This window comes from Microvirga vignae (assembly GCF_001017175.1).
In the GTDB taxonomy this organism is placed as follows: domain Bacteria; phylum Pseudomonadota; class Alphaproteobacteria; order Rhizobiales; family Beijerinckiaceae; genus Microvirga; species Microvirga vignae.
Genome location: NZ_LCYG01000014.1, coordinates 113,533 through 162,075, shown reverse-complemented (window position 1 = coordinate 162,075; position 48,543 = coordinate 113,533). Strand labels below are relative to the sequence as shown.

At 62.3% G+C, this 48,543-nt stretch carries 45 protein-coding genes, 1 tRNA gene and 1 pseudogene (1 of these 47 only partly in view); 25 read left to right on the top strand and 22 right to left on the bottom strand.

All coding sequences use genetic code 11. The features are described 5' to 3' along the window. Positions 1-186, top strand: a 186-nt coding sequence (locus AA309_RS36080; protein WP_210166507.1) for a hypothetical protein, incomplete at its 5' end; no start/stop codon positions are given. Here AA309_RS36080 and AA309_RS04215 read toward each other — a convergent pair. Together AA309_RS04215 and AA309_RS04210 are read right to left on the bottom strand one after the other, a co-directional pair. Beyond that, on the bottom strand, positions 167-520 hold the full coding sequence (locus AA309_RS04215; protein WP_047187732.1) for a cell envelope integrity TolA family protein: 354 nt from the start codon (positions 518-520) through the stop codon (positions 167-169). The genes AA309_RS36080 and AA309_RS04215 overlap by 20 nt on opposite strands. Before the next feature lie 69 nt (positions 521-589). Next, positions 590-1,144: a DUF2244 domain-containing protein gene (locus AA309_RS04210; protein WP_342027928.1), complete on the bottom strand. Its 555-nt coding sequence runs from the start codon at positions 1,142-1,144 to the stop codon at positions 590-592. On the opposite strand from AA309_RS04210, the gene nth reads away from it, so the two are divergent. Continuing rightward, on the top strand, positions 1,123-1,866 hold the full coding sequence (gene nth / locus AA309_RS04205) for an endonuclease III (protein ID WP_047187730.1): 744 nt from the start codon (positions 1,123-1,125) through the stop codon (positions 1,864-1,866). The genes AA309_RS04210 and nth overlap by 22 nt on opposite strands. A 3-nt stretch (positions 1,867-1,869) precedes the next feature. Here the strand turns inward: nth and AA309_RS04200 are convergent, their stop codons facing one another. Both AA309_RS04200 and AA309_RS04195 read right to left on the bottom strand, forming a co-directional pair. Next, a complete protein-coding gene (locus AA309_RS04200; RefSeq protein WP_047187729.1) occupies positions 1,870-2,115 on the bottom strand; it encodes a hypothetical protein in 246 nt (81 codons plus the stop codon). A gap of 3 nt (positions 2,116-2,118) precedes the next feature. Beyond that, positions 2,119-2,916 carry an undecaprenyl-diphosphate phosphatase gene (locus AA309_RS04195; protein WP_047187728.1) on the bottom strand — a complete coding sequence of 266 codons (798 nt, stop codon included), beginning with the start codon at positions 2,914-2,916 and terminating at the stop codon, positions 2,119-2,121. Positions 2,917-3,095: 179 nt separating this feature from the next. Between AA309_RS04195 and AA309_RS04190 the strand changes: the two genes are divergently transcribed. Then, positions 3,096-3,788 carry a glutathione S-transferase family protein gene (locus tag AA309_RS04190; protein WP_047187727.1) on the top strand — a complete coding sequence of 231 codons (693 nt, stop codon included), beginning with the start codon at positions 3,096-3,098 and terminating at the stop codon, positions 3,786-3,788. Between the two features lie 53 nt (positions 3,789-3,841). Then, on the top strand, positions 3,842-4,996 hold the full coding sequence (gene queG / locus AA309_RS04185; RefSeq protein WP_047187726.1) for a tRNA epoxyqueuosine(34) reductase QueG: 1,155 nt from the start codon (positions 3,842-3,844) through the stop codon (positions 4,994-4,996). Here queG and olsB read toward each other — a convergent pair. Beyond that, positions 4,984-5,829, bottom strand: a complete 846-nt coding sequence (olsB, locus tag AA309_RS04180; protein WP_280136876.1) for a l-ornithine N(alpha)-acyltransferase — start codon at positions 5,827-5,829, stop codon at positions 4,984-4,986. The genes queG and olsB overlap by 13 nt on opposite strands. 213 nt (positions 5,830-6,042) lie before the next feature. After that, complete coding sequence (locus tag AA309_RS04175) at positions 6,043-7,578, bottom strand: YifB family Mg chelatase-like AAA ATPase (protein WP_047187725.1); 1,536 nt, start codon at positions 7,576-7,578, stop codon at positions 6,043-6,045. A gap of 397 nt (positions 7,579-7,975) precedes the next feature. Here AA309_RS04175 and AA309_RS04165 point away from each other — a divergent pair, with 397 nt between their 5' ends. After that, positions 7,976-8,431 carry a response regulator gene (locus AA309_RS04165; RefSeq protein ID WP_047187723.1) on the top strand — a complete coding sequence of 152 codons (456 nt, stop codon included), beginning with the start codon at positions 7,976-7,978 and terminating at the stop codon, positions 8,429-8,431. Positions 8,432-8,440: 9 nt separating this feature from the next. Here AA309_RS04165 and mutS read toward each other — a convergent pair whose 3' ends face one another. Next, positions 8,441-11,167: a DNA mismatch repair protein MutS gene (mutS, locus tag AA309_RS04160; protein WP_047187722.1), complete on the bottom strand. Its 2,727-nt coding sequence runs from the start codon at positions 11,165-11,167 to the stop codon at positions 8,441-8,443. Positions 11,168-11,316: 149 nt separating this feature from the next. Here mutS and AA309_RS04155 point away from each other — a divergent pair, with 149 nt between their 5' ends. The 3 genes from AA309_RS04155 (at position 11,317) to hrpB (ending at position 17,267) form a co-directional block, all read left to right on the top strand. Continuing rightward, a complete protein-coding gene (locus AA309_RS04155; RefSeq protein ID WP_047187721.1) occupies positions 11,317-13,608 on the top strand; it encodes an NADP-dependent malic enzyme in 2,292 nt (763 codons plus the stop codon). A gap of 531 nt (positions 13,609-14,139) precedes the next feature. After that, positions 14,140-14,760 (top strand): HAD family hydrolase, encoded by a 621-nt coding sequence (locus AA309_RS04150; protein ID WP_047187720.1) that lies wholly within the window; start codon positions 14,140-14,142, stop codon positions 14,758-14,760. 41 nt (positions 14,761-14,801) lie between these two features. Continuing rightward, positions 14,802-17,267: an ATP-dependent helicase HrpB gene (hrpB, locus tag AA309_RS04145; RefSeq protein WP_047187719.1), complete on the top strand. Its 2,466-nt coding sequence runs from the start codon at positions 14,802-14,804 to the stop codon at positions 17,265-17,267. On the opposite strand, the gene AA309_RS04140 is transcribed toward hrpB, so the two are convergent. From AA309_RS04140 to aroA, 4 genes are all read right to left on the bottom strand, one after another. After that, positions 17,264-17,641 carry a methylglyoxal synthase gene (locus AA309_RS04140; RefSeq protein ID WP_047187718.1) on the bottom strand — a complete coding sequence of 126 codons (378 nt, stop codon included), beginning with the start codon at positions 17,639-17,641 and terminating at the stop codon, positions 17,264-17,266. The genes hrpB and AA309_RS04140 overlap by 4 nt on opposite strands. Positions 17,642-17,647: 6 nt before the next feature. Continuing rightward, positions 17,648-18,448, bottom strand: a complete 801-nt coding sequence (locus tag AA309_RS04135; protein ID WP_047187717.1) for a DUF1194 domain-containing protein — start codon at positions 18,446-18,448, stop codon at positions 17,648-17,650. 77 nt (positions 18,449-18,525) lie between these two features. Next, positions 18,526-19,149: a (d)CMP kinase gene (gene cmk / locus AA309_RS04130; protein WP_047187716.1), complete on the bottom strand. Its 624-nt coding sequence runs from the start codon at positions 19,147-19,149 to the stop codon at positions 18,526-18,528. A 7-nt stretch (positions 19,150-19,156) separates the two neighbouring features. Then, on the bottom strand, positions 19,157-20,503 hold the full coding sequence (aroA, locus tag AA309_RS04125; RefSeq protein WP_047187715.1) for a 3-phosphoshikimate 1-carboxyvinyltransferase: 1,347 nt from the start codon (positions 20,501-20,503) through the stop codon (positions 19,157-19,159). A gap of 172 nt (positions 20,504-20,675) precedes the next feature. On the opposite strand from aroA, the gene AA309_RS04120 reads away from it, so the two are divergent. The 3 genes from AA309_RS04120 (at position 20,676) to AA309_RS04110 (ending at position 23,576) form a co-directional block, all read left to right on the top strand. Next, entirely contained in the window at positions 20,676-21,053 is a 378-nt protein-coding gene (locus AA309_RS04120) for a TIGR02300 family protein (protein ID WP_084730841.1), read from the top strand. Positions 21,054-21,135: 82 nt separating this feature from the next. Beyond that, positions 21,136-21,211 (top strand) — tRNA-Ala (locus tag AA309_RS04115). A gap of 163 nt (positions 21,212-21,374) precedes the next feature. Then, the gene (locus tag AA309_RS04110; RefSeq protein ID WP_047187713.1) at positions 21,375-23,576 is read left to right on the top strand and encodes a malate synthase G; all 2,202 of its coding nucleotides are present in this window, start codon (positions 21,375-21,377) and stop codon (positions 23,574-23,576) included. 50 nt (positions 23,577-23,626) lie between these two features. On the opposite strand, the gene AA309_RS04105 is transcribed toward AA309_RS04110, so the two are convergent. Beyond that, complete coding sequence (locus tag AA309_RS04105) at positions 23,627-24,661, bottom strand: 5-oxoprolinase subunit C family protein (RefSeq protein ID WP_047187712.1); 1,035 nt, start codon at positions 24,659-24,661, stop codon at positions 23,627-23,629. Next, a complete protein-coding gene (pxpB, locus tag AA309_RS04100) occupies positions 24,658-25,380 on the bottom strand; it encodes a 5-oxoprolinase subunit PxpB (RefSeq protein ID WP_047187711.1) in 723 nt (240 codons plus the stop codon). Before pxpB ends, AA309_RS04105 begins: the two co-directional genes overlap by 4 nt. A gap of 219 nt (positions 25,381-25,599) precedes the next feature. On the opposite strand from pxpB, the gene AA309_RS04095 reads away from it, so the two are divergent. Beyond that, complete coding sequence (locus tag AA309_RS04095; RefSeq protein ID WP_047187710.1) at positions 25,600-26,385, top strand: 3-hydroxybutyrate dehydrogenase; 786 nt, start codon at positions 25,600-25,602, stop codon at positions 26,383-26,385. Positions 26,386-26,511: 126 nt separating this feature from the next. Here the strand turns inward: AA309_RS04095 and AA309_RS04090 are convergent. Next, positions 26,512-27,340 (bottom strand): annotated as a pseudogene (locus tag AA309_RS04090) (alpha/beta fold hydrolase). Positions 27,341-27,510: 170 nt separating this feature from the next. On the opposite strand from AA309_RS04090, the gene AA309_RS04085 reads away from it, so the two are divergent. The 4 genes from AA309_RS04085 (at position 27,511) to AA309_RS04070 (ending at position 31,561) form a co-directional block, all read left to right on the top strand. Then, positions 27,511-28,584 carry an extracellular solute-binding protein gene (locus tag AA309_RS04085; protein ID WP_047187709.1) on the top strand — a complete coding sequence of 358 codons (1,074 nt, stop codon included), beginning with the start codon at positions 27,511-27,513 and terminating at the stop codon, positions 28,582-28,584. Between the two features lie 179 nt (positions 28,585-28,763). Then, the gene (locus AA309_RS04080; protein ID WP_047187749.1) at positions 28,764-29,849 is read left to right on the top strand and encodes an ABC transporter ATP-binding protein; all 1,086 of its coding nucleotides are present in this window, start codon (positions 28,764-28,766) and stop codon (positions 29,847-29,849) included. Next, positions 29,846-30,715: an ABC transporter permease gene (locus AA309_RS04075; protein ID WP_047187708.1), complete on the top strand. Its 870-nt coding sequence runs from the start codon at positions 29,846-29,848 to the stop codon at positions 30,713-30,715. The genes AA309_RS04080 and AA309_RS04075 overlap by 4 nt, the downstream gene beginning before the upstream one ends. 6 nt (positions 30,716-30,721) lie before the next feature. After that, positions 30,722-31,561: an ABC transporter permease gene (locus AA309_RS04070; protein ID WP_047187707.1), complete on the top strand. Its 840-nt coding sequence runs from the start codon at positions 30,722-30,724 to the stop codon at positions 31,559-31,561. A 93-nt stretch (positions 31,562-31,654) separates the two neighbouring features. On the opposite strand, the gene AA309_RS04065 is transcribed toward AA309_RS04070, so the two are convergent. From AA309_RS04065 to AA309_RS04040, 6 genes are read right to left on the bottom strand one after another with little or no spacing between them, the layout of a single operon-like run. Then, positions 31,655-32,722, bottom strand: coding sequence for a dipeptidase (locus AA309_RS04065; protein ID WP_047187706.1), 1,068 nt, complete (start codon positions 32,720-32,722; stop codon positions 31,655-31,657). Between the two features lie 35 nt (positions 32,723-32,757). Then, positions 32,758-33,534, bottom strand: a complete 777-nt coding sequence (locus tag AA309_RS04060) for an ABC transporter ATP-binding protein (RefSeq protein ID WP_150117378.1) — start codon at positions 33,532-33,534, stop codon at positions 32,758-32,760. A gap of 2 nt (positions 33,535-33,536) precedes the next feature. Beyond that, positions 33,537-34,370 carry an ABC transporter ATP-binding protein gene (locus AA309_RS04055; protein WP_047187748.1) on the bottom strand — a complete coding sequence of 278 codons (834 nt, stop codon included), beginning with the start codon at positions 34,368-34,370 and terminating at the stop codon, positions 33,537-33,539. Continuing rightward, complete coding sequence (locus tag AA309_RS04050) at positions 34,370-35,302, bottom strand: ABC transporter permease (RefSeq protein WP_047187704.1); 933 nt, start codon at positions 35,300-35,302, stop codon at positions 34,370-34,372. The genes AA309_RS04055 and AA309_RS04050 overlap by 1 nt, the downstream gene beginning before the upstream one ends. Next, positions 35,302-36,357: an ABC transporter permease gene (locus AA309_RS04045; protein ID WP_084730840.1), complete on the bottom strand. Its 1,056-nt coding sequence runs from the start codon at positions 36,355-36,357 to the stop codon at positions 35,302-35,304. Before AA309_RS04045 ends, AA309_RS04050 begins: the two co-directional genes overlap by 1 nt. Before the next feature lie 7 nt (positions 36,358-36,364). Then, positions 36,365-37,960: an ABC transporter substrate-binding protein gene (locus AA309_RS04040; protein ID WP_047187703.1), complete on the bottom strand. Its 1,596-nt coding sequence runs from the start codon at positions 37,958-37,960 to the stop codon at positions 36,365-36,367. A gap of 240 nt (positions 37,961-38,200) precedes the next feature. On the opposite strand from AA309_RS04040, the gene argH reads away from it, so the two are divergent. Further along, positions 38,201-39,565: an argininosuccinate lyase gene (argH, locus tag AA309_RS04035; protein ID WP_047187746.1), complete on the top strand. Its 1,365-nt coding sequence runs from the start codon at positions 38,201-38,203 to the stop codon at positions 39,563-39,565. Between the two features lie 6 nt (positions 39,566-39,571). Here the strand turns inward: argH and AA309_RS04030 are convergent, their stop codons facing one another. Further along, a complete protein-coding gene (locus AA309_RS04030) occupies positions 39,572-40,372 on the bottom strand; it encodes a class I SAM-dependent methyltransferase (RefSeq protein WP_047187702.1) in 801 nt (266 codons plus the stop codon). Positions 40,373-40,620: 248 nt separating this feature from the next. Between AA309_RS04030 and AA309_RS04025 the strand changes: the two genes are divergently transcribed. Both AA309_RS04025 and AA309_RS04020 read left to right on the top strand, forming a co-directional pair. Continuing rightward, positions 40,621-41,055, top strand: a complete 435-nt coding sequence (locus AA309_RS04025; protein WP_047187701.1) for an Hsp20 family protein — start codon at positions 40,621-40,623, stop codon at positions 41,053-41,055. 26 nt (positions 41,056-41,081) lie between these two features. Beyond that, entirely contained in the window at positions 41,082-41,348 is a 267-nt protein-coding gene (locus AA309_RS04020) for a BQ00720 family protein (protein ID WP_047187745.1), read from the top strand. A gap of 21 nt (positions 41,349-41,369) precedes the next feature. Here the strand turns inward: AA309_RS04020 and AA309_RS04015 are convergent, their stop codons facing one another. After that, on the bottom strand, positions 41,370-42,131 hold the full coding sequence (locus tag AA309_RS04015; RefSeq protein WP_047187700.1) for an alpha/beta hydrolase: 762 nt from the start codon (positions 42,129-42,131) through the stop codon (positions 41,370-41,372). Between the two features lie 78 nt (positions 42,132-42,209). Here AA309_RS04015 and AA309_RS04010 point away from each other — a divergent pair, with 78 nt between their 5' ends. The 6 genes from AA309_RS04010 to pheT form a co-directional block, all read left to right on the top strand. Then, entirely contained in the window at positions 42,210-43,454 is a 1,245-nt protein-coding gene (locus AA309_RS04010) for a glycosyltransferase family 4 protein (protein WP_047187699.1), read from the top strand. Positions 43,455-43,582: 128 nt separating this feature from the next. After that, entirely contained in the window at positions 43,583-44,113 is a 531-nt protein-coding gene (gene infC / locus AA309_RS04005; RefSeq protein WP_047187698.1) for a translation initiation factor IF-3, read from the top strand. Between the two features lie 202 nt (positions 44,114-44,315). Then, complete coding sequence (gene rpmI / locus AA309_RS04000) at positions 44,316-44,516, top strand: 50S ribosomal protein L35 (RefSeq protein WP_047187697.1); 201 nt, start codon at positions 44,316-44,318, stop codon at positions 44,514-44,516. 42 nt (positions 44,517-44,558) lie between these two features. Then, positions 44,559-44,927 carry a 50S ribosomal protein L20 gene (rplT, locus tag AA309_RS03995; RefSeq protein WP_047187696.1) on the top strand — a complete coding sequence of 123 codons (369 nt, stop codon included), beginning with the start codon at positions 44,559-44,561 and terminating at the stop codon, positions 44,925-44,927. Between the two features lie 180 nt (positions 44,928-45,107). Then, positions 45,108-46,190 (top strand): phenylalanine--tRNA ligase subunit alpha, encoded by a 1,083-nt coding sequence (gene pheS / locus AA309_RS03990; protein WP_047187695.1) that lies wholly within the window; start codon positions 45,108-45,110, stop codon positions 46,188-46,190. Between the two features lie 15 nt (positions 46,191-46,205). Then, positions 46,206-48,543, top strand: the 5' portion of a protein-coding gene (gene pheT / locus AA309_RS03985) for a phenylalanine--tRNA ligase subunit beta (RefSeq protein ID WP_047187694.1). It continues 86 nt past the right edge of the window; the window shows 2,338 of its 2,424 coding nt (coding positions 1-2,338); the start codon lies at positions 46,206-46,208; its stop codon lies beyond the right edge, outside the window.

Below are 48,543 nucleotides of genomic sequence, written 5' to 3'. Positions count from 1 at the left end.
CCGCCGGGGCCTGCGAAGCCGAATGCGTCCCGCGCCTCCCTCGCCGGATGCTCCCCTCGCAGGCCCTCAAGCCCCGAGGCCGATAACGCTTGCCCGCTGCTCTTTGACAATCTCGTTCAATTCGGCCTCATGCGTGGCGAGCAGGGCAGGGCCGACGACATCCGCCTTAGTCGGTGCGGAACGTGATGTGCATCACTCTCCATTCCTCGTAACGAGGGGCGATCTCAGCAGGAACTCGGAAGGGAGTGCATTCCTTCACGGCACGCAACGCTGCTTGGGCCACAGGAGAGTTCACAGAACCTTGTTTGATCTCAGGGGGCCTTTCCAAAGTTCCATCCGGCTTCAAATGCACATCCACAACTACGGATTCTGGCCCAACGCCTTCTGCGGGCAGCTTGTAGCAAGCTTTAACCTGATCATGAAAAAGCGCCTTCAAGTTCGCGCGTGGATCAGAAGCCGTTACACAGCCTGACAAGCCGGCAGCTATGCCGAGAACCAAGATCGAGAGCAGACGCTTCATCGGGAACTCCTTTCGCCCGATGATTACTGCTACATCGTTATAGGATTCAATGCTCCTGAGGTCGAAGCCTCAATAACCCCGCTTCACGTTCGACAGCGCACGACCGAAGGCGTCGGCCAAGGTCTCCCGCTCCTCCGGAGAGAGGTCGCGGGCGATCACCACGTGCTCGTTGCGGGATGTGAGCGCCAGCATCTGGAGGCCGAATTCTTCATCCACCTCCCGGTCGAGGCGGGTCCAGAGCGGATTGAATTGCCATTCGTGCGTCTCGCCCCGCTCGCTGACTTTGCGGAGGAGCAGGCGGATCGGGGTGAGTTCCAGAAGCTCGAAGGCCTGGGCTTGGCGGTAGCTGAGGCGGAATGCGATGTAGAGGCCCAGGAAATCGAGGCCGAAGAAGCCCGCGACGGGCCAGAAGCCCATGATCACGAAGGGCAGGCCGGCGATGACGGAGGTCAGGCACACCAGCACCATCATGGTCTTGAACCCTTGAGGGCTCAAGGACCGGTGCGGGCGAATGACGGCCGAGAACACCGGCTTCTCGAACCGGTCGGCTTCGTCATCAAATGTCGCCTTGCTGCCTGCCATGGTCCAGATATAACGCGGGAATGTCCGATCTGAAGCCGTCACCCCGCCGCACAACGAAGTCGAAATCAAGCCCTGCCGTTCCAGCCAAGGCCGTAGCCAAAGCTGTCCGCCTGCGGAGCCCTAAGCCTGTCGACAGGGCCACCATGATCGAGATCTTCCGGCGCCTCAAGGAGGCGAACCCGGAGCCGAAGGGCGAGCTCGATTATACCAATCCCTATACACTGCTCGTTGCCGTGGCGCTTTCGGCTCAGGCGACGGATGTCGGCGTCAACAAGGCGACGAAAGAGCTGTTTCGCGTTGCCGACGCGCCGCAGAAGATGCTGACCCTCGGCGAGGAGGGGCTTCGTCAGCACATCAGGACGCTGAACTTCTTCAACACGAAGGCGAAGAACGTCATTGCGATGTCGAAGCGCCTCGTCGAGGAATTCGGCGGCGAGGTACCGAATTCCGTCGAGATCCTGGAGACCCTGCCGGGCGTGGGCCGCAAGACCGCGAGCGTGGTGGTCAATATCGCCTATGGCGATCCGCGCATTGCCGTCGACACGCATATCTTCCGTGTCGCCAACCGCCTGCCGCTCGTGGTCACCAAGACGCCACTCGAGACGCAGGTCGCGCTGGAGAAGCTGATCCCCAAGGAATATCTGCTCCACGCCCATCACTGGCTGATCCTGCATGGACGCTACATCTGCAAGGCGCGCAGGCCCGAATGCTGGCGCTGCCCGGTCAACGACCTCTGCCGCTATCCGGACAAGACGATCCCGTAGGCTTCAGGGCTTGAGGCAGCGCGGCGTTTGGCGCACGCAGGCGATGCCGGGCGTCGAGCAGGCCAACCCTTGCGGGGTGCGGGCACACACGATGCAGCCGTCGGTCCATTCGGGGCAGGTGGGCTCCTGTATCGTTTGTCCTCCCGCCTGAAGAGGCACGGAGGCTCCCGCGACGACGGCGAAAGCCACGGTCACGAGAGCCACGACAACCGCCAGCACAACCGCAAAACATTCGGTACGCTCCAGCATGGCTCACCCGAAGGCGATGAGGCCGGCGAGGCCTACTGCGCCGACGATGATCCGCCAATAGGCAAAGGGCGTAAATCCGTGGCGGGAAACGTAGGCGAGCAGCGTTCTCACCACCACCACGGCGGCGATAAAGGCCGCGATGAATCCGGCCACGATGATGACGGCGTCATCTGCCGACAGGATCTTGTAGTTCTTCAGGAGATCGTAGGTGAAAGCGCCCGCCATGGTGGGCAGGGCGAGGAAAAAGGAGAACTCCGCCGCCGCCCGCTTCGAGGCGCCCATCAGCATGGCGCCCACGATGGTGGCGCCCGAACGCGATACGCCGGGGATCATCGCCAAGCACTGGAGCAAACCGATCTTCAGGTACATGGAAAGGGGGAAGCGGGTCGCATCGTCCTGGGTGGCCTCAAACGGCATCCGATCGACCAGGAGCAGCACGAAGCCGCCCGCGATCAGGGTCATGCACACGATCCAGGGGTTGAAGAGCACTTCCTTGATGAAGCCGTGCAGCACAGCGCCGATGAGGGCCGCAGGCAGGAAGGCCACTACGACGCCGATGACGAAGCGTCTGGCATCCGGATCGTACGGCAGGGCCTTGGCGATGGTCCAGAGCTTGTTGAAATAGACGGAGAGGATTGCAAGAATCGCGCCCAGCTGGATCAGGACCTCGAAGGTCTTGCCCGTGGATTCGAATCCTAAGAAATGCCCCACGAGCAGGAGGTGGCCGGTGGAGGAGACCGGCAGGAACTCGGTCAGCCCTTCGATGAGGCCGAGAAAGAGCGCCTCGATGATGTTTGCCATCGTTGAAAATCCTTAAGCCGGCGCCAGATGCAGGGGCGCTCCCGCACGTGTCAAGAAAGCATTGCAACCGCAAGGCCGTCTGTATGCGTCCGGGGCATGAGATTCACCAAAATTCCTTACCGCCCGTTAACGAGGCAAGGCCTTATTCTCGCCGCTTGTTTCGCGTCTGACACTTTTTCATGGCCACCCTGCATTCCTATCCCTTTTGCCCGCATTCGCGGTTCGCGCGCCTGATCCTGGCGGAGACGAATCTTGAGCCGGATCTCGTCGAGGAGAAGCCGTGGGATCGGCGCATCCCCCTCCTGGAGGTCAACCCGGCCGGAACTCTCCCGTTGCTGGTGGATGATAACGGCTTGGCCGTTCCAGGGGCGCGGGGAATTGCGGATTACCTGGACGATGTGAAGGGAGATGCCCTGAAGGACCGCAGGCTTTTGCCGCAGGGTCTGGCGCAGCGGGTCGAGGTCCGACGCCTGCTCGATTGGTTCCTGGGCAAGTTCCACGAAGAGGTTTCGGACTACCTGGCCACAGAAAAGATCTACAAGCGGTTCATGCCCATCGAACTGGGCGGCGGTCCGCCCGACATGAGCGCGATTCGCGCTGCGCGGGCCAATGTGCGATATCACTTGAAATATATCGGTTTTCTGATTTCCAAGCGGAATTGGCTGGCCGGCGACCAGATGACCTATGCGGATCTGGCGGCGGCTGCCCATCTCTCGGTAGTGGATTATCTCGGCGACGTGCCATGGGAAGAGGACGAAACGGCGAAGCATTGGTACGCCCGGGTGAAATCCCGGCCGTCGTTTCGCGCGCTCCTGGCAGACCGGGTGCCGGGCATGGCGCCGGCGGACCATTACGACAATCTGGATTTCTAGAGCACGATCAGAACAAAGGGGAACCCCTTGTTCGCCCGGATCATGCGGCAAGCGTGAAAACTAACGGTGAGGCTCTGAAGCGCGCTTTCGTGGAGCGCGCCAAGCAGATCGGCTTCGACATGATCCGCATCGCGGCGCCGGATTCCATTCCATTCGCGCCGGAGCGCTTGAAAGCGTGGCTGGAGGCAGGACATCACGGTTCCATGGACTGGATGGTGGACACGGCCGAGCGCCGCGCCGATCCGCGCACGCTCTGGCCCGAGGTGCGCAGCATCATTCTGCTCGGCGTCAACTATGGTCCCACGAGCGATCCGCTGGCCGCGCTTTCGCATAAGGATTGCGGCTCGATCTCGATCTATGCCCGCAATCGTGACTATCACGATGTGATCAAAGGCAAGCTGAAGGAAGTCGCAGGCTTTCTCGCCGCCAAGGCTTCATCCGATGTGAAGGTATTCGTCGATACGGCGCCCGTGATGGAGAAGCCTCTGGCGGAAGCAGCAGGCCTCGGCTTCCAGGGCAAGCATACGGTCATCGTCTCACGTGAGTTCGGCAACTGGCTTTTCTTAGGCGCTATCTTCACCACGGCGGAACTGCCTGTCGACGAACCGGAGCGCAACCACTGCGGCTCGTGCCGCCGCTGCCTCGACATCTGCCCGACCAATGCGTTTCCCGCACCGTTCCAGCTCGATGCGCGACGCTGCATTTCATATCTGACCATCGAGCATAGGGGCCACATTCCGGAGGAACTGCGCTCCGGCATCGGAAACCGGATCTTCGGCTGCGACGATTGCCTTGCCGTCTGCCCCTGGAACAAGTTCGCGCAAGCAAGCCGCGAGGTGAAGCTGATGCAGCGCGACGATCTCGCGGCTCTCCCGCTTTCCGAGCTTGCACGTCTCGATGATCCGAGCTTCCGCATGCGCTTTTCAGGGACCCCGATCAAGCGCACGGGACGTGATCGCTTCATCCGCAATGTGCTGATCGCCATCGGCAATTCCGGCGAGGCTGCTCTGGCGGATGAAGCCATACGGCTTCTCGACGATCCATCGCCGCTTGTGCGCGCCATGGCGGTTTGGGCCATTGGCCGATTGCTTCCGCACGAGGCTATCGTGTCTCTCGGTTCAGAGCGCTTCAAGCATGAGAGTGATGCCGATGTACGCGGGGAATGGAAGCGCGTACTCTCGGTGAAGGAAGAGACTCACGCGGCATGACGGTTCGCCGTCGGGCCGAAATGGTCGATGTAGCGTGGATTGATGGCGGAGACGGGCAGGACGACGAGAACATCTGTCGTGCCGAACTGCTTGTCGATCACCGCGCCCGTACCGAATGTTGCCCCAAGACGCAGATAGCCCTTGATCAGCGGCGGCAGTGCATGCAGCGCGGCCTTCGGGTCAACGGTTTCCTTCGGCAGAATATCCATGCGTGTGAAGCGCTCCGGCAGCGCGCCGACCTGCCATTCGGCGGGGGCGGCGGCGTAATGATGCAGGAAGCTCAGAGGTAGCGCGAGATCTTCCGGATTCGTGCCCTCAAGGCTCGCGCACCCGATCATCACGTCGATCTTGTAATGCAGAACGTAAGTCCAGATGCCGTGCCACAGCAGCTCGACCGTGCGCTTGTTGCGATAGGGTTCGAGCACGCAGGAGCGGCCGAGTTCGAGGAAGCGCAAGGAGGAATGTGCCTTCAGCAGAGGTGCGATGTCGTATTCGCCACGGGTGTAGAAACCCTGGTTGCGCTCCGCGATATCCTGGCGCAGCAGGCGATAGGTGCCCACCACCTTCGGCTTCGCGCTACGCAGAGGCCCGGCCTTTGCAGCATGGTCGAGAACAAGAAGATGATCGCAGATCCAATCGTACTCGTCGACATCGCGGCGCGAGAGTACGGCGGCCCCCTGCGGTATGGCAGACATTTCCTCGTAGAAGACTTTGAAGCGCAGCTTCTGTGCTCGCCGGATTTCCGGAGCTGTCGTTGCAAGGCGCACTTCCAGGGAGCCGATACGTCCGAGAACGGGATCGAGGCCGCCGTAATCGCGCACTGTCCGTCCCATCTTCTTGCCAAATCCCTTCAAGGCAGGGATCAGCGAAGGCTTCACGGGAGAGGCGGTTCCATTCAGCGGGGAGGAAGTCATCTTGGTCTCGCGGGCCGGGCTGCTGGTGGATGTGCCGGTCTTTCGCCGTGACATAGCCGTCATTTCAAACTGTTTTGTGACAAAATATATCGCAGTTGCCGGGTGATTTCACAAGATTCGGCGGCTAAGTTTTCATGCCGCCGAGCGGCGATCCGTGTGGGCGCGATAGGAGAGCGCCTCGGCTACATGGATGCGCCGCACACGCTCTTCCCCATCGAGATCGGCAAGTGTCCGGCCCACTTTCAGAACCCGGTGGAAGCCCCGTGCGGAGAGACGCATGGCATTGGCGGCATCGCGGATGAGCGACAATCCCTCCGAATCGGGTTGGGCCACCTCTTCCAGAAGGGCCGGCGGACAGGCTGCATTGGTGGTGATGCCTCTTTCTTTCAGGGCAGCGTAGCGCTTCTCTTGCAGCTTCCGGGCCGCGGCCACGCGGCGGGCAACCTGGGCCGAGCCTTCTTCCGGTGGCGGCAGGATCAGGTCAGTGGCTGTTACGGCTGGCACTTCGATGGCCAGGTCGATGCGATCGAGAAGCGGGCCTGAGAGCCGCGCCTGATATTGCGCGATACAGCGTTCGTTCGGCTGACGGCGGCAGACATAGCCGGGCTCCGTTGCCTGCCCGCAACGGCAGGGATTCATCGCTGCAACGAGTTGGAAGCGCGCCGGATAGGTCACCCGGTGATTAGCCCGCGCGATCAGGATCTCCCCCGTCTCCAAGGGCTGGCGCAGCGAATCGAGCACCTGCGGCTGGAACTCGGGCAGCTCGTCGAGGAAGAGGACGCCGTGATGGGCGAGCGAGGCCTCACCGGGCCGGGCATTGAGGCCACCGCCCACGAGGGCGGCCATGGATGCGGAATGGTGAGGGGCTCTAAAAGGCCGGCGGTTCGAGAGCGCGCCATCTGCCAAGAGACCTGCCACCGATTGGATCATGGAAACTTCCAGGAGCTCGCGGGGCGAGAGCGGCGGCAGGATGGAGGGCAGGCGCTGGGCCAGCATCGACTTGCCTGCTCCGGGAGGACCGCTCATTAAGAGATTGTGACCGCCAGCTGCTGCAATCTCCAGCGTTCGCTTGGCGCTTTCCTGCCCCTTGATATCGCGCAAGTCCGGCAAGGAGCTTGAGGCGGGCATGATCGCCGGCTCCGGTCGGCTCATGACCTGCGTGCCCTTGAAATGATTGGCGAGCTGAATGAGGGAGCGTGGGGCCAAGATTTCAAGCTCGCTGCTCGCCCAGGCGGCCTCGGAGCCGCACGCTTCCGGGCAGATCAGCCCGTGTTGCCGCTCGACGGCCGCCATGGCGGCCGGCAACACGCCCGCGACGGAGGTGATGGAGCCGTCGAGCGCCAACTCGCCTAACACTGTAAAGCCGTTGAGGGCATCACCCGGGATCGCCCCGATGGTGGCCATGACGCCGAGCGCAATGGGAAGGTCGTAGTGGCTACCTTCTTTGGGCAGGTCAGCAGGGGCCAAATTGACGGTGACGCGTTTGGCCGGGAGCGCGAGCCCTGAGGCGATGAGAGCCGAGCGCACCCGCTCGCGGGATTCCGCTACGGCCTTGTCGGGAAGGCCGACGATTATGAAGGCGACCGTGCCGGGAGAGATCTGCACCTGCACGTCAACCGCACGCGCTTCGATTCCCTCGAAGGCAACAGTGGAAACGCGCATGACCATCAGGCTGAACCTCCCGCAACAGGGCAACTTTAGCGTGGTCATGTGAAACGCGATAGTGTTTCTCTCTTTGATCGGTTAACGCTGTTCAGAACCTTTTGGGGGAGCCGCGGAACCCTCCCGAACTTATGACGTTGAGTCCGACTATTCCGGCAAAGCGGGTGATAGCCGGTTCAAGGGGATAATCCTTTCGTGGGTGGGAAGACGATCATGGCGGGGACCGATGCCATCGCAGTCGATGGCACTGAGCTTTCTCACGTCCCCATGACGATGGGACGCTTCAGAAAATTCTTGTGGAATTTGCAAGTTCGGCGGGTGCTGGAGCTGTTGACTTGGCGTGCGAGAAGGCCAGGTACAGCGGCTGGATTTCTCGCATGGGCGGATGCCGAGGAGACACGAGTTGAGTGAGGTGAAGCCTTTGCGCATCCTCATCGTCGAAGATGAGTTCCTCATCGCGCTGGAGCTCGAAAGCCTGCTCCAGGATGCAGGGCACGATGTGGTGGGGATTGCGGCCTCGTCCGAGGAGGCCATTGCGCTGGGCTGCGAGTTCTCACCTGATCTCGCCTTCGTCGATATTCACCTGGCCGACGGTCTCACCGGGATCGACGTGGCTCGTAAACTCTCCGACCAGCATCACGTGACCGTGCTGTTCATGACAGCCAATGCCAAGCGCATTCCTGAGGATTTCGCCGGTGCACGCGGCGTGATTGCCAAGCCCTATACGGAGCGTGGCGTGAAGGAGGCGCTGGCCTATATCACTGCCGAGCAGGAGCAGGAAACTGCCAGCGCCGATCGGATGACGTTCATCCCTTTTGATGTGACGAGCGCCGAGGACAGCAGCTCCAAGCGCTCCTGACCTGAATCTTCAACGTTGAGCCTTGAGACGATAGAGTGCGTCCAGCGCCTCTCTTGGGGTCATCTGATCGGGATCAAGCGCATCGAGCGCTTCACGCAAAGAATCCTTCTGGGGGGCTTTGACCGGTTCCGCACGTACCTGAGCGGCGAAGAGCGGAAGGTCGTCGACAAGCGCCCGCTTCGGATGTTCCCGGTCCGACTTCTCCAACTCGTTCAGGATCGTCTTGGCCCGGTCGACAACAGCAGTGGGAAGACCTGCGAGACGCGCGACCTGCAAACCGTAGGAACGGTCGGCTGCGCCCGGAACGACCTCGTGCAGGAAGACCACTTCGCCGTGCCACTCCGTGACTTTCAGCGTGGCATTGGCGATCCGCGGCAGACGTTCGGCAAGAGCCGTCAGTTCGTGGAAATGGGTGGCGAAAAGCGCACGGCAGCGATTGGACTCGTGCAGGTGTTCGATGGCGGCCCAGGCAATGGACAGGCCGTCGAAGGTGGATGTGCCGCGTCCGATCTCGTCGAGAATGACAAGGGAGCGCGCGGTCGCCTGATTGAGAATGGCAGCGGTTTCCACCATCTCGACCATGAAGGTCGAGCGGCCCCGCGCCAGATCGTCGGCTGCACCGACACGCGAGAAGAGACGGTCGACGACGCCAATATGCGCTTCTTTCGCCGGCACAAAGGAGCCCATCTGCGCGAGCACGACAATCAGTGCGTTCTGGCGCAGATAGGTCGATTTACCGCCCATGTTGGGGCCGGTGATCAGCAGAATGTGGCCCGCATCCTTCCCGGACAGATCGGAATCGTTGGCGATGAAGGCTGTCCCTTCGCGCTTGAGGGCCGCCTCGACAACCGGATGGCGGCCCTCCTTCGCCGTGAAGGTAAGACTCGTGTCGACGATGGGCCGCGTCCAGTCGAGGCGAACGGCGAGATCGGCGAGTGCTGCCGTCACGTCGATTACCGCAATCGCTTCGGCGGCGGAGGCAACATCGCTCGACAAATCGAGCAGTTCCTGCGTCACCGCATCGAACAGGCCGAGCTCGATTTTCAAGGCGCGGTCGGCAGCCGATGCGATCTTCGATTCAAGCTCGCCCAGCTCTTGCGTCGAAAAGCGCATTGCGCCCGCCATAGTCTGGCGATGGATGAAGGTATCCTTGAAGGGCTCCTTGAGCAGATCCTCCCCCACATTCTGCGGTACTTCCACGAAGTAGCCGATCATGTGGTTGTGTTTCACGCGTAAGGTGCGACAGCCTGTGTCATTGGCGTAGCGCGATTGAAGGGCTGCAATGAAGCGGCGAGAATCCTGCTGCAGCTCACGCAGCTCGTCGAGATTGGTGTCGTAGCCTGCACGAATGAAACCGCCATCGCGCTTCAGAAGAGGTAGTTCATCCGCAAGTGCCGCCGCGAGTTTGTCGGCTACATCCGTGCGCAAGGACTGAAGCTTTTGGGCATTTGCCGAGAGCTCCCTCGGCAGATTGGGTGCGATGGCCAGTTCAAGACCGAGTTCGCGCGCTGCGAACAATCCGTCGCGCACGCAAGCCAAGTCGCGCGGTCCGCCGCGCCCGAGGCTCAGGCGGGAGAGGGCGCGCGCCAGATCGGGCGAGCGTTTGAGGATGCGCCGCAGGCGCTCGCGCAGATCCGCGTTGTCCACAAGGAATTCCACGGCATCGTGACGCTCGCGGATCATACCCGGATCGGTGAGGGGGCCTGCCAGACGCTCTGCAAGGCAGCGCGCACCGCCCGGCGTGACGGTGCAGTCAATGGTGGCCAGCAGGCTGCCGGCGCGCTCGCCGGAAAGCGTGCGCGTGAGTTCGAGATTGGCGCGAGTTGCCGCGTCAATAGCTAGTGCTGCGCCTGCGTTCTCGCGTGAGGGTGGGTTGAGAACCGGGCGGCTGTCGATCTGGGTCTTCTCGATATAGAACAGCACGCTGCCCGCCGCCGTGATCTCGGCAGGGCCGAAGGAGCCGAAGGCATCAAGCGTCGCAACGGCGAAATATTCCTTCAGCCGCCGTTCGGCAGAGGCCGGGTCGAGACCTTCGCGGGACAGAGGCGTGATCGAGGCTCGCGTCTCGCGCCAGAAACTTGAAAGTTGCGGGTCGTCATGGATGACATCCGGCATCAGGATCTCGCGGGGCTCGAAACGGGCGATCTCCGCCGGTAAGCCTAAGGCATCCGTCTCACTGACCACGAAATGGCCCGTCGAGATATCGACGGCCGCAAGTCCATAACACCATTGCGTGTCGGAGACGCGGCGGCGGGCGATGGCGAGGAGAAAATTGGCACGGCCCGGCTCCAACAGGCGCTCTTCCGTAATGGTGCCAGGGGTAACAAGCCGCACCACGTCGCGGCGCACGACGGATTTGGAGCCTCGCTTCTTCGCCTCTGCCGGGTCCTCGGTCTGCTCGCAGACCGCCACCCGGTGGCCCAAGCCGATGAGCCGTTGGAGATAATCGTCCGCCCGGTCTACGGGCACGCCGCACATGGGAATGTCCTGCCCTTGGTGCTTGCCGCGCTTGGTGAGCACGATGCCGAGCGACTGGCTCGCGATCTCCGCATCCTCGAAGAACAGTTCGTAGAAATCTCCCATCCGGTAGAACAGCAAGCTGTCCGGATTGGCGGCCTTGATCTCGATATACTGCGCCATCATGGGCGTGACACGGCTGTCCTGGGCGGCTTTGAGGCCGGCAGGGGAGGTCTGTTCGGAGTTCTCGGGTGCTTGGTACAGAGCTTGAGACGACATCCGCCTTATGTAGCAAAGCCCGCTTTCCCTTTCACCCGTATCATGGGCGTTGAAGAGAGGGTGTGCACAAGTCTTGAGGCGGAGTGTCCTAGGCCTTAAGGTCGCATCCCCTCCGGAAACGCCCCTCTGGGCCAAAACACGACAGTTCCATGACCGACGAAACGCCCTCGACCCGCCGCAAACGCCCCACCTTCACCGACCAGGAAGCGTTGCAGTTCCATTCCCAAGGCAGGCCCGGCAAGCTCGAGGTAGTGCCGACCAAGCCCATGGCGACCCAGCGGGACTTGTCGCTCGCCTATTCGCCGGGCGTCGCAGTGCCAGTGCTGGCCATTGCGGAAAACCCGTCGCTCGCCTTCGATTACACCACCCGGTCCAACATGGTGGCGGTGATCTCGAACGGCACGGCGATCCTCGGTCTCGGCAACTTGGGCGCCTTGGCCTCCAAACCCGTGATGGAAGGCAAGTCGGTTCTCTTCAAGCGCTTCGCGGATGTGGATTCCATCGACCTCGAGGTGGATACGGAGGATGCGGATGCCTTCATCAACTGCGTGCGCTATCTCGGCCCGTCCTTTGGCGGCATCAATCTCGAAGACATCAAGGCGCCTGAATGCTTCATCATCGAAGAGCGCCTGCGGGAACTCATGGATATCCCCGTCTTCCATGACGACCAGCACGGCACCGCGATCATCGCGGCGGCAGGCCTCATCAACGCACTTCACCTGACGGGCCGCGACATGGCCAAGACTAAGCTCGTGGTGAACGGCGCTGGCGCTGCGGGCATTGCCTGCACCGAGCTTTTAAAGGCCATGGGCTTTGCGCCCAACAACGTGATCCTCTGCGACACGAAGGGCGTGATCTACAAGGGACGTACCGAGGGCATGAACCAGTGGAAGTCCGCGCATGCCGCCGACACGGATGCGCGCACCCTAGCCGACGCCTTGAAGGGGGCCGATGCCGTGTTCGGCCTCTCCGCCAAGGGCGCGTTCACGGATGAGATGATCCGCTCCATGGCGTCCAATCCGATCATCTTCGCCATGGCCAATCCCGATCCGGAAATCACGCCGGAGGAGGTGGCGCGCATTCGTGATGACGTGATCATCGCCACGGGCCGCTCGGATTATCCGAATCAGGTCAACAACGTTCTGGGCTTCCCTTACATCTTCCGTGGTGCGCTCGACGTGCAGGCCACCACCATTAACATGGAGATGAAGATCGCCGCCGCGCAGGCGATTGCGGAACTCGCGCGCGAGGACGTGCCGGACGAGGTCGCGGCCGCCTATCAGGGTGCACGTCCGCGCTTTGGCCGCGAATACATCATTCCCGTGCCGTTCGATCCACGCCTGATCCATACCATCCCGATGGCTGTGGCGCAGGCGGCGATGGATACCGGCGTCGCACGCCGTCCCATCGTCGACATGAAGGCTTACAAGGCGCACCTCTCCGCCCGCCGCGATCCTGTGGCCGGCACGCTCAACCGAATCTTCGAGCGCGTGCGCAAGATGCCCAAGCGCGTGGTGTTCGCGGAGGGCGAGGAGGAGAAGGTCATCCGCGCCGCGATCTCCTTCGTCAACCAGGGGCTTGGCCGTGCCATCCTCGTCGGGCGCGAGGAGCGGATTTTCGAGACGGCGGCTCAGGCCGGCATCGATCTCGAGGGCCGCGAAGGCATCGAGATTCACAATGCGCGGCTGTCCCATCGCAACAGCACCTATGCGCAGTTCCTCTACGAGCGCCTGCAGCGCAAGGGCTATCTGTTCCGCGATTGCCAGCGCATGATCAATCAGGACCGCAACCACTTTGCCGCCTCCATGGTGGCCCTGGGCGATGCGGATGCCATGGTCACGGGTGCGACCCGCAACTATTCCACGGCGCTGACCGACGTGCTCCACGTGATCGATCCCAAGCCTGGTCATCGCGTCATCGGCGTTTCGCTGTGCCTTGCGCGTGGCCGCACGGTTCTCGTTGCGGATACGGCCATTCACGAAATGCCGAGCGCGCAGGAAATCGCTGAGATCTCCATTGAGTCCGCAGGCGTTGCCCGTCGTCTCGGCTACGAGCCGCGCGTGGCGCTTCTGTCGTTCTCCACCTTTGGTCATCCCCGTGCTGAGCGCGCGGAGAAGATCCAGGAGGCCGTGCAGATCCTCGATGGTATGCGCGTCGATTTCGAATACGACGGCGAGATGTCGGCAGATGTGGCGCTCAATCGCGATCTGATGGCGCAGTATCCGTTCTGCCGCCTCACAGGTCCGGCGAACGTGTTGGTCATGCCTGCCTTCCACTCAGCATCGATCTCGACGAAGCTGTTGCAGGAGCTCGGCGGCGCCATGGTTATGGGTCCGCTGGTGGTGGGCCTCGACAAGCCGGTGCAGATCGTCTCGCTGGGTGCTACCGACAACGACATCGTCAACATGGCGGCTTTGGCGGCTTACAATATTGGCGGCTGATCGGCGTTACGGAGCATGTGATGTGTGATAGGCGGGGAGAGGGTCTCCTCGCTTGTCAGCACTCGCCTCGCCAGCTGGAACAATGAGGGCAGTGTCGCGGCTTTGACTGCTCCGCTCCTTCGGATCCATGCATCATCTCGATCTCGCCACGCTGAGAGTGATGCGTGGCGTGAGACATGAGCCGCAGACGAGTATCGCCCGCCTCGCGGATTACTGCATTGCGCCCGAGAGGCGTGGCCATGAACTGGCTGACGAGGGTGGAGAAGGTGCTGGAGGTAAGCCCCAGAAGCATGGCCGTGCGTCAATTCAGGCTTGTCCGAGATTGCCGCCACCCGTTCATATCAACTCTCGTCCCATGCTAAAGCGAGGGCAAAACGTAAAAGTCATGGGGTTAATCTGCCCGAGCTTCAGGAATGGTTCATCAGAAAAGTTATTGAGTTTCATTCCCTTCCAGGCAGCAGTGCCCATTTGACGAATGGCCTTACGGAGGCTGAAGGGATAAAGGCCTATCGATCAATCATGAGGGCAATTGTGAGCGCTCGCCAACCTACCAAAGTCGTGTTCGATATCGGCAATGTCCTGCTGCGCTGGGACCCACGGCATCTCTATCGTCAGATCTTCGAGGACGAGGAGGAGATGGAGTGGTTCTTAAGCCATATCTGCACCCACGACTGGAACGTGGAACAGGATCGTGGCCGGGATTGGGACGAGGCCGTGGCCCTTCTCGTGAAGGATCATCCGAAGCACGAGAGTGCGATCCGCGCCTTCCACGAGCGCTGGACGGAGACCGTGGAAGGTTCCTACGAGCAGAATGTAACCCTGCTTTTGCAGCTGCGGGAAGCCGGAGTGCCGAACTACTGCATCACGAACTTTTCGGGCCAGAAGTTTATTCTGGCAAAGCAGCGCTTTCCGTTCCTGGCGGACTTTGACGGCATCATCGTCTCAGGCGACGAGCGGCTCCTGAAGCCGGATCCGGCCATCTATTACCTCCTCTTCGACCGCTATGGTCTTGAGGCAGAGGATTGCGTGTTCATCGACGACTCGCGGGTCAATATCGAGGCGGCCGGTACTATCGGTATGCACGCGATCCATTATCCCGACGAGCAGGTCGATCTCGCCGCCGAGCTTCGGCGTTATGGCTTCCCGGTCTGACGACCGCTTGCTCTTGGACCCGGCTTGAGTCATCAGGCGGCATGCGCGCTTTTGACACCTCCCTTCCCATCGATGCGGTTCTTGGCCCTCTTACGGCGAGCCTATGCACACATGCCAATGCGGTGCTGGTTGCCCCGCCCGGTGCAGGCAAGACGACGCGCGTGCCACTCGTGCTGCTCGATGAGCCCTGGGTGCAGGGGAATAAGGTCATCGTGCTGGAGCCCCGTCGCCTCGCGGCGCGCGCCGCAGCCGAGCGCATGGCGCAAACGCTGGGCGAGCAGGTTGGCGAGACGGTGGGGCTTCGCGTGCGCCTCGGCTCCAAGATCAGCCGCAAGACGCGGATCGAGGTGGTGACCGAGGGCGTCTTCGCCCGCATGATCCTCGACGATCCGACCCTCGATGGCATCGCTGCCGTGCTCTTCGACGAGTTCCACGAGCGTTCGCTCGACGCCGATCTCGGCCTTGCCCTGGCGCTCGATGCACAGGGCGGTTTGCGCGAGGATCTGCGCCTGCTCGTGATGTCTGCAACGCTCGATGGCGCACGCGTCGCACGGCTGTTAGGCGATGCGCCGATGATTGAATCCGAAGGTCGCGCCTATCCGGTCGAAACGCGCTATCTCGGGCGCGATCCCAATCGACGGATCGAGGAGCAGGTGGCGGAGGCCGTCACGAGAGCCTTGCGCGCGGAGGGCGGCTCGGTCCTCGTCTTCCTGCCGGGGCAGGGTGAAATCCGCCGCGTCGAGACGCTTCTGCGCGAGCGCATCAGCGATCCCGCCATCGATATCGCGCCGCTCTATGGCGCGCTTGATCGTGGAGAGCAGGACCTCGCCGTAAGCCCTGCAAAGCCAGGGCGTCGCAAGGTGGTGCTCGCCACATCCATTGCTGAGACCTCCCTTACCATCGAAGGCGTGCGCATGGTGATCGATTCAGGTCTCGCGCGTGTGCCGGTCTATGAACCGAATATCGGCCTCACACGGCTTGAAACCGTGCGCGTCTCGAGTGCCGCAGCGGATCAGCGCCGTGGTCGCGCGGGGCGAACGGAGCCAGGCGTCTGCTACCGCTTGTGGGAAGAGGCAGCGACTGGGGCGCTCGAACCCTTCGTGCGGCCGGAAATCCTTGCTGCCGATCTCGCGCCGCTGCTTCTCGATTGCGCGGCGTGGGGTGTTACCGATCCCTCGACGCTCGCTTTTCTCGATCCGCCACCGGCTCCTGCGGTGAAGGAGGCACGCACTCTTCTTCAACAACTCGAAGCTCTCGATGGCGAAGGCCGCATCACGGAGACGGGGCGGCGCTTGCGCGGTCTGCCTCTGCCGCCGCGCTTGGCGCGCATGGTGCTGATGGCGGGCGAGAGCGGGCAGGCGCGCGATGCGGCGGATCTCGCCGCCGTTCTCGTAGAGCGCGGTCTTGGCGGCGATATGGTTGATCTGTCGGAGCGTGTTGAGCGCTTCCGTCGCGATCGTTCGCGCCGCGCGGAAGACATGCGGCGCATGGCTGACGGCTGGGCGAAGGCTCAGCCAGGCTCCGCCGAGGGCGCGCCGCGTTCGTTGGGCGCGCTGCTCACGCTCGCTTATCCAGATCGTCTTGCGAAAGCGCGCGGGAAGCCGGGTGAATATCTCATGGCCAATGGCCGTGGTGCATCGCTCGAAGCGCATGAACGTTTGGCCAAGGAGTCCTATCTCGCCATTGCCGAGATTGCAGGGGGCGCTGCCTCCGCGCGCATTCTCGCGGCCGCTCCGATTGCAATGGACGAGATCGAGGCCGCTTTCGGCGATCACATTAAGCAGACCGACGAGGTGGCCTTTGATCGCCAAGCCAGGGCGCTTCGCGCGCGCGGCGTGCGCCGTCTCGGTGCGCTCGTGTTCAACGAACGTCCGCTGAAAGTTCCGGCAACGGAGGAAGCCGCACGCGCCCTTGCCAAAGGTCTCGTCTCCTTAGGGCTCGATGCGCTGCCGTGGTCGAGAGCACTGGCGCAGTGGCGCGAGCGCGTGATGTTCCTGCGCAAGGCGGGAGGCGAGGAGTGGCCGGATCTCTCGGATGAGGCTTTGACCGAAACGGCCGAGGAATGGCTCGCGCCGCAGCTCACCGGCAAGACGAACCTCAACGATATCGGCCCCGATCTCTTGAGCGAGGCATTGCGCAGCCTCCTGCCGTGGAACCTTCAGCGGCGCCTCGATGCCGAGGCGCCGACTCATATCGAGGTGCCGACAGGCTCGCAGATCGCCATCGATTATGGCGCGGAAGAAGGGCCGGTCCTCGCCGTGCGCGTGCAGGAACTGTTCGGTCTCGACAGGCATCCCACCATCGCGGCGGGGCGCGTGCCGCTGATCCTCCATCTTCTTTCGCCCGCGCAGCGCCCCATCCAGATCACCCGCGACCTGCCTGGTTTCTGGCGCGGCTCATGGGCGGCGGTGCGTGCCGATATGCGCGGGCAGTATCCAAAACATCCCTGGCCGGACGATCCACTCACCGCGCCGCCCACACGACGCGCGAAGCCGCGAGGGACTTAATCTCTAAAAGACTCGATCAGCCGCTCCGCCGTGGCTCGGTTGAGCGCCATCGGGATGTTGTAGACGAGCGCGAGACGCATCAGCGCCTTTACGTCCACGTCGTGCGGATGGGGCGAGAGCGGGTCGACGAAGAAGAACAGGGTGTCGATCTTTCCTTCTGCGATCATCGCGCCGATCTGCTGGTCGCCGCCGAGAGGTCCACTCTTCAGGCGCGTGACAGAAAGGGAAGGGCAGCGCTCCATCACGCGTCCGCCGGTGGTGCCGGTGGCAAAGAGCGTGAAGGGGCGAATGTCGTTCTCGAACATGGCGACGAAATCGGCCATGTCATCTTTCTTGGCGTCGTGGGCCACGAGCGCCAAAGTCAGCTTCTTCATGAGAATTCAGTTGCTCCAGCGGTCACGCCACTGCATCTCGCCGGCTAGGCAGTTCGTGGTAGACGCGCTCTGAATGCGGTTGATGAGGGGAGGCAGCTCGAGCATGAGGTTGGCGATCTCAAGCAGGATCTTCGTCTTTATAGCCTCAATGAACTGGTCGCGCTCTCGAACGGGAACCGTGAAGGCCCCCTGGCCGCCGATCACGCAATCCTTGTAATAGACATCGAGTTCGGGGATGTCGAGATAACCGGGCTTGCGCAGCATGATCGGAAGCCCATTGATGGTAATCCCCTTGGCGAGTGCCTCATCACGCGCCTGCACCACGCCACGCCCCTGATTATTGGGGCCGTCGCCCGACACGTCGATCACCTGCCGTGTGGCTAGAACATCGCTGTTTTCGAGCAGCTTCACGCCGAAATCGATGGCGCCGGAAATCGAGGTGCGCTGCGCACGCCGTAACGGCGTCGAGGCGATCTTGTCCGCGAAGGCCATGAGGCTCTCGGGGTTGTCGAGGATCGTCCAGGGCACGATCACCTTCTGATCCGGTGATCCGGCCCATTCCATGTAGGTCACTGCGATCTTGCCCAGCATGCCGTTGCGGATGGCATCGTGAACCTGCGAAGAGCGGAAGGCTTGTGCAAAGCCCTCCCGCTGCAGAGCCTGCTCATCCGTGTCCATGGAGAAAGAGATATCGACGGCGATCACGAGAGCGAGGTCGACCTCGCTCTCGGCTTGGGCCGGCAGAGCAAGACAGGTCCACAGCAAGGCGAGTCCTGCTGCCAGATGGGTAAGCTTTGAGCGAACCATCGAATTCTCCTTAAGCGGAGGCGGACTGGTTCGCTCAGTGTGCCAGCTTCTGAAGCTGACGCAAGCTCACGTTATGGTTATGCGACCTTGGCTTTGACGAGATCGAGAGCTGCCTGGAAGGCTGCCTCGGCGTCGAGACGCGTTGTATCGAGGGTGATTGCATCTGCCGCGGGCTTCAGGGGAGCTGTCGCCCGGTTCATGTCACGCTCGTCGCGGCGCCGGATATCCCCGAGAATGGTCTCGTATTCCGTCTGCTCGCCTCTCTTCAGGAGCTCGAGGTGGCGGCGGCGAGCGCGCTCCTCGGGGGTTGCCGTAATGAAGAGCTTCACGTCCGCGTGAGGGCAGACCACAGTGCCGATATCCCGCCCGTCGAGCACGGCTCCAGGGGGCTGCTCGGCAAACTGGCGCTGGAAGGCAAGGAGCGCATCGCGAACGGGCTGATAGCCGGAAATCATGGAAGCCGCTTCGCCCATCTGGGCTCCCCGCAGGCGCGGATCATCGAGATGGGTCACGTCGAGGTTGAGCGCCACTTCGTGGGCTGCGTCCCGGTCAGTCAGGGCGATCTCCTGATCGAGCATCACACGCGCAACGGCCCGATAGAGCAGGCCGGTATCGAGATGCGCGAAGCCGAAATGTTCCGAGAGGCGCTTACCCAAGGTTCCCTTGCCCGAAGCGGCGGGGCCATCGATTGCGATGATCATGGGCGGCTTAGTCCTGAATCGTGGCGCCGAGTTCGCGCATGAGCGGGATGAAGGTGGGGAAGCTGGTGATGATCATGGCGCCATCGTCCACTGCCACAGGCTCCTGCGTGGCCAGACCCATCACGAGGAAGGACATGGCGATGCGGTGGTCGAGATGGGTCGCAACCGGGTTGCCGCCGCCGCGCACCGTTTTGGAGCCATGGACGATCAGGTCGTCGCCTTGAATTTCATGCTCGACGCCAGCTTCGGCGAGGCCTGCCGCCACGGCGGCCAAGCGGTCCGATTCCTTCACGCGCAGCTCGTGGAGGCCCTGCATGCGGGTGGTGCCTTCCGCGAAGGAGGCTGCGACCGCCAGGATCGGGTATTCGTCGATCATCGCCGGAGCCCGGCCATGAGGAACCGTGACGCCGGCGAGCTTGCTGTGGCGCACGCGCAGGTCCGCCACCGTCTCGCCGCCCTCCTCGCGCTCGTTCAGGCGCTCGATCGAGGCGCCCATCTCCAGGAGCGTGGTGATGAGACCCGTGCGCAGAGGGTTCATCATCACGCCTTCAAGGACGATGTCCGAGCCGGGGGTGATCAGTGCCGCCACCAGGGGGAAGGCGGCGGAGGAGGGGTCGGTGGGCACCACGATATCCGTGCCGCGAAGCTCGGGCTGGCCCTGGAGGGTGATGGCGCGGCCATCGGCGCCGTGGGGCGCGACCTCGACCGTTGCGCCGAAATGGCGCAGCATCCGCTCCGTGTGGTCACGGGTCGCCTCGCGCTCGATCACGGTGGTACGGCCGGGGGAATTGAGCCCCGCCAGCAGGATGGCCGACTTGATCTGGGCCGAGGCTGCCGGCGTCTCATAGGTGATCGGGATCGTTTCCTTAGGCCCGCGCAGGGTCAGGGGAACGCGGCCGCCCTCGGCTTCGCTCACCACCGTCACGCCCATCTGTACGAGCGGATCGAGGATGCGGCGCATGGGGCGCTTGCGGAGAGAAGCGTCGCCGTCGAACGTGGTGGTGATGGGATGACTTCCGGCTACGCCCATCATAAGGCGGGAGCCGGTACCTGCATTGCCGAAATCGAGGATGCCCTTGGGCTCGACCAGGCCGCCGATGCCCACGCCCTTCACGCGCCAGCGGCCTGGGGCCTCCCGAGTGATGGTGGCGCCGAGCGCCCGGCAGGCTTCGGCCGTGCGCAGCACGTCATCGCCCTCCAGAAGCCCCTCGACACGGGTTTCGCCAATGGAAAGAAGCCCAAAAATCATGGAGCGGTGGGAAATGGACTTGTCGCCGGGAACGCGGATGCGCCCTTTCAGGGCATTTCCAGACCTGCTGGAGACGGGGGAGGCAGGGCCATGCGCTTGCGACATTGTCTTAGTTCCTTAAGCCTTCTCTTCGAGGCGGGCTCTAACACGGGCATTTCGCGCCGTCACGTGCAAGGTGGCAGGAGGTGGCCCCTTCTATGCAATTTCCTATTTGACAAGGCCTCCCCTCATGACTAACGGGAGCGTTCCCAACCATCCACTCTAGAGGCAATCACCCGTGGCCAAACCGGAACTCGGCTTGAAGCGCCAGTGCATGAGCTGCGGCGCGAAATTCTACGATCTCAACAGGGACCCGGCGGTCTGCCCGAAATGCGGCACCGTCTTCCAGGCTGTTGCCCTGAGCCGCGCCGCTGCGCCCGCGGTCGCTCGCTCCTCCGATGATGACGAGGATACCGAGCTGGAAACCGTCGGGCCGGAGATGGTCTCCCTCGATGAGGTCGAGGCCGGCGAAAACGAGAAGGACATCCCGGTCGATGACGATATCGACGTGGGCGATGACGACACCGACGACACCTTCCTCGAGGACGAGGAAGAGGGCGACGATGACGTGTCGGATCTGATCGATAGCGATCTGGAAGACGACGAAGAGGCTTGAACCTCGTCGAATAGACGACTATAGAGACGCCGCTGCTTCGGCAGTGACCCGCCGCAGTGCCCCAAACACCGCGGACTTCGATGGGGCCATAGCTCAGCTGGGAGAGCGCTTGCATGGCATGCAAGAGGTCGGCGGTTCGATCCCGCCTGGCTCCACCAAATTTTCCTCAAAAAGGCCGCCCTCTCGGGCGGCTTTTTTGTTGTTTCGCCTCATCTTGGCGGTGCATCAGCCCTTTGTCTCATGGAAAGGGCAGCGATCTTCATTTTTAGTCGCTTCGCCTTAAGCTAAGGCAAGGATGTTCACTCCACGAAAGCGGGAACAATGACGCGCGTCCAGACGAACGGCCTCCAGGTTGCACCGGTTCTTCATGATTTCATCGAGCGAGAGGCCCTGAACGGGACAGGCGTATCCCCCGACGCCTTCTGGAAGGGCTTGGCCGGTCTCGTAAAGGAATTCGCGCCGCGCGACCGCGAGCTTCTCGCCGTCCGCGACAAGATCCAGGCGCAGATCGACGATTATCACCGTGCTCGCGCCGGACAAGCCTTCGATCAGGCCGATTACGAGCGCTTCCTGCGCGAGATCGGCTACGTGTTGCCGGAGCCCGAAGATTTTTCCGTCAGGACGCAGAACGTGGATGACGAGATCGCCCGCATCGCCGGTCCCCAGCTCGTGGTGCCGGTCTCCAACGCCCGCTATGCGCTCAACGCCGCCAATGCCCGCTGGGGCAGCCTCTACGATGCCCTCTACGGCACGGATGCGATCCCAGAGGAGGGCGGTGCAATGCGCTCCGGCGCCTACAACAAGGTGCGTGGCTCCAAGGTGGTGGCCCGCGCCCGCGAGCTGCTCGACCAAGCGGCTCCGCTCGCCAAGGGCAGCCACAAGGATGCCGTTGCATATGTGCTTCAGGGCGGCGCTCTCGCCGTTAAGCTCCAGGGTGGCAGCGAGACGGGGCTGAAGGATGCGGCCCAGCTGGCCGGCTACCAGGGCGATGCGGCGAACCCCTCCGCCGTGCTGTTGCGTCACAACAACCTGCATATCGAGATCAAGATCGATCGCTCGAACCCGATCGGCGCGGATGACCCGGCGGGGGTGGCGGATCTCGTGATCGAATCGGCCGTGTCCACCATCATGGATCTGGAGGACAGCGTCGCGGCGGTGGACGCAGAGGACAAGGTGCAGGTCTATCGCACCTGGCTCGGTCTGATGAAGGGCGACCTCGTCGAGAGCTTTGAGAAGGGCGGCCGCACCGTCGAGCGCAAGCTGAATCCTGATCGCGTCTATGCCGCGCCGAATGGCGGCGAGGTTCGCCTGCATGGCCGCAGCCTCATGCTGGTGCGCAATGTGGGCCACCACATGTTCACCGATGCGGTGCTGGACGAGGCGGGCAAGGAAATCCCTGAGACGATTCTCGACGCTGCCGTCACTTCGCTGATCGCGATTCATGATCTGAAGAGCATGGGTACGCTGCGCAACAGCCGCACGGGTTCGGTCTATATCGTGAAGCCCAAGATGCACGGGCCGGACGAAGTGGCCTTCGCCAGCGATCTGTTCGCTGCCGTGGAGGACATGTTGGGTCTCCCGCGCAACACGCTCAAGATGGGCATTATGGACGAGGAGCGCCGCACGACGGTCAACCTCAAGGCCTGCATCAAGTCTGCCGCCGAGCGCATCGTGTTCATCAACACGGGCTTCCTCGACCGCACGGGCGACGAGATCCACACCTCGATGGAAGCCGGCCCCATGATCCGCAAGAACGACATGAAGTCGACGGCGTGGATCAAGGCCTACGAGGACAACAACGTGGATGTGGGCCTGCTCTGCGGCCTTCCGGGCCACGCGCAGATCGGCAAGGGCATGTGGGCCGCGCCCGACAAGATGGCGGACATGATGGCGCAGAAGATCGGCCATCCGCAGGCAGGCGCCAACACTGCCTGGGTGCCGTCGCCCACGGCCGCGACGCTGCATGCGCTGCACTATCATCAGGTGGACGTCCAGGCACGTCAGGCCGAGTTGAAGTCGCGCTCGCGCGCAAAGCTCTCCGACATCCTGACCATTCCGGTATCGCAGTCGAACTGGGCGCCGGATGCCGTGCAGCAGGAGCTCGACAACAATTGCCAGGGCATTCTCGGCTACGTGGTGCGCTGGATCGACCAGGGCGTCGGCTGCTCCAAGGTGCCGGACGTGCACGATGTGGGCCTGATGGAAGATCGTGCGACTTTGCGCATCTCCAGCCAGCACCTCGCCAACTGGCTGCGCCACGGCATCGTCACGCAGGATCAGGTGATGCAGACCCTGCGCCGCATGGCTCAAGTTGTGGACCGTCAGAATGCAGGCGATCCGTCCTACAAGCCGATGGCGCCGGGGCTCAACGGCCCCGCCTTCCAGGCGGCCTGCGATCTCATCTTCAAGGGCGTCGAGCAGCCCAACGGCTACACCGAGTGGGTTCTCCACGCGCGCCGTCGTGAGGCGAAAGCCCTGGGCGCCGCGGATCGCTCGGATGAGAGCGGTGTCAAGACGAAGTAAGCAAGGCGAAGTAAGAATGAGCGGGGCGCCATAAGGTGCCCCGAACTTTTTCAAGCAGAGTGATCGGACGCCTTGTGAGACAACGCATCCACCATACCGCCGATCAGGTTCGTGCTCAAAAGATGCTCCGTTGTGAGATCGAAGCGCAGCGGCACGAGAGCGGAGGGAAGCGCGGCAATCCATTCCTTCATCTGGCGCGCGGCTGCGACCGCTTCTTCACGCGACGCAGCACGGAAACGCACAGGTGAGCCGGGGCGCATCTGCGCAAAGCGTGCGAGATCGGCGCTGATGATGGTGGCGATCTTCGGGTAGCCGCCTGCCGTTTGCCGGTCGCGCATGAGCACGATGGGAAGTCCGCTGCCCGGCACCTGGATGTGGCCGTCCACGATGCCATCCGAGACGATATTGAAACCCTTTGCATGTTCGAGCTGAGGGCCGTTGAGCTGAAAGCCCATGCGGTCGGCCTGAGGGCTGATGACGAACTCGGCGCTCAGGAAAGTGCGGATCGCATCTTCGGTGAAGTAATCGTCCTGCGGTCCCATCATCACGCGAATGGGGCCAGTCTCTTGCGACGGATCGAGGGGCAGATGCATCGGCGCCCGATCCTGCTTATCCGGCTTGCAGGGAAGGCGGTCGCCCGCCTTCAGCGGCTCACCCTTCAACCCACCAAGACGCGAACGCGGATGGAAGGACAAGCTGCCGAGCTGCGGTTCGATAAGGAAGCCGCCTGCGACGGCAAGATAGGCGAAAGTGCCGGTGCGTGCATGGCCGACCTGCAGCGTATTGCCTTCTCGCAGAGCGATGGTTGTGTTGGGCTCAACGAGCACATCGTTGATGCTGGCGGTGCAGCCTGCACCCACGAGGGCCAAACGCAATTCGCCCCCCTCGCAGGTAAGGATGCCGCCGAGATTCATGAACTCGACGGCCGCTGTTTCCGGCGCGTTGCCGACGAGCGCATTCGCCATGGCAAGATATCGGCGATCCATCGCGCCGGACGGCGAGACGCCGAAGCGCTGATAGCCGATGCGCCCCCAATCCTGCAGGCTCGTCATCGGGCCGCAGCTTTTCACGACGAGGCTCGTCATCCTCGCACCCGCTCAGCAACAGACTCGCCGGCCAGCGCTGCTTTTTCTAGCGCATCCCAACGCGCGGAATCGATGGGCTCGAACACGATCTCGTCTCCGGTCGTGAAGAGAAAGACGGGGTCTCGCTCGGGGGCGTAGCTCAACACCGGTGTGCGTCCCAGAAGATGCCAGCCGCTCGGCATTTCCATGGGCACGATGCCCGCCTGCTCGCCGCCGATCATGATCGAACCGCTTGGAACCTTCAGGCGCGGCTGAGTGCGGCGCGATGTGGCAATGCGCGGATCGAGACCGCCGAGATAGGCGAAGCCCGGCAGAAAGCCGATCATGTAGATCCGGTAGACGGCGTTAGAATGGATCTCGATGACTTGGGATGGCGTCAGGCTATGGCGCTGCGCCACATCCTCCAGATCAACCCCGTACTCGCCGCCATAAACCACCGGAACGCGCCAGCGCGTGCCTGTCGAACTTTGCGGCTGCAGATCGCGCGCGACCCCTTCGATCTGGCGAATGAGCGCCTCGTAATCCGTCACAGTGGGGTCGAATTGCAGCGTGAGGGAACGATAGGTGGGGACGGTCTCGATGAGCCCCACTGGCGGGCTTGCCCGCAGCAGGGCATCGAGCGCGAGCACCTTACCATTGAGTTCAGGATCAATCGCGCTTCCGAACTCGACCGTCAGGGCACTGTCGCCGCAGGGAAGGAACCGTGGTGTCTGCACCATTCACCCATTCAATCATCGCCCCAAACCTCTCTCATATTGCAGGGGGAGCGACAATGGAAAGGTTGCCCTTGCGCCATGCCTCCGGGGCGGAAAAGCATGGCTTCCGACCGTCGGCGAGGTATGCTCCTTTTTGCTAGACTCAACTCCACTTCCCCCTTCGTGCTATGTGAGCCCTCACCCAAAAGCCCTGAGGCCTTAAAAGCCCATGCGGAGTAGACCATGACCTTGAAATCGAAGAACGCCGTCGTCACCGGCTCCACCAGCGGTATCGGCTTGGCCATTGCCCGGGCGCTCGCCAAGGAAGGCGCGAACGTGGTCATCAACGGCCTCGGCGATGCGGCCGAGATCGAGAAGACCCGCGCCGCCATCGAGAGCGAGTTCGGCGTGAAGGCCGTCTATTCGCCCGCCAACATGCTCAAGGCCGGTGAGATCGCCGACATGATCCATCAGGCCGAGAGGACTCTCGGCAGCGTCGACATTCTCGTCAACAACGCAGGGATTCAGTTCGTCTCGCCTGTCGAGGAGTTCCCCATCGAGAAGTGGGATCAGATCCTCGCGATCAATCTCTCCTCCGCCTTCCACGCCATCCGCGCTGCGGTTCCTGGTATGAAAGCGCGCAAGTGGGGGCGGATCATCAACACGGCCTCGGCCCACTCCCTGGTGGCCTCGCCCTTCAAGTCTGCCTATGTGGCTGCCAAGCACGGCATCGCGGGCTTGACCAAGACCGTGGCGCTGGAGGTGGCGACGCATGGCATCACTATCAACTGCATCAGCCCCGGCTATGTCTGGACACCTCTCGTCGAGAACCAGATTCCTGACACCATGAAGGCGCGCGGCCTCACCAAGGAGCAGGTCATCAACGACGTTCTGCTTGAGGCGCAGCCCACCAAGCAGTTCGTGACCGTCGATCAGGTGGCGGCTCTCACCGTGTTTCTCTGCTCGGATGCGGCGAGCCAGATGACCGGCACCAACCTGTCCATGGATGGCGGCTGGACCGCGAAGTAAGCCGCGCCATCGTCATCCCGGACGCCGCAAGGCGATCCGGATCGCGTGACAAGAATGGCGCAATGTCTGGCAAGCGATCCCGGGTTCCGCTGGCGTGGCCCCCGGGAGATGCTTGTTCGATGGAGGTCACCCTCTCGCGAAAGCGTCCGTCGCCTCGATGAGGTGATGAGTGATGCCGGGCTCGCTCACCGCATGGCCTGCGTCAGGCACCATAACGAACTTCGCCTCGGGCCAGGCCTTGTGCAGGTCCCATGCGGTCTTGGCCGGCGTGGCGATGTCGTAGCGACCCTGGATGATGACCCCGGGAATGCCTCTGAGCTTATAGGCATCGCGGATCAGCTGCCCGTCCTCGAACCAACCTCCATTGACGAAGTAGTGGTTCTCGATGCGCGCGAACGCGATGGCATAGTGTGGATCGCCGAACTGGTCGCTGAATTCCTGGTTGTGGAGAAGGGTGATGGTCTCGCCTTCCCACAGGCTCCAGGCCCTCGCAGCCTCCGCTTGAACGGCGGGGTTCGGGTCCGTCAGGCGCTTTCGATAAGCGGCCATCATGTCCCCGCAGCACCAGTTCCATGACGCGCTCCGGGTGCGTTTCCGCATAGGCAAGGGCGAGGGTTGAGCCCCAGGAGCCACCGAACACCATCCACTTGTCCACACCAATCATCTCGCGCAGGCGCTCGATATCGGCCACCAGATGCCATGTGGTGTTGGCGTCCAAACTCGCATAGGGCGTCGAGCGCCCGCACCCGCGCTGATCGAAAAGCAGGATCCTGTACTTCTCGGGGTTGAACAGCCGGCGCTGGGTCGGCGAGCACCCACCGCCAGGGCCGCCATGGAGAAACACTATCGGTTTGCCATTGGGGTTGCCACACAATTCCCAATAAACCCGATGTCCGTCGCCTACATCGAGCATGCCGTGATCGTAGGGTTCGATTTCAGGATAGAAGGTGCGCATGGCGAAAAAGGCTCCGGAAAGCAGAGCTTATCCATACCGGTGGGGCAGGGGGCTGTCACCCACCGAAGGGTCACTGAGCCGGCTTCAGAACCCCCTAGCGTGTCGTTTCACTGTCATATAACTTTGCAACTGGGGAACAGGGTAATAGCCCGACCACACTGGAGGATGACATGTTGACCAAGCGCGCCAGCCTGAAACTGGCTACGGCTTTCGCCGCTCTGATGATTGCCGGTACGGCACAGGCGGCCGAGAAGCTCCGGCTCCTGACCTGGGCGGATTACGTGCCGAAGGATGTCGTGGAGCAATTCACGAAGGAAACCGGCATCGAAGTCGAGATCACGCTCTCGAACAACGAGGAAATGATCTCCAAGCTGCGCGCCACGCAAGGAGCGGGCTTCGACCTCGCCCAGCCGAGCCAGGACCGCATCTCCGGCCCGCAGGCCGAGTTCGGCATCTACAAGCCGCTTGATCTCTCCAAGCTCAAGTCCGACCTCTTCATTGCCTCCATGCTCGAGGCCACCAAGAAGAACACCACCGTCGACGGCAAGGTCTACGGCGTTCCGCACATCTGGGGCACCGACGGCCTCGTCGTGAACACGAAGGCCGCTCCGAAGGTCGCCGACTACAACGACCTCTGCGATCAGGCTCTCGCCGGCAAGACCAGCTTCCGCGCGAAGCGTCCGGCTCTTATCGCCTTCGCCTTCGCCAACGGCATGGATCCCTTCGCCGCTTACGGCGATGCCAAGGCCTATACCGCGATGATGGAGAAGGTCGGCGCCAAGCTCGCCGAGTGCAAGAAGAGCGTGAAGTTCTTCTGGGACGGCAAGGATCAGCTTCTCAATGCGCTGCGCTCCGGTGAAGTCGTCGCCGCCATGGCGTGGGATACGGGCGGCTGGAAGCTGAACTCCGAAAGTGCGGACATCAAGTTCATTGCTCCCAAGTCGGGCGCTCTGGGCTGGGTCGACACCTTCGCCATTCCGGCCAAGGGCCGCAACGACGATGCCGCCTACAAGTGGATCAACTTCAACATGCGTCCTGAGATCGCTGCGAAGGTCGCCGCTTCCGCCGGCAACTTCACGGCTTCGAACGGCGCCGACAAGCTCATGCAGGGCAAGCTGAAGGATCAGTTTGCCGAGAGCTTCCCGAAAGCCGCGATCGACAACATCAAGTGGTATCCGGCAGTGCCGGCTGGGCTCGAAGAGATCGAGGGCAAGATTCTCGACCGTCTGAAGGCTGGTTCTTAAAGCCCTCCTTCGATTGACCAACATCCCCCGGCTAAGCATCGGACCCAAAAGTGGACTTGCGCTCTTGGGATCAATCCGATGCTCCCTTCACAGAGCAGCGCATCGTGTTACGCGGAAAACCGGGCTCACTTTTCCGCACGATGCGCTGGCCCGGGGATGCCTCTTTCTGGCGCACGTCCATGGCACATTCCACCGATCTCGATCTCGTCAACGTCACCAAGCGTTTCGGCTCCCATGCGGCCGTCAATGATGTGAGCTTCAGCGTCGCTCCCGGCGAGTTCTTCTCCATTCTCGGACCGTCAGGCTGCGGCAAGACGACCTTGATGCGCATGATCGCTGGCTTCGAGCATCCGACGTACGGCGACATCCGTATTCGCGGCAGGTCGATGATCGGCGTTCCGGCCAACAAGCGCCCGGTGAACATGGTTTTCCAGAGCCTTGCGCTCTTCCCGATGATGAGCGTCGGCGAGAACGTTGCCTATGGCCTAACCTGCCGCGGTGTGTCCCGCGCGGAGGCCGAAGGACGCGCCAATCGCATGCTGGAGCGTGTGGGTCTGAAAGGTTTCGGCGACCGGCGCGTAACGGCTCTCTCCGGTGGTCAGCGGCAGCGCGTTGCCATTGCCCGATGCCTCGTTCTCGAGCCGACGCTCGTACTCCTCGACGAGCCGCTCGGCGCGCTCGATCTCAAGCTGCGCGAGCACATGAAGATCGAGTTGAAGCAGCTGCAGGCAACCTTCAACACCACCTTCGCCTACATCACGCACGATCAGTCCGAAGCGCTGGTCATGTCCGACCGCATTGCCGTGATGAACCAGGGCCAGTTCGAGCAGGTGGGAAGCCCGCGCGAGCTCTATCACAATCCCGTAACGCCGTTTGTCGCGAGCTTCGTCGGTGAGACGAACAAATGGCATGGCGAAGCGGCTTTCACCTCCAACGGATCCGTTGCCGTTCGCCTGCCTTCCGGTACGGTAATCCAGGGACAAGGCAAGATGGCGGATAAAGCAACGCTTGCCTTCGTGCGTCCCGAGGCAATTGCATTGGCGCAGGACTCGTCCGCATTGAGCGGCCTGCCCAATAAGTTCGAGGGCCGCGTTTCGGCGGTTCTGTTCGATGGCGCGAATTCGAGCCTGCTCATCGACACCGCCGGTTTCGATCAGCCCGTTCGTGCGGTGCTGCCGCAGGCTGGTCCGCTTGCCGGCCTCACGGTCGGTGCGCCGATCCATGTGGGTTGGACGGCGGATGCCATGAAGGTCTTTGCCGCATGAGCAAGAAACCGGCCCAGAGCCTGACGCTCTTCCTGCTCCTGGCTCCGGCCATTCTGTGGCTGGGCCTGCTCATCGTGCTTCCGCACGTGGAGATCCTTGTTCTCTCCTTCAGCGAGAGGGTGGCACCGCGCGTCTATGCCTTCGGCTTCGGCAACTATCTCGAGTTCTTCACCGAGCCGCTCTATTGGCGCACCTTCGCGCGCACGGCGACCATGTCGATCATCGTCACTGCGCTCACCCTCGTGCTCGCCTTTCCCATTGCGCTCTACATCGCCCGTGTGGCGCGAGGCCGCCTGAAGGCGATGCTGCTGCTGCTCTGCCTTCTGCCCTTCTGGGTGTCGGAACTCGTCCGCACACTCGGCTGGATGATGCTGCTGCGCGAGACAGGCGTGATTTCCTACGTGCTCCAGGCCATTGGGGTGACGGACCAAAGGATCGAGTTTCTCTACAACGATGGCGCGGTGATCCTCGGCCTCGTCTATGGCGGCCTGCTCTTCATGATCGTGCCGCTTGCCAATGCCCTTGAGAGCCTGGAGCCGTCCGTCGTCGAGGCCGGTTTCGATCTCGGTGGCAGTCGCTGGACAGTGCTGCGCCGTATCGTCATTCCGCACGCGATGCCGGGCATCGTGGCGGGCTCGATCATCGTGTTCATGCTCACCGTCGGCAATTTCGCGACGCCGGTGCTGTTAGGGGGCAAGAACGGCCTGTGGTTCACGGAGCAGATCTACGCGCAGTTCATCACGCGCTTCAACTGGCCGCAGGGTGCCGCCTTCGGCATGCTCCTTCTCGTGCTGTCCTCCGCCATCGTCTGGGCAGGACTTCGCCTCACCGGGCAGAGCCTGGGCACCACCTTGAAGCAGGCTTAGAGTGCTATGAACCATCCGCCCCTCGCCTGGAAGCTCTACATCGCGGCGTTCTACATCTTCCTGTTCTCGCCGCTTCTCGTCGTTGCGATCTTCGCCTTCAACGCAAGCCCATTCCCGTCCCCGCCGTGGAAGGGCTTTACGCTCGACTGGTTCATCGGTTCAGGCAGCACCTTCGGCAAACCCGGTGTGCTGGTCGATCCGATCTGGCTTGATACGATCGCGAACAGCTTCAAGGTAGCGGTGCCCGTGGCACTGCTTGCCGTGATGATCGGCACCGTGAATGCCTGGGTGCTGGAGCGTGCGGAGTTCCCGGGCAAGACCTTTCTGTCGATGATGATGCTCTGGCCCCTCGTCATTCCCGGCGTGGTGCTCGGCATCTCGATCCTCGCCTTCTTCTCGCGCGTGGCGAACGGCCTGGAGGATTGGCTTCAAACGGATCTCGATTTCCTGCGCCCCGGATTGCCTCTCGTGGTGCTGGGCCAGTTGTCGTTCATCCTGACGATTTCCACGCTCATCATCGCAGCGCGCCTGCGCAAGTTCGATCGTTCGTTGGAAGAGGCGGCTTTCGACCTTGGTGCCAGCCGTGCGCGCGTGCTGCGCACGGTCACGCTGCCTTTTCTGAGTCCTGCGCTGATCGGCGCGGGACTCGTGTCGCTGCTCATGTCGTTTGAGAACTTCAACACGACCCTGATGCTCGTTGGCTCCGAGCCGCCGCTGCCGATCACGATGTACGGTCAGATGCGCGAGGGCGCGACGCCCGCGATCAATGCTGTCAGCCTGTTGCTGATGCTGGGCGTCGGCGGCATCGTCAGTGTCTTCGCGCTCACCTCGAAGGCGGAGCGCTAAGGCCCTCTTTCGCTCAGTCCTCATCCCGAGAAGCAGACGCAGTCACTGGCGCGCTTCCTCAAGATGAGGATGGAGATTGAATAAAAAGTGGAATCACCGCCCCCAGGTGCGCTCCAGAACGCTGATCCAGTTCTCGTAGCAGAGCTTGCGCAATGTCGCTTCGTCATAGCCGTGCTGGCGCATGGCCCCGACGAGGCGGGGCAGGCCGCGCACGTCGCCGATCTCGGCAGGGATCGTGGCACCGTCGAAGTCGGAGCCGAGGCCGACGCCATCCACGCCCACATGCTCGATCAGATGATCCATGTGGCGGATCATCTCCTCCAGTGGCGTGTCGTCGCTGCGCTGGCCGTCGGGGCGGATGAACGAAGTGGCGAAATTCACGCCCACCATGCCGCGGCTCTCGCGGATGGCGGCGAGCTGCTCGTCCGTCAAGTTGCGCGAATGCGGGCATACCGCATGGGCGTTCGAGTGCGTGGCGACGAGGGGCGCGTCCGAGAGCTTGGCGACGTCCCAGAAGCCCTTCTCGTTGAGATGCGAGAGATCGACCATGATTTTCAGGCGATTGCACGCCTTCACCAGCTCGCGCCCGCGCTCGGTGAGGCCGGGACCGGTATCCGGTGTCGAGGGATAGCGGAACGGTACGCCGTGACCGAAGATGTTCGGGCGGCTCCAGACCGGGCCGATGGAGCGCAGGCCGCTCTCGTAGAGAACGTCAAGCATGTAGAGATCGGGATCAATGCCCTCGGCACCTTCGATGTGCAGGATCGCAGCGAGCTTGCCGTGGTCCAGGCAGTCGCGGATGTCGGCAGCCGAGCGGCAGATCTTCACCTCGCCCTTGGAAGCACGCTCGATGCGAATGAGGATCGAGGCCATGTGCACCGTCACCTGCTGGCTGGGTGCGTGGTCCAGCGCAGGCGGCAGCAGCACGTCGTATTCCCTATGGGTCATGAGCGCATCGACATCGATGCCCATGTCCTGGGAGGGCACGTAAACCGCGAAGAACCCACCGAAGAAGCCGCCCTGCCTCATGCGGGGCAGGTCGAGATGGCCGATATTGTCACCTTCGAGGAACGCCTTCTCCGGTTGGATCTTCCCGCGCATGAGACGAAGGAGAACGTCATTGTGACCATCGAAGACAGGCATCAGGGGAGAGCGTGACATGATTTTCTTTGCCAATTCAATGAGACAGGAATTCTCTAGCCGGCGATAGCGGTCGCTTGCGAGGGTTTACGCGTGAAGCCCTGACTCGCCTGGATCAGGGATTGGGTATATTCGTTCGACGCTTTACCGGAGCGCAATGCTTCGGCCGTCGTTTCCTCGACCGCCTCGCCATGGCGCATGACGAGCAGGCGCTCGCAGAGATGCGCCACCACCGCGAGATCGTGGCTCACCAGGATATAGGTCAGCTCCATCTTGCGGCGCAGATCGTCCAGAAGGTTCAGGATCTCCGCCTGCACAGAGGCATCGAGCGCGGAGGTTGGCTCATCGAGCAGCAGAACCTTCGGGCGCAGGATGAGGGCCCGGGCAATAGCGATGCGCTGGCGCTGCCCGCCGGAGAGCTGATGCGGATAGCGGAAGCGGAAGGAGGGGCCGAGGCCCACTTCCTTGAGTGCCTGGAGGATGCGCGCTTCCGCATCCTTCTCACCGTGAATGGCGAGCGGTTCGGAGAGCGTGCGGTCTACGGTGTGGCGCGGGTGGAGCGAGGCATAGGGGTCCTGAAAGACCATCTGCACCGTGCGATAGAAGGTCTTGTCGCGCGGCGTGGTGACTTGCCTACCGTCGACGAGTACACGTCCGCCGGTGATCGGCGCAAGACCGCAGATGGCGCGCAGCACCGTAGACTTGCCGGATCCGGACTCACCGACGAGACCGTAGGCCTCGCCTCGCTTGACGGTGAAGCTCACGTCCTTGACCGCATCGACCCGGAGACGGCCCGTGCCGAAAACGACGTTGAGGTTCTGAATATCGAGCATGATCAGAGCGCCCAGGAAGGATCGCGGTTCAAAGTCGGGAGCGGGTGAACGTCATTCGCCAATGTCGGCAGGCAACGCATCAGGCCTTGCGTGTAAGGGTGCTTCGCCTCACGCAGGTTCTTGGCTTCCAGCTCCTCCACCACGCGGCCCGCATACATCACGAGCACACGGTCACAGAAGGACGAGACGAGCTTCAGGTCGTGCGAGATGAAGATGAGCCCCATGCCGCGCTCCGAGACGAGCTCGTCGAGGATGCGCAGAACCTCCATCGACACCGTCACGTCGAGCGCCGAGGTCGGCTCATCAGCGATAAGCAGGTCGGGGTCGGTGACAAGCATCATGGCGATCATCGCGCGCTGACCCATCCCGCCCGAGACCTCGTGCGGGTAGAGCGAGAAGACGCGTTGCGGATCGCGCATTTTCACCGCTTCCAGCATGGCAAGAGCCTTGTCGCGCGCCTCCGCACGGCCTGTCTTGGCATGCGCCTGATAGGCCTCGATGATCTGCTCGCCGATGGTCATGACCGGATTCAGCGAATACTTCGGGTCCTGCATGACCATGCTGATGCGCCCGCCGCGCATCTCGCGCAAAGTGCGCTTGGAGGCAGTCTGCAGATCGATCCCGTCGAAGGCCAGGCGCTTGGCCGTGACCTCGCCGGGAGGAGGCGTGAGGCCGAGGATGGCGCGGCCCGTCTGCGACTTGCCCGATCCGGACTCGCCGACGATGCCGAGCCGCTCGCGGCCAAGCTGGAACGACACGCCGCGCACCGCCTCGATGGTGCCTGTGCGCAGGTGAAAACGGACGCGGAGGTCTTCGACTTCGAGAAGCGGCTTCATCATTTCGCAGCCTTCGGATCGAGCACGTCACGCAAGCCATCACCCAGCAGGTTGAAGCCGAGGCTCACCACGAAGATCGCAAGGCCAGGCATGGCGGCGACCCACCATTGATCGATGAGATAGTTGCGACCGGTAGCGACCATCGCGCCCCATTCCGGCGACGGCGGTTGCGCGCCAAGTCCCAAGAAGCCGAGGCCCGCCGCCGTCAGGATGATTCCGGCCATGTCGAGCGTCACGCGCACGATCAGCGAGGAGATGCAGAGCGGCACCACGTGGCCGAAGATGATGCGCGGCGTCGAAGCACCCTGGAGCTTCACGGCCGCGATGAAGTCGCTGTTGCGGATCATCAGAGTCTCGGCGCGCGCGATACGTGCATAGGGTGGCCAGGAGGTGATCGCAATGGCGATGACGGCGTTCTCGATGCCGGGGCCCAGCGCCGCCACGAAGGCCAGGGCCAGGACGAGGCGCGGGAAGGCGAGGAAGATGTCGGTGATACGCATCAGCACCGTATCAACCCAACCACCGAGATAACCGGAGACGGTGCCGACCAGCAGGCCGATGGGCGTTGCAATGATCGACACCAGCACGATCACGAAAAGCGTGATGCGCGAGCCATAGATAATGCGCGAGAAGATATCCCGCGCCTGATCGTCCGTGCCGAGCCAGAAGGTCTCGCTTGGCGGCAGGAGACGCTGCGTACGCAGATCCCCGCCGATCACAGGCGAATAGGGCGCAATAAAATCAGCGAAGAGTGCAACGAAGAGCAGCAGTACCACGATGCCGAGGCCCAGCACGGCAAGTGGATTCTTGGTGAACGAGCGCCAGCCGAGATAGCCGCGGCCAAGACGCGCCTGCCAGCGGGAGTTCGGTTCGGCGGAGAGGAGCCAAGCCCGCAGGCCGGAAGGTTGAGGAAGGGGAGGGGCGCCAGCCATCAGCGGGTCCTCGGATCGAGCAGACGATAGAGCAGGTCGGACACGAGATTGAGCAGCACGAACACGGTGCCGATCACGAGTGTTCCGCCCAGCACCGCATTCATGTCGGCATTCTGCAGGGAGTTGGTGATGTATTGGCCAAGCCCCGGCCATGCGAACACGGTCTCGGTAAGAACCGAGCCTTCGAGCAGGTTCGCGTAGGACAGCGCGATCACGGTGACGAGCGGCACGGCGGCATTGCGCAGGGCGTGGCGCCAGATCACGCGCATTTCGGATAGGCCCTTCACGCGCGCTGCAATCACATATTCCTGCGCCAGCTCGTTGAGCATGAAGGAGCGTGTCATGCGGCTGATATAGGCAAGCGAGAAATATCCGAGGAGACATGCGGGCAGGATGATGTGCGAGACAGCATCCCAGAACGCATCCCATTGGCCTTGCATGGCGGTGTCGAGCAGCACGATGTTCGTGACCGGCGTGTAGAGATAGGAATAGGTTACGTCGATCCGTCCCGGTCCGGGGACCCAGCCGAGCTTGGCATAGAACAGCAGCAGGCTCATGAGGCCGAGCCAGAAGATCGGAATGGAATAGCCGGCGAGCCCGATGAAGCGCACGAACTGATCGATCAGGCTGCCGCGCTTCACGGCGGCGAGAACGCCGAGCGGAATGCCGATGAGCGTGCCGATGAGGGTGCCAAGCGTCGCCAGCTCGAAAGTCGCCGGAAAAGTATTGGCGATATCCGTCATCACCGGATTGGTGGTGAGAACCGAATTACCAAAATCGCCGGTGACGGCCTTCCTCAGATAAATCCAGAATTGCTGAATGAGCGGAAGATCGAGACCGAGCTCCTGCCGAACGCGCGCATAAACCGCGGGAGGGGCGCGATCGCCAACGATGGCGAGAACCGGGTCGATGGGAACGATACGGCCGATGAAGAAGGTGACGGCAACAAGACCGAGAAGGGTCGTCGCCAACACAAAAACAAACTGAGCGGTCTTTGTAAGGTAGAAGCGGAGGGCATCGTGCCCTCCGCCTCCGTTCGCGATTGATGATGCCATCGAAAGATTAGTTCTTCTTGGCCTGTGCCACGCTGTTGGTGTCGAAGGACGGTCCCATCACGAAACCGTCGACGTTCTTGCGTTCTGCAGCCACTTCGATCTTCTGCAGGAAGATCACGAAAGGACCGTCGTCGAGAACCGCCTTCTGCAGTTCCTCATACATCTGGGCGCGCTTCTCGGCATCGCGCTCCATCACGGCGGCGCGGGTCTTGGCGGTCAGCGGGCCCGGATCCCAGGCATTGCGCCATGCAAGCGGCTTGGCCTTGGCGTTGTCCGAGTTGTCGTCGTTCGCAGCGAAAGTATCGGCATTGGAGTTCGGGTCCTGATAATCGGAACCCCATTCGCCGATATAGATGTCATGCTGACGGGCGCGATACTTGGTGAGGGTCTGCTTGTTGTCGCCGGGGATGAGCTCCAGCTTCACGCCAGCCTGAGCGAAGGTCGACTGAATCGCCTGCGCGATGCCCGTGGTCTCGGGCCTGGAGGTCGTGTCCATCGTGACGCTGAAGCCGTCCTTCAGGCCCGCCTGGGCCAGGAGATCCTTCGCCTTGGCGACGTCGAGCTTGTAGGGATTGTCGTTGATTGCGCCGAGATAGCCCTTGGGCAGGAAGGCCTGATGGACCTCGCCCTTGTACTTCATGATGGTGTCGGCGATGGCCGCATAATCGACGAGATACTTCAGGGCCTTGCGCACCTCGGGCTTGGCGAGGTTCGGGTTCTTCTGGTTGAGGCCGAGGTACCAGACCGTTCCCTTGGGTGCGGAATCGACCTTGATGTCCGGGTTCTTGGATACGGCGGCGATCTCTTCCGGGTTCAGGTTGCGGGCGATGTCCACGTCACCCTTCTCGAGCAGCAGGCGCTGGGTCGCCGTCTCCTTGATGTGGCGGTAGATCACGCGTGCGAGCGGCGCCTTCTTCTCGTAGTTCGGGTTACGCTCCAGGACGACGACTTCGTTCGCCTTCCAGTCGCGGATCGAGAACGGACCGGAGCCGGCATAATGCGTCTTGAGCCAGTTGTAGCCCAGATCGCCGTCCTTCTCGTTCTGCATCGTCAGTTTCTTGTCAACGATGGAGGCAACGGTCGAGGTCAGGCAGTAGAGGACGAAAGTCGGCGCGTAGGCCTTATCCGTCTCCATGGTGAACTCGTAAGGACCGGTCTGCTTGATCTTGTCCTTGACGTTGTTCTTGTCGAAGCCGAACTGGCCGAGGATGAAGGCCGGCGACTTGTCAAGGATCACGGCACGCTGCAGCGAGAACACCACGTCCTCGGCAGTGAGCGGATTGCCCGAGGCGAATTTCTTGTTCTGGCGGATCTTGAAGGTGTAGGTCTTGCCATCGTCGGAGACGGTCCAGGACTCGGCCACCTCACCGTAGATCTTCGAGACGTCCTTGATGTCGTAGTTGATCAGGCGCTCGTAGGTGTTGCCTGCGATTTCCGACGAACTGAACTCGAAGATTTCAGCCGGGTCGAGCGAGATGATGTCGTCGATCTGCCAGGCATGGACCAGAGTGTCCGGCGGGGTTGCCGCCTGCACGGCGGAGAAGGAGGTCGCCATCGTGGCAACCAAGGCTGCGGATAGGAAAAATTTCGGAAGTCGCTTCATTGGCCATTCCCTTACAGCGCTGGAGCGCTTGTTGTTGCGCCAACATGAATGCAAATCACACAAAAGCTGTCGAGTCTAGCAACTGGTTTTAAACTGGCAAACATTGCGCAATGTGCTTAATGCACGTGCATCATCGTTGCGGCTTTGCCTTGGCGCGTGACATATGGCAAAGGCTTGCAGAGCTTAAATCCTGGGTGAAACACAGTGTCCGAAGAAGCCAAGAAGTCCGGTGCCAACACCATGTGGGGTGGGCGGTTCTCGTCCTCGCCGAGCGCGCTCATGGAAGCGATCAACGCTTCCATCGACTTCGACAAGCGCCTGTATGCGCAGGACGTCCAGGGCTCCATTGCCCACAGCGCCATGCTGGCGAAGCAAGGCATCATCGCCGAGAGCGACCGGGATGCAATCCATCAGGGGTTGCAGCGGGTGCTCGGTGAAATTGAGTCAGGCAACTTCACCTTCTCGACGGCGCTTGAAGACATCCATATGAACGTGGAGAGCAGGCTTCGCGAGATCATCGGCGATCCGGCGGCGCGCCTCCACACGGCCCGCAGCCGCAACGACCAGGTGGCTACCGATACGCGCCTCTGGGTGCGCGAGGCCCATGACCGGGCCGAGGAGCAGCTCACCAACCTGATCAAGGCGCTGCTCGACAAGGCGGAGGCGCATGCCGCTACCGTGATGCCGGGCTTTACCCATCTGCAGAGTGCCCAACCGGTGACCTTCGGTCATCACCTCATGGCCTATGTGGAAATGTTCGGCCGCGACCGCAGCCGGTTCCGCGACTCCCGCAAGCGCCTGAACGAATGCCCGCTGGGTGCAGGCGCGCTTGCCGGCACGTCCTTCCCCATCGACAGGCATATGACGGCGAAGGCGCTGGGATTCGACGGCCCGACCCGCAATTCGCTCGACACCGTGTCCGACCGTGACAGCCTGCTGGAATTCATGGCCGCCGCCTCGATCTGCGCCATGCACCTGTCGCGGCTTGCGGAAGAGACCATCATCTGGATGTCGGCTCCCTTCGGCTTCGTAAAGCTCCCCGACCGCTGGACCACCGGTTCCAGCATGATGCCGCAGAAGCGCAATCCTGATGCGGCGGAGCTCGTGCGCGGCAAGACCGGCCGCGTGATCGGCTCGCTCGTTTCGCTGCTCACCGTCATGAAAGGCCTGCCGCTCGCCTATGCGAAGGACATGCAGGAGGATAAGGAGCCGCTCTTCGATGCCGCCGACACGCTCGAGATCGTGCTCGCCGCCACCACTGGTATGATCCAGGATCTGGAGCCCGTGCCGGAACGGATGGCGGCGGTTGCCGGAGCCGGATTCTCCACGGCCACCGACCTCGCCGACTGGCTCGTGCGCAGCCTCAACATTCCCTTCCGCGATGCCCACCATGTCACGGGCCGCATCGTTTCCGAGGCTGAAAAGCGCGGTTGCAGCTTCGAAGAGCTGCCGCTCGAGGTGATGCAGGCTGTCGAGCCGAAGATCCACAAGGGCATCTATGACGTGCTGGGTGTCGAGAACTCCGTCCGCTCCCGCACGAGCTTTGGCGGCACCTCGCCGGTTCGCGTGGCCGAGCAGGTCGCTTGGTGGCGTAGCCAGGTCTGAGACCAGCTAGCGTTTGCGGCCCCTCACGGCCCAGGCGCGGGCTGTGAGGTGAATGCTGCTATCCGGTTGCGGGGGAAGGATTTCACGCAGCCTCTCCCGCAGCGCCAGGCGATGCTCTTCGGTGAGCGACATGCAATAGGCCGGCGCCGGCGACTGGCCTCCGAGGAAGGGGGTCCAGTAATCGTCGAAGTCGCGGAAGATGGTGGGCACGTCGATGGCGCGGACCTCGACATGGTCTAACCTCACCTTTTCCAGAAGCTGGTGGAGCGGCTCCGGCTGGCAGAACGCTGCATGCCAATTTTCCTGCAGATCACGGGCATGCGGGTTCAGATCCGCCGCCGCGTCCCAGAACCGGCGCATCATCTCCATGCCGCCGGTATAGTCCCAGACATAAAGCGCCACCTCGCCGCCGGAGCGCGTGATGCGTGCCATCTCCGCGGCGGTGCGCCCTTTATCCGGCACGAAATTCAACATGAGGCCGGAGACAACTCGGTCGAACGCGGAATCTGTGAAAGGCAGGCTCTGCGCGTCAGCCTGCTGCAGTTCGACACTATGATCTCCCAACCGCTGGCGAGCGAATTCCAAAAAGCCCTCGGAAGCATCGATCCCGGTAAGGTGTTTGGGAGCGCATCGTACGGCAATCGCCTCCATCAGAGCGCCGGTGCCGCAGCCCACATCGAGCCAGTCGAGACCAGACGGGGCATTCAGCCAAACGAGGAATTCCCGGGCCACCAATCGGCTCCAGCGTCCAACGTAAGATTCGTAGAGGCCGCCGCTGGCCCAGCGGGGCCGCATAGTTTTGGTCATGCCGTCGCTCCTGTCGGACGGTAGCCTTGATCATAAGCGAGAATAGGCAGCCGAATGGCGTATCTTGCGGGGTAGGGCAGGAGGCCGTTTACCCTTCTGGCGTTCCCTTCCGAGGGGGCTTGGCAGGGGGTCTTGATCGGTCTGAGAACCATATCCATATTGCTGACAGCGGCCTTAATCAGGCTGCGTGAGTGCCGCATGAGCGGGCTCACACTCAACCGAAGTGCCTCTAACCTTGGGCTTCGAACATGTCGCGTCAGTCGCCGTTTGGGCATCCGTTTCTGTTGGGCTTCGACGAGATCGAGCAGGCGCTCGACCGGGTCGCGAAAGCAGCCGGAGATGGCTACCCTCCCTATAATATCGAGCGTTTGCCCCGCACCGAGCGCGCTCCCGAGCGTCTGCGCATCACCCTGGCTGTCGCTGGATTTACCCAGGATCAGCTGGAAGTGACCCTGGAAGAGAACCAACTCGTCATCCGGGGACGTCAGTCCGACGACAAGACCAGGCACTTCCTTCATCGCGGCATCGCCGCCCGTCAATTTCAGCGCACCTTCCTCCTTGTTGACGGCATGGAGGTTCTGGGTGCCGATCTGTCCAACGGCCTGTTGTCGATCGATCTGGTCCGGCCCGAGCCGGAGCGGATCGTCCGCAAGATCAACATCATCGCCTCGGACAAGGTGTGACGGCATTCCGCATCAAGGAGATGGCCATGAACCACGACACCAACAATCATGCCGGTCGGCCTTTGGATGTGGCTGAGCTGGCTAATCTGGGCCTCGGCGAGATGGCCTATGTGAAACCGCTGCGTTCCGACGATGTGGCGCGGCTCTTCCCGCAGGCTCCGAAGCTGCAGCCTGGGATGAACCTCTTCGCCCTTCTGTCCGCCAGCGGCGAGCCCATCGTGCTGACCGATACCCGCGATGCAGCGGTTGCCAATGCCTGGGCGCATGATCTGACCACGGTGAGCCTGCATTAAGGCTCACCTCGCCTTCAGCGTTTAGGCAATCGCCTCGATCGCACCGATCAGCCGTTCCAGATCCTCGTCCCGCGACAGGCGGTGATCCCCATCCTTGATAAGGGTCAGCGAGACACTGTCGCCTGGCAGGTGCTCCATGAGTTCGAGTGCGTGGTTCCACGGCACGTCCGGGTCTTCCATGCCTTGCAGGATGTGGACCGGGCAGCCGGTCTGGATCGGCTTGTCGAGAAGAAGGTGGTGACGTCCGTCCTCGATCAGCTTCCTGGTGATTGGATAGGGATCTTCCGAATAGGCCGAGGGGCGATAATAGACGCCGGTCTCCGCGACCGCCCGCCGGATGTCCTCGGGAAAGCGGCCCCACATCAGCTTTTCCGTCATGTCGGTGGCAGGTGCGATGAGAACGATGCCCGCCGGTGCGAGGGCGGGACGCTTTTCCAGCAGATGACGCGCTGCGAGGAGGGAAATCCATCCTCCCATCGAGGAGCCTACCAGAATGGGGCGCTCCTTGAGGAACTGTCCCATGACAGCGAGCGCCTCCTCCAGCCACCGGGAGATGGTGCCCTGTTCGAAGTCGCCCCCGGATTCGCCATGGCCGCTGTAGTCGAAGCGCAAGCACGCGCGACCTTTCCGTTCGGCCCAGGAATCGATGGCTGTTGCCTTGGTCGCCCGCATGTCGGACTTGAAGCCGCCGATCCAGACCGCCGGAGGGCCCTTGCCCTCCCGATGGAGCACGGCAATCCGGCGCTCATCGGCGCCTTCTCCGACTGTGACGCTTTGCTGCATGGTTAACCTGTCCTCAACTGCTTTGAAGCAAGGGTTCATAACGATTCTGTCATCCTATTCGAGAAGGCTCTTACATCGGTGAGTTTTTCAGCGCGACCCGGCGGAGGAGCAGCTTTCCCGTCATCCAACATTCATCCTCTCGCAGGCCGAACCATCCTGCAGATCGTTCCGGAGCTTGAGGCCGGTGGGGCGGAGCGTACCACGGTGGATATCGCCGAGGGGCTCGTCCATGCGGGCGCGCGGGCGCTGGTAGCGACCGAGGGCGGACGCCTTGTGGGCGAGCTTCAGGCCAAAGGCGGTATCTGGATTCCTTTTCCAGCAGCGACGAAGAATCCCTTCTCCATGCTCCTCAATGTGCGCAAGCTCGCCGGGATCTGCCACAAGGAGAAGGTCTCGCTGATCCATGCCCGGTCCCGGGCTCCGGCCTGGGTGGCGCTCGGCGCCGCCCGCAGCCTCAACATTCCGTTCGTGACCACCTATCACGGCAGTTATTCCGGCCGCTCTTCGGTGAAGGTGCTCTACAACTCGGTCATGGCACGCGGTGATGTGGTCATCGCGAACTCGCAATACACGAGCAACCTGATCCGCTCGCAATATCCTCACACCGCCGACCGGATCGGGGTGATCTACCGGGGAACGGATTTCCTGAAGTTCTCGCCGTCCACCGTGGCGCCCGAGCGGATTGAGTCCTTAAGGAAGGCCTGGGATGTCGCGCCGCATGAGCGCGTGGTGCTGCTCGCTGCCCGCCTGACGGGCTGGAAGGGGCAGAAGGTCCTGATCGAGGCCGCCGCCAAGCTGCGTGATGCAGGCGTGACGGACGTTGCCTATATCCTCGCAGGCGATCCGCAGGGGCGCGATTCCTATGTGAAGGAACTCGACAGCCTGATCGAGGCCAAGCGCCTCAAGGGGATCGTGCGCCGGGTCGGCCATTGCACGGACATGCCAGCGGCCTTCCTGGCGGCTGCCGTGGTCACGGTGCCTTCGACCGAGCCCGAGGCCTTCGGCCGCTCGGCGGTGGAAGCCCAGGCGATGGGCACCCCGGTGGTGGTCTCGGATCTCGGAGCGGTGCCGGAGACGGTTCTGGCTCCTCCTGCGGTCCAGCCACAGGAGCGGACGGGCTGGCGGGTGCCGGCCGGCGATGCCGATGCCCTTGCGGAAGCTGTCGGGGCCGCGCTGAATCTGGGTGCCAGCGCCAGAATCGCTTTGGGCACTCGGGCGAGAGCCCATGTGGAGCGGCATTTCTCGCTCGAACGCATGGTTTCGAGCACACTCAATGTGTATTCCGCGCTTCTGGATAGCTGGTCAGCCAACAGAACAAGTTGACTTCCCGCTGTTTTGAGCGAAATGTCAGTTCATTCTCGGCAACGTTGAGCATGCTGCAGAGGCTTTCCCAAAAAGTCTCCCGCCTCGACTGAGCCCTTAAACAGGAGATAAGAGCCATTCGCCGTCCCATGAGACCCTTGCCGGTGCCGCAGAAAGAAGGCCCGCGCGCCAACCGTGACATTCGCGGCGTCCGCGAAGTTCAGCTGATCGATGACACCGGACACAATCGGGGCGTGATGCCCTTCTTCGATGCCTTGCGCGTCGCTGAGGACGCTGGCCTCGACTTGGTGGAAATCTCGCCGAACGCGAATCCTCCGGTCTGCAAGATCCTGGATTACGGCAAATTCCGCTTCCTGGAGCAGAAGAAGGCCGCCGAGGCGCGCAAGAAGCAGAAGACCGTCGAGGTCAAGGAAATCAAGCTGCGCCCGGGCATCGACGATCACGATTACGACGTCAAGATGAAGGCCATGAAGGGCTTCTTCGAGGAAGGCAACAAGGTGAAGATCACCCTGCGCTTCCGCGGCCGCGAGATGGCGCACCAGGATCTGGGCCTCAAAGTTCTCGAGCGCGTGAAGGCCGATGTGGGCGATCTCGCCAAGGTCGAGCAGGAGCCCAACTTCGAAGGCCGTCAGGTCGTCATGGTCCTGGCGCCCCGTTAAGAGATTCGAGTTCCAGGCAAATTTCATGGCCGTCGGGTTTCCGGCGGCCATTGCTTTTTGGGCGGGCTTCTGTCATAAGCCGCCCTTCATCGAACCGCCCGGCTGTTAGGGCTGCCGTGGCGGTTCGTTTTGCTCACAGCAGCAATACTGGGCCTGAAAGGCGGTTCAAGCCGCTCCAAAGGCCTGACCAAAGGAGAGCCAAATGCCCAAGCTGAAGACGAAATCCGGCGCGAAGAAGCGCTTCAAGATCACTGGCACCGGCAAGGTCGTTTACGCCCAGGCCGGCAAACGTCACGGGATGATCAAGCGGTCCAACAAGCAGATCCGCAACCTGCGCGGCACCACGACGCTGTTCGAGGGCGACGCCTACAACGTGAAGAAGTACTTCCTGCCGAACGGCTAAGGCGGTCTTCCACCACATCCCTGATTTTGAAGGAGTTTTCCCATGGCCCGCGTCAAACGGGGCGTTACCGCCCACGCCAAGCATAAGAAGGTTTTCAAGGCTGCCAAAGGCTTCTATGGCCGCCGCAAGAACACGATCCGCATCGCCAAGCAGGCGGTCGAGAAGAGCATGCAATATGCCACTCGCGACCGTCGCAACAAGAAGCGCACCTTCCGCGCTCTCTGGATCCAGCGCCTCAACGCTGCAGTCCGCCTGCATGGCCTGACCTATTCCCGATTTATTGACGGTCTCGGCAAGGCTGGGATCGAGGTCGATCGCAAGGTCCTGTCCGAACTGGCCATCCACGAGCCGGCTGCTTTCGCTGCCTATGTGGAGCGCGCCAAGGCCGCCCTGCCACAGCAGGCCGCCTGAGGATAGACTTCGGCACTGGCACGGCTGAAAGGTTTCAGCCGTGCCGCCTTACTCCCCCTTCTCCGAGACCACCCGCGCTGACGGCTTAAATGGGCTGTCGGTTGCCACTTCGCGGCTCGGACGACTTGACGGTTCCCGCGCCGCGCCTCACTCAAAGCGCTTGCATCTGGCAAGGGACCGATGACCGATCTCAATCAACTCGAACGTGACCTGCTCTCCCAGGTCGAAGCCGCCGGCGACGAAGCGGCTCTCGAATCCGTGCGTGTGTCCGCCCTCGGCAAGAAGGGCTCCGTCTCCGAACTTCTGAAAACCCTCGGCGCCATGACGCCCGAGGAGCGGAAAGAACGCGGCCCGCTCATCAACGGCCTGCGCGACAAGGTGCAGACCGCAATCGCCGCGAAGAAAGAGACGCTTGCCGAGGCCGCTCTTGAGGCGCGTCTTGCCGCCGAGCGCATCGACGTGACGCTGCCTGTGCCTGAAGCGCCGGAATCGCGCGGCCGCATCCACCCGATCAGCCAGGTGATCGAGGAACTGACGGCGATCTTCGCCGATATGGGTTTCTCCGTCGCCGAGGGGCCGGATATCGAGACGGATTATCTCAACTTCACGGCACTCAACTTCCCGGAAGGTCACCCGGCCCGCGAGATGCACGACACCTTCTTCCTCGCCCCTGACGAGAAGGGCGAGCGCAAGGTGTTGCGCACGCACACCTCGCCGGTGCAAATCCGCACGATGACGGGGCAGAAGCCGCCGATCCGCGTGATCATCCCGGGCCGGACCTATCGTCATGACTCGGACCAGACCCACACGCCGATGTTCCATCAGGTGGAGGGCCTCGTCATCGATAAGTCGGCCAACATTGCGCACCTGAAGTGGATTCTCGAAGAGTTCTGCAAGGCCTTCTTCGAGGTCGACCAGGTGAAGATGCGCTTCCGCCCCTCCTTCTTCCCCTTCACGGAGCCGTCGGCCGAGGTCGACATCCAGTGCTCGCGCAAAGGCGGTGAGATCCGCTTCGGCGAGGGCGAGGATTGGCTCGAAATTCTCGGCTGCGGCATGGTCCATCCGAATGTGCTGCGCAATTGTGGGCTCGATCCCGATGAGTACCAGGGCTTTGCCTGGGGCATGGGCATCGACCGCATCGCGATGCTGAAATACGGCATGCCGGACCTGCGTCCGTTCTTCGAGGCCGATGTGCGCTGGTTGAACCATTACGGTTTCCGCTCGCTCGACATCCCGTCCCTCGTCAGCGGCCTGACTGCGTAAAGGAGGAGAGCACCCATGAAATTCACCCTCTCCTGGCTCAAGGATCATCTCGACACCACGGCGTCCCTCGACGAGATCGTGGAAACGCTCACGCGCATCGGCCTCGAGGTCGAAGGCGTGGAGGACAAGGCGAAGACGCTGGCGCCCTACACGATCGCCTATGTGATCTCCGCCGAGCAGCACCCCAACGCCGACAGGCTTCGCGTGTGCATGGTCGATCCGGGCGAAGGCAATCCGATCCAGGTCGTCTGCGGTGCGCCGAACGCCCGCACCGGCATGAAGAGCGTGTTCGCGCCTCCCGGCACCTACATTCCGGGCAAGAACATCACGCTTGGAATCGGTACCATTCGCGGCGTCGAGAGCGCGGGCATGCTGTGTTCGGCGGCGGAGCTTGAGATCTCCGACGATCACGACGGCATCATCGAGTTGCCCGAGGATGCGCCGGTGGGCGTTGCTTACGCGGCTTATGCGGGCCTCGACGATCCGGTGATCGAGATCAACCTCACGCCGAACCGGCCCGATTGCACCTCGATCTTCGGCATCGCGCGCGATCTCGCGGCTGCCGGGCTCGGTACCTTGAAGGGCGGCGATGTTCCGGCCATTCAGGGAAAGGGGGCGTGCCCGGTTTCGGTGACGCTCGACTTCTCTGCCGAGGATGCGCATCTCTGCCCGACCTTCGCGCTTCGTCTCGTGCGCGGCGTGAAGAACGGTCCGTCGCCGGAATGGATGCAGCGTCGTCTGCTCTCCATCGGCCTCCGCCCGATCAACGCGCTCGTCGACATCACCAATTACATCACCTTCGATCGTGGTCGTCCGCTCCACGTGTTCGACGCCGGGAAGGTGAAAGGCAATCTTACCGTCCGCCGCGCGAAGGATGGCGAAGAGGTGCTGGCGCTTGATGGTCGCACCTACAAGCTCGATCCCGGCACCGTGGTGATCGCCGATGAGAATGGTGTCGAATCCATCGCCGGCATCATGGGCGGCGAGCATTCCGGCTCGGATGAAGGCACCACAGATGTGCTGATCGAATCAGCGTTGTGGGATCCGCTGAACATCGCGCAGACGGGCCGCAAGCACGGCATCATCACCGATGCGCGCTATCGCTTCGAGCGCGGCGTCGATCCAGCCTTCACGGTGCCGGGTCTCGATCTCGCGACCAAGATGGTCATCGATCTCTGCGGCGGCGAGCCGACGGAAGCTGTCGTTGCCGGTCAGGTTCCGGACGCCACGCGCATCATCGAGTTCCCCTGGTCGGAAGTTCCGCGTCTGTCGGGCCTTGATGTGAAGCCTGCCGAATCCGAGGCGATCCTGAAGAAGCTCGGATTTCAGGTTCAGGGCTTGGGCGAGCGCGTGAATGTCACGCCGCCGTCCTGGCGTCCCGATGTCGAGGGCAAGGCGGATCTGGTCGAGGAAGTCATCCGCATTGCCGGTGTCGACCGTATCGAGCCGCAGCCGCTGCCGCGTCTTGAGGCTGCTGTCGCAAAGCCGATCCTCACGCTCATCCAGAAGCGCACGCGTCTGGCTCGCCGTGCGCTCGCCGTGCGCGGCTTGGTGGAGGCTGTCACTTGGTCCTTCATCTCGAGGCAAGAGGCCGAGCTCTTCGGCGGTGGTGATGCGCGTCTTGCACTCGCGAACCCGATTGCGGCGGAACTCTCCGACATGCGTCCGAGCCTTCTGCCGGGCCTGCTGAAGGCAGCCCAGCGCAACGCGGATCGCGGCTTCGGCGATGTGGCGCTCTTCGAAGTCGGCCAGACCTTCACGTCTGACGAGCCTGAGGGCCAGTCGATCAGGGCTGCCGCCGTGCGGCGCGGCACGGCGCGTGCCGAGGGCGTGGGTCGTCATTGGAATGGCGGAGCCAAGAGCGTCGATGCCTTCGACGCCAAGGCGGATGTGCTGGCGCTGCTCGCGGCTCTCGGCATTCCGGCTGGCGGTCTCCAGATCGTCGCCGGTGGTCCGGCGTGGTTCCACCCCGGTCGTTCGGGCACGCTGCAGTTTGGTCCTAAGAACATCGTCGGCGCTTTCGGCGAGGTTCACCCGAAAATCCTGAAGGCCCTCGACCTGAAGGGCCCGCTGGTGGCCTTCGAGCTCAATCTCAATGCGCTTGTGCCGCCGAAGGCTAAGCCCACAAAGATGAAGCCGAAGCTGAACCTGCCCGACTTCCAGCCGCTCACCCGCGACTTCGCCTTCGTGGTTGGCCGCGACGTGGCGGCGGGCGATATCGTGAAGGCGGCTCAAGGTGCCGAGCGTCAGCTAATCGTAGGTGTCGACGTGTTTGACATCTACGAGGGCACCGGCATCGACCCGGACAAGAAGTCCGTAGCCATTGCCGTCACTCTCCAGCCTACGGAAAAGA

What these genes read in the sequence shown, in the direction of transcription:
- AA309_RS04105 (WP_047187712.1), bottom strand. Translation starts at nt 24,661, where the DNA reads ATGACGAGCCTCGTCGTGAAAAGCTGCGGCCCGATGACGAGCCTGCAG.
- cmk (WP_047187716.1), bottom strand. Translation starts at nt 19,149, where the DNA reads ATGATCATCGCAATCGATGGCCCCGCCGCTTCGGGCAAGGGAACCTTG.
- AA309_RS04065 (WP_047187706.1), bottom strand. Translation starts at nt 32,722, where the DNA reads ATGTCACGCTCTCCCCTGATGCCTGTCTTCGATGGTCACAATGACGTT.
- AA309_RS04025 (WP_047187701.1), top strand. Translation starts at nt 40,621, where the DNA reads ATGTCGCGTCAGTCGCCGTTTGGGCATCCGTTTCTGTTGGGCTTCGAC.
- pheS (WP_047187695.1), top strand. Translation starts at nt 45,108, where the DNA reads ATGACCGATCTCAATCAACTCGAACGTGACCTGCTCTCCCAGGTCGAA.
- mutS (WP_047187722.1), bottom strand. Translation starts at nt 11,167, where the DNA reads ATGTCGTCTCAAGCTCTGTACCAAGCACCCGAGAACTCCGAACAGACC.
- AA309_RS04200 (WP_047187729.1), bottom strand. Translation starts at nt 2,115, where the DNA reads ATGCTGGAGCGTACCGAATGTTTTGCGGTTGTGCTGGCGGTTGTCGTG.
- AA309_RS04190 (WP_047187727.1), top strand. Translation starts at nt 3,096, where the DNA reads ATGGCCACCCTGCATTCCTATCCCTTTTGCCCGCATTCGCGGTTCGCG.
- AA309_RS04175 (WP_047187725.1), bottom strand. Translation starts at nt 7,578, where the DNA reads ATGGTCATGCGCGTTTCCACTGTTGCCTTCGAGGGAATCGAAGCGCGT.
- AA309_RS04110 (WP_047187713.1), top strand. Translation starts at nt 21,375, where the DNA reads ATGACGCGCGTCCAGACGAACGGCCTCCAGGTTGCACCGGTTCTTCAT.
- AA309_RS04140 (WP_047187718.1), bottom strand. Translation starts at nt 17,641, where the DNA reads ATGAAGAAGCTGACTTTGGCGCTCGTGGCCCACGACGCCAAGAAAGAT.
- argH (WP_047187746.1), top strand. Translation starts at nt 38,201, where the DNA reads ATGTGGGGTGGGCGGTTCTCGTCCTCGCCGAGCGCGCTCATGGAAGCG.
- pxpB (WP_047187711.1), bottom strand. Translation starts at nt 25,380, where the DNA reads ATGGTGCAGACACCACGGTTCCTTCCCTGCGGCGACAGTGCCCTGACG.
- AA309_RS04080 (WP_047187749.1), top strand. Translation starts at nt 28,764, where the DNA reads ATGGCACATTCCACCGATCTCGATCTCGTCAACGTCACCAAGCGTTTC.
- hrpB (WP_047187719.1), top strand. Translation starts at nt 14,802, where the DNA reads ATGCGCGCTTTTGACACCTCCCTTCCCATCGATGCGGTTCTTGGCCCT.
- AA309_RS04085 (WP_047187709.1), top strand. Translation starts at nt 27,511, where the DNA reads ATGTTGACCAAGCGCGCCAGCCTGAAACTGGCTACGGCTTTCGCCGCT.
- rplT (WP_047187696.1), top strand. Translation starts at nt 44,559, where the DNA reads ATGGCCCGCGTCAAACGGGGCGTTACCGCCCACGCCAAGCATAAGAAG.
- AA309_RS04050 (WP_047187704.1), bottom strand. Translation starts at nt 35,302, where the DNA reads ATGGCTGGCGCCCCTCCCCTTCCTCAACCTTCCGGCCTGCGGGCTTGG.
- AA309_RS04075 (WP_047187708.1), top strand. Translation starts at nt 29,846, where the DNA reads ATGAGCAAGAAACCGGCCCAGAGCCTGACGCTCTTCCTGCTCCTGGCT.
- olsB (WP_280136876.1), bottom strand. Translation starts at nt 5,829, where the DNA reads ATGGGACGGACAGTGCGCGATTACGGCGGCCTCGATCCCGTTCTCGGA.
- AA309_RS04060 (WP_150117378.1), bottom strand. Translation starts at nt 33,534, where the DNA reads ATGCTCGATATTCAGAACCTCAACGTCGTTTTCGGCACGGGCCGTCTC.
- AA309_RS04070 (WP_047187707.1), top strand. Translation starts at nt 30,722, where the DNA reads ATGAACCATCCGCCCCTCGCCTGGAAGCTCTACATCGCGGCGTTCTAC.
- aroA (WP_047187715.1), bottom strand. Translation starts at nt 20,503, where the DNA reads ATGTCGCAAGCGCATGGCCCTGCCTCCCCCGTCTCCAGCAGGTCTGGA.
- AA309_RS04015 (WP_047187700.1), bottom strand. Translation starts at nt 42,131, where the DNA reads ATGCAGCAAAGCGTCACAGTCGGAGAAGGCGCCGATGAGCGCCGGATT.
- AA309_RS04030 (WP_047187702.1), bottom strand. Translation starts at nt 40,372, where the DNA reads ATGACCAAAACTATGCGGCCCCGCTGGGCCAGCGGCGGCCTCTACGAA.
- AA309_RS04095 (WP_047187710.1), top strand. Translation starts at nt 25,600, where the DNA reads ATGACCTTGAAATCGAAGAACGCCGTCGTCACCGGCTCCACCAGCGGT.
- AA309_RS04135 (WP_047187717.1), bottom strand. Translation starts at nt 18,448, where the DNA reads ATGGTTCGCTCAAAGCTTACCCATCTGGCAGCAGGACTCGCCTTGCTG.
- AA309_RS04020 (WP_047187745.1), top strand. Translation starts at nt 41,082, where the DNA reads ATGAACCACGACACCAACAATCATGCCGGTCGGCCTTTGGATGTGGCT.
- nth (WP_047187730.1), top strand. Translation starts at nt 1,123, where the DNA reads ATGTCCGATCTGAAGCCGTCACCCCGCCGCACAACGAAGTCGAAATCA.
- rpmI (WP_047187697.1), top strand. Translation starts at nt 44,316, where the DNA reads ATGCCCAAGCTGAAGACGAAATCCGGCGCGAAGAAGCGCTTCAAGATC.
- infC (WP_047187698.1), top strand. Translation starts at nt 43,583, where the DNA reads ATGAGACCCTTGCCGGTGCCGCAGAAAGAAGGCCCGCGCGCCAACCGT.
- AA309_RS04155 (WP_047187721.1), top strand. Translation starts at nt 11,317, where the DNA reads ATGACCGACGAAACGCCCTCGACCCGCCGCAAACGCCCCACCTTCACC.
- AA309_RS04055 (WP_047187748.1), bottom strand. Translation starts at nt 34,370, where the DNA reads ATGAAGCCGCTTCTCGAAGTCGAAGACCTCCGCGTCCGTTTTCACCTG.
- AA309_RS04045 (WP_084730840.1), bottom strand. Translation starts at nt 36,357, where the DNA reads ATGGCATCATCAATCGCGAACGGAGGCGGAGGGCACGATGCCCTCCGC.
- AA309_RS04040 (WP_047187703.1), bottom strand. Translation starts at nt 37,960, where the DNA reads ATGAAGCGACTTCCGAAATTTTTCCTATCCGCAGCCTTGGTTGCCACG.
- AA309_RS04215 (WP_047187732.1), bottom strand. Translation starts at nt 520, where the DNA reads ATGAAGCGTCTGCTCTCGATCTTGGTTCTCGGCATAGCTGCCGGCTTG.
- AA309_RS04195 (WP_047187728.1), bottom strand. Translation starts at nt 2,916, where the DNA reads ATGGCAAACATCATCGAGGCGCTCTTTCTCGGCCTCATCGAAGGGCTG.